Origin of the sequence: Bradyrhizobium embrapense, from assembly GCF_001189235.2 — a bacterium.
In the GTDB taxonomy this organism is placed as follows: domain Bacteria; phylum Pseudomonadota; class Alphaproteobacteria; order Rhizobiales; family Xanthobacteraceae; genus Bradyrhizobium; species Bradyrhizobium embrapense.
In genome coordinates this window covers 57,672-115,342 of record NZ_LFIP02000014.1, presented here as the reverse complement: position 1 = coordinate 115,342, position 57,671 = coordinate 57,672, and the positions used below count along the sequence as shown (strand labels likewise).

Genomic DNA, 57,671 nt, shown 5'->3' with positions numbered 1-57,671 from the left:
GGGACAATCGTCTCTGCACGCGTAGCAGCAAAACGCTCGATGACCTTTTCTGCCGCTGGCGCACGCGTCCCAAAGCGCGTCTTGACAGGCAGGACATAGATACCCTGGCCAAGGCGCATCAGCTCATTGCGCTCATGAAGCCGCTTCAAAGCCTGATCGACTGCGGCCCGGCTACCAAGATGCAGAAATTCCTTGGCGCTAATCAAAGCGCCTTCGGGCATCGATCGGGCGTGGGTCAGAATTTGCTCAGCAACGGGCTGCATGGCTTCGCTCCTACGTCAGAAACACCGTCGAGTTTCTGACAGAAGTCAAATAAACCGCCATTATATAAATATTTTCAATATCTTGAATCTCTTGAATGGCCTTTTCCACGCTACCGCCTGAAAGCTGTGGACAGCCGGTACACACCATTCACGAGAAAGAACAGATCATGCACCCTTCGGAGGGCGACCTCCGCAGAGCATTCCCGACCCATATTGTGGCATCTCGGTGCTTTGCCCCGGCTCACGCCGCCCGACAGCACTCACCAACCATAAGGACGCTTCACCCACTTATTCTATCAATAGCTGTCCACATTCACGCGCAAAGCTAGCCTGACCGAATGGAGCAAGCAGAGTTCATCCGCATCGTAACGGAAGCGCCGGGCATGTTTGCTTGGATGCTAGGTGCTGGCTCGTCACAAAGCGCAGGCATCCCTACAGCCTGGGACATCATTTGGGATCTGAAGCGTCGCTACTATTGCTCCGAGGAGCATCAAGAAGTTTCATCGAACGATCTGCAAAATGCTGCGGTTCGCGAGAAGATCGAATCCTATCTGATGTCGCGCGGCTTTCCTGCGAGCAGCGATCCCACAGCCTACAGCCGAAGTTTCCAGTTGATCTTTGGCACCGACCTCGAACGGCAAAGCCGTTATCTGCAAGCGAAGCTCTCCGAAAAAGCATCGTCCCTCACCATCGGTCACAGGATCTTCGGCGGCTTGTTCAGCACGGGGGCGATCAAGGTCGTGTTTACGACCAATTTCGATACCGTAGTCGAACGCGCGGTGGCTGAGGTTACCGGCAAGAGCCTTGCTCCGTTTCATCTGGAAGGCAGCTACGCTGCAAAGCAGGCGCTGAACATCGATGCCTTCCCGATCTACTGTAAGCTGCACGGCGACTTTCGCTACACGAGCATCAAAAATCTTACCGAGGACCTGAAAACACAGAATGCCGAGATGGGCGATTGCCTTGTACCCGCCTGCAATCGGTTCGGCATGATCGTGGCCGGGTACAGCGGACGCGACGAAAGCGTGATGCAGCTCCTTCACCGTGTCCTCGATGGCCCCAATCCCTTTCCGCATGGTCTTTATTGGACGACGCTTAAGGGACGAAAGCCGCTTCCTGCCGTGACGGCGCTGTCGGAAGCGGCTCAAGCCAAGGGCGTCCGTGCCGAACTTGTTGAAATCGAAACTTTCGATTCCCTGATGTCGCGGATATGGAAGCAACTCCCCGAGAGGCCAAAAGATCTGATCGAGAAGATCGACCGAACAGGGTCTCAAGCCGTTTCCATTCCGCGCAAGGGGGCGGGCAACGGCGATCCCATTCTCCGCTTAAATGCGCTTCCCTTGATCGAACTGCACGACACTTGCCTTGAACTCAATTTTGCGATTCCGAAGGACTGGGACGATATTCACGCCGCGGAAAAGTTGGCACGCAATCAGATCATCGCGACAAAAGGTTCCTCGATTTTGGCGTGGGGCAGCGAACAGGCCCTGCGGCAAGCGTTTGGCAAGGACCTCACCTCATTGTTGCCGTGCTCCATCAAGGACCGTCTCCAGGATTACGCGAACAATCTCCCCCTCAAAGGCTTCATCGAGCGCGCCATAGGCCTGTCCCTTATCCGGGGTAAGCCACTGTTGGTGCGGGATTGGCGCGGTGGATCCGTCCTCATTCTCGATCGGCAACATCCTAATCCGGATCTGACACGGGGTATTTCTCAGTGTGTCGGCGGCAGCCTGCATGGGCGGATCGATGGACTGATGTCCGCGGTAACTCCTGAACATCCCAAGTCTGAAGAGGTGTGGTGGGCAGAAGCGGTCAGGTTTGATGTGGACGAAATTGACGGCCGGTTCTGGCTCGTCCTCAAACCCGATGTCTGGATTTGGTCAAAGTACGCACGGCAACAAGCCACGAGTTTTCTGGATGAACGGCTGGGAAACCGTTTCAACAACCGAGGCGATGCACTGCTCACAGCATGGATCAACCTCCTTCTTCCTGGCAGCGGACGCGCGGCCGATCATGTTTTGAAGCCTTTCGCGGAACAAGACGGCCCAGGCTCGCCGAAGATCGTCGTCAATGCCCGCACGGCCTTTAGCCGAAGGATGATTGCATGACAGCATCGCCTTCGGAAATGGACGGCTATGCAACGATCCCTGAACCGGATCTGGTTTTTGCCGGCAACGGCTTGGACAAGCATCCCCTGCGCGGCCTTCGTCAGCATGGTCCCTATAGTCTGCCGCTGGGCATCCCGACGCGGGTGCGCATGGCTCTGCTGGCTCCGAAAGACTTACTGCCGAAGCTCGATGGCATTCTACGCGAACTGAAGGGTGCGGCCCGGCCGCGCGAAGCGCTCAACTACTATCCGGAATATCCCGGCTTCGAACCGCTGTTCCGTACCAAGTTGATTTCCGAGGCAGCGCGCCGGTTCGAAATGCCGGAAGATCTCAATCAGCTCGCGCTCACAGGCAATCGCAACGAACTCGCTCGTCAGATTTTCGACGCGATCGGCAAGCTCACGCTGCACCGCAGTGAGTTCGACGTTCTTCTCATGTATCTGCCGAATTCCTGGGAAGCATGCTTTGAATCGCCGGGCTTCGACCTGCACGATTTTCTCAAGGCCTTCTGTGCACCAACGCGGATTCCGATCCAGATCGTCCTGGAGAGCGCGCTTCTGCGCAAATGCCGCGCGAACGTGATGTGGGGGCTCAGCGTCGCGCTGTACGCAAAAGCAGGCGGCATTCCTTGGAAGCTTGCCGGCCTTAACCCGGATGAGGCCTATATCGGCATTAGCTACGCGATGAAGAAAGATAGCGACCGGACTGATTACACCACTTGCTGTAGCCAGGTCTTCGACCCTGACGGCACCGGTTTCCAGTTCGTTGCTTATGATACCAAAAGTTTCACGCAGGATCGGCGCGGCAACCCGTACCTCGATTACAATGAAATGCTGGCGGTGATGTCCCGCAGTTTGGAGATCTATCAAAGCGGCCATTCAGGCCGCCCTCCCAAGAAGGTCACCGTCCACAAGAACACTCCCTTTAGGGAGGAGGAAATCTTGGGGACGCTCGATGCGTTCAGTGATCGAACGAACATTGAGCTCGTCCAGATTGTGAAATCATCGAACTGGATGGCCTTCACCTATGGCGATAACAAACGCGCCTCCAGCTACCCGCTACTGCGCGGGACGCACCTGCCGCTAACGTCCGATACGGCATTCTTCTGGTCACAAGGCAGCGTGAACGGCGTCCATATGACGGCGTCCAAGCCGGTCTACAAGGAGGGAACTCTCAAACCAATTCCGTCCCCCCTCCTGCTGAAACGATTTACGGGAGCGGGAGGATGGCACGATACCTGCGCCGGAATCCTTGGACTTACGAAAATGGATTGGAATAACAATACGCTCTATAAAAAATTGCCGGTGACACTGGAATATTCCCAGCGCTTCGCCCGAATTATTCAACAAAATCCCAATATGGTCGATGACGTCTTTGATTTTCGGAATTTTATGTAGGACCGAGGCAATAGCACGGCAAACCGGGGGCATCGTCGGCCGCGGCTCATACTTTGCCGGCGTTGGGAAAGAAGGGCGTCGGCTCCAATTTTGTTGACATCTCCGCAGCAATAAACGGCTCAAGCGTTTCGTCGCTTGCCCAGACGAAACGCCGGGCGCGACGCACGACGAAATCATTTACATGGGCGACGATTGTTCGGGGGGCGGCTGCGCGCAATTTCTCAAAGCTGGCGTCCTCATTCGCGGCGACAAAAAGTCTTTGTGGGACTGATTGGCATCGACAGAACGCCGTTCGGCTGCTTGAGATTGAATATTTCGACTGGGCGGTCAGAAATGAGCAGCCGAGCGGGCGAAGCGGAGACGTCGATAGTTGCCCACTTCATTTGATTGAGATGCGTTCCAACGATCTCGTTATCGAGAGCCTTAATGATCGTTATCGAGAGCCTTAATGATGAGGTTGGCTTGCATTTTGGTCCGCGTGAGGGGATCGCGCTGCGCCAGCATGTCGTCAAAAGTAGCAGGGTCGCCGGGCTGGCGTAATTTCTCGTAGCGCTCATGAAATTCATTGCCGCTGCCCGCCCAAATGCTTTGAGCCGCAGTGCGCAGCTCCGGAATGGCATCTGGATGGCGCAAATGGACGCCGATCACGAAGCGCGACCAGGCGCTAATGAGTTCATTTGTCCACTGGTGTCCCGCCTGGCCGAGATGAATGTCTAACGCATCGGAGGCTTTCTGATCCGCGTACGCGAAGAACACCTCCTCCATAAACTGAGCTTGGTCCGGCGGCAGTTCAGGAAAGGCATAGAGGTCGCGCTCAAAGCCCGTCGAGCGCGGCCCGACGGGCTTCGCTATCAATTTACCGCCCTTTTGGGCATATTCGACAAGCTTACTATCCGGCCCGGCCCATCCCTTGAGATAGAAAGCGGGTATGAATGATGGTCGCGCGGCGCGTTCATGGGCTCTGTATATCACAGGCCCTAACGGCGGGCCGCCCTCAACGACGCCCAAAAACCGAATCAACTACGAGTCGCAGGCATGAACCGGTCGAGAAACGATAGCGATCAAGATCCGGACCCATTCGATGAATAAATAGACCGCGCCTGCGAGGCAGATCCTCTGCCGCCATACGTTGAGGACGCGCCACCGCGCCGTGGCCCCCCACTTTCTGCCGACGAATGTCGTGCGGCATGGGATCGTCTGGCGACATTTCAGACATCGTCCGACTTCATTCATTTGACGAGAACGCTATGCGACCGCTGCGGCTCCGAGGAGTGGTTCAACAGGCCATATCTTAAATTTTTGCACGATGCTTACGTGCTAGCGGAATTCGTGAGGCTTACCCCCGTCGCGGCTGTGCGCCTCGCAGGGCCCACAGAGCAGTGGCCGGACGGCTACGTTAAGGTTGCGGGCAAGACACACAAAGTCGAAATCACAAGCATCCACGGCGGCAGGAAGCTTGGGGAGGAGTACAAGGGAATCGAACCCTCGTATTCAGGCTGGAAGGCTGATGCTGCCCTCGAACCCTATCAGCTCCTGGTCACACATGAATTTCAAGCATGGTCCATATGGCAATCTGGTCGCTTCCGGCAGTTCGATGCGAAGGACATTATCTTAACATACGACAACACGAAGGTTGTTGGTCGCGCCTCTAAGTCCGAACGGCACTCCAGAGACAACCACAGCCAAGTCGCCCGATCGAATGTAGCCTTCCTGGTGGGCGGCCGCCGAGGCGATCCGCGTCATCTCCTCATAACCGGAAGGGTCGCCGGACACGGCACTATGCACGCCCCACAACAAGCTCATGCGCCGTGCTACCCTCTCATCCGGAGTAAGGGCAAGGATCGGCACCGGCGGCCGGCTGCGCGAAATCCGAGCTGCAGTCGTCCCGCCGGCCGTAAAGCCGATGATGACCTTGGCGCCAACGGAGCCGGCAAGATCTGCGCCTCCGGCCGCGACAGCGTGGGCAGGGGTGTTCTCCACGTCAAGTCGAGAAGCGTCAATGAGGGACTGATAGAGGTGATGCCGTTCCGTGCTTTTGATGATGCGGTCCATCATGGCTACTGCTTCGACGGGGTAGGCCCCACTTGCCGATTCAGCAGACAGCATCACCGCATCCGCTCCATCATAAATGGCGGTCGCGACATCTGACGTTTCCGCGCGCCTCGGCGTCGGACCAGCCACCATGGAATCCAACATTTGCGTTGCGACGATGACGGACCTTCCGGCAAGCCGACCGGCGCGCACGAGCTCCTTCTGTCGGCCAGGCACCTCCTCTGGCGGGATTTCGACGCCAAGGTCACCACGCGCCACCATAACGCCGTCGGACAACCCAATGATGTCGTCAATGCGCTCGAGCGCCATCGGCGTCTCGATTTTCGCAATCAGACCTGCGGCCTCTCCGATCAGAGCGCGCGCCTCGATCAGGTCGGACGGTTTCTGAACAAAGGACAAGGCGACCCAATCGACTCCAAGATTGATGCCGAAGGCGAGGTCGGCCCGATCCTTCTTGGTGAGCGGAGAAAGATCGAGCATGGCCCCGGGTACGTTGACCCCCTTGTGGTCCGAGATCGCGCCTCCGACGACGACCTGCGCAACGATTTCTCCGTGTCCTGGTTCGGTGACCTTCAAGCGCACCCGGCCATCGTCAATGTGAAGTTCTTGTCCGGGATGGACAGCTGCAAAGATCTCCGGGTGAGGCAAAGGTATTGATTGCTTCTGCCCTTTCGTACCCTCGGTCACAAAGCGCACCGTTTCACCAGCACGCAAGACCAGGCCGCCTTCTTCAAGGGAGCCGATGCGGAGTTTTGGACCTTGGAGATCCTGCAGGATGCCTATCGGCCGACCGAATTCCCGCTCGAGTCCACGGATACACTCATAGGCTCTGGCATGGTCTTGATGGCTTCCGTGACTGAAGTTTAGCCGAAAGATATCTGCTCCGGAACGGTAGAGAGCACGGATCTTTTCAGATCCGGCGCTCGCCGGACCGATGGTTGCCACGATCTTGGCGTGACGCGAGCGACGCAATCGATTCCTCCAATGAACGAGTGCTATCAATCTAGGGACCACGTCCAACGCAACGATTTAAAGACCGCGTTCGGCGGCAGTTGAGCAGCTGGTGACCTCTTCGTCAGTCGCTCGACACCATGCGATGGACGTGATTGGTAAGGTGAATCCTGCCTTGAACCGATCCATGACAATCATTGTTTCAAGGCGCTTTATGTCTGAGCTTTCGTCTGTCAGATGCCTGGCAAACTGCTCGTAATCTTCCATATCGTTGACTGTGACGAGCAAGACGATGTCAGCCAAACCTGTAACGTAGAATGCGCTCATCACTTCCGGCATCTTGCGAATTTTACGCTTTAGGCGATCAACGGTGTCGGCCCGAGCGCGCTCCAAGCAAATGAGAACCACGGCCGTCACATTTCGTCCAATTGCTTTTGGAGAAATGATGGAAACGTCCGCTTCTATTATTCCCCTGGATCTAAGCCGCTTCAGCCGACGCTGAACTCCGGATGCAGACAGGCCGACTTTCCCTCCGAGTTGTTCACTACAGAGGCGATTATCTCGTTGGAGGAGGTCAAGAAGACGAAAATCGATCTTGTCGAGTTGCATCACTGCCTCGCGGCCAGTGGACTGCGATCGGCCCGGGAAAGCAGACGACTGCGCAGCTCGTCCCGACGTCTTCGGTTCTCCGCCACGCAGCCGACCTGTTGGACGATCAATGTCTGTCATATGCCCTGGAACACTTATCTAAGCTCTGCTCCTTGCAAGACATCGAAAAGCTGCGGCGATCCTCGTCTTCCCCGCGGCTCAGTACGCTCGATCCCGGCCGCTACCTCGTCAATCCGGCGGGCCGGTCCCCACATCTGCCAAGAGCTTGTGATGGAAAGCGGACCGACCTACCATCCCGTCAATCCGCGCGGTCGGCTCCGAACACATGATCCCTGCCAAGCCGGTGCGTTGACAGTCAAGCTCCGGAAGCGACCGCTTTTTGCTCCTGGTCAGTGGACAGCACCATTGCGTTGACAGTCCGATATGCGAACACGATCGCGGGACCGATTGTTATGCCTGCGCCGGGATAGATTCCGCGCATCGGCGAAGTCATGTCGTTGCCGCAGGCGTAAAGACCCCTGATTGCGTCGCCTTGTGCATCAAGAACGTTTCCATAACTGTCGGTCGCCAACCCGCTCGCCGTGCCAAGCGTTGCCGGAACGATCGGCAACGCGATGAACGGTCCGTTTTTGATTGGCCCAAGGTTTGGATTTGTTGCCATGGTCGGATCGCCGAGCGTGCGATTGAAAGCCGATTCCCCGCGCTTAAATAAGGGATCCCGTCCTTGGGCGGCATGCGCGTTGTGTTCTTCGATCGTCTTTTGCAGCACAACGGAATCCAGTTCCAGCTGCTTTGCGAGCTCGGCAATCGTGCGGCCTGCCTTGATGTAGCCGAGGCGGACGTATTTTCCGATGCTCAAGGTCCAGGGCCATGGCAGCAAGTGTCCCATGCCTCTCAATCGTACGAACTTCTGATCGCAGATGAAGTAGAACCGCTTATCTGCTGGATATCCGTTTTCAAACATTGCCAGGCAAATATCGTGGTACGAATTCGATTCGTTGACGAAACGTCTGCCATTCGGGCCAACTGCAATGACCCCAGGACGGCCGCGATCGAGCCAGCCGTACGGGACAATTTGCGAGCCGCTCGCGCGTTTCAAGATCGACACCGGGGTCCAGAAACCGGCGGATGCAACATCTTTGTCGATGGCGGCTCCTAGCGCGGTTGCAAGTCCAATGCCGTCGCCCTGGACGTCGGCATGGGCCAACGTAAGATCATGCTGGTGTGCACCACTGAGGTCGGCCCTCAACTGCGCATTCCCGGCAAAGCCACCAGATGCGAGAATAACGCCACGCGAGGCACGCACGCGAGTGTCCAGATTGAACCGCCTGACAACGGCACCCGTGACGCGCCCGCCTTCCTTGCTGAGTTCGAGGGCTGGAGAAGATGGCCAGATCTCTACATCATACTTGCGCAAGCTCACGAGCAGCCGCGCGATCAAGGCATTTCCTCCGCTGAGCTCAGTGCCACGCCTGAAACTCAGCCGATCCCGTGCATAGCGGCTCAGGCGAGTTAAAACGTGCTTGAACGAGGCAACAGATTGGAAAGGGTTGAGGAAGCTTCTTACCTCACTCGATGAGATCATCATGCCCCCGAGCAGAACCCGAATGGGGTCGCCAATCAGATCAAAGTCCTTGCCTAGAAGCCGCCCATCATAAGGAGCAGGGCTCAGAGCACGGCCCCTGTCAACGCCGCCAATTTGGCTCGAGTGATAATCGGGCGTAGAGGCCAGCGTGAACTTGACATCCGTCCCGTTCTCGAGCGCTGCCAACGCCGGCGGACCGTCCTGAAGAAAGGCGTCGATGAATTCAGCGCGGTAGTATTTGCCAAGTTCATGCTGCAGGTAGGTGCTGGCATTGTTGATGGAATCATTGATGTTTGCAGTACGCGCCTGAGCAGAACGAGGAACCCAGATCATGCCATTCGACAAGGCTGTCGTGCCGCCAAGTCGCGGAGATTTCTCGCATACTATTACGCGAAGGCCGGCTTTTGCCGCAAACAGCGCAGCTGACAAGCCCGCGGCACCGCTGCCGATCACGAGGACATCTGTTTCCCGGTCCTGCCCCGGTCTAGCCACCTCTTTGGAGACGAAAGCGATCGGATCAGATTTAGCACGATTAATTTGCGTGTTCATGCGGCCTCGCTGCACGTGATGCAGTGAACGTCAATGAGTTTGCGGAAGTGGAGCAGCTTTGAATTCCGCCACCGCTGCTTTCACCGCGCGCTCGATTGGAATTCTCTCGATTGACGATGCGCCAACAAAGCCGACACATTCAGTCGCCCGATAGACCTCGATCGTATCTTCAGGTTCGGCAATTGCCCCACCATGGCAGAGCGAGAGCACGTCCGGCCGAACGCTTCGCGCCGCTGCGTTGATCTCGTTGATGCGTCGGATCGCATCCTTTATGGATTGCCCGTCCTCGTGACCGACGAGCCCACCCCGCGTTGCGCCGACATGGGGGACGATGCAGTCGGCGCCTGCACTTGCCATCGCCTTGGCGTCCTGCGGGCTTGCGACATAGGCGAGCGAGAAGATATTCTTCTTGCGCGCGCAAGCGATCAGTTCGACCTCGCGTTCAAAGCCGAGTCCGACGCGGCCGCGGCGCTCACGCCAGTTGTCACCCATGGTGGAGATCGTCGGATAGTTGATGACGCCGGAAAACCCAGCAGCCCAGAATTTGTCCAAGAGGACATCGAGATCGAGCCGAAGAGGATCCCAAGCCTCGATGCCGCCGACCACCGGCACGGACGACACCACGTTACGAATTTCCGCCGCGAGCTCCAATGTGCGTGCGTTGGAATCACCAATCCGGCTGGTCGGAAGCCCCATCAGACGCGACAGGCCGGTCGAGTAGACCACCAGCATGTCGGCACCTCCAAGGACGGCGCATTTGGCGACCAGGCCACAGCTACTTCCTGCCGCGAGAATTGCTTTTCGCTCCGCCACCTGTCCTTCAATCCTGGAAAGAATCTCACTTCGCTCAAACATCCGCATCGGATGAACCTCCTTGCGTGAGTTGTTCCAGAACCCAGGCCGCGGCTGCCTCGGCGAACTCGCCATCGTTGATGTGACAGTTCAGGTCGCGCACCGTCACGTGCGCGGGGAGATCTGCCTTGACCGCGTCGAGCCAAGCCTTGTCGGCCTCGGGATCGTGGAAAATGCCGCCTTGGCGGTCGTAATCGGACACGCCTTTCGCCGGCCAAAGGACAATAGTTGGCCCTTTTGCTCGCGAGAGCCGTTCGGCCGTGAGACGGCCAATGCTCGCATTCTCACACGCAGTTGTGCGCATGAGCGTCGTGTAAGGCGTATGGGCATGAAATCGGCGTCCGCGAAACCGATCAGGAACGCTCGATGGCAGGCCAAAATTGACCATATCGACCGCGCCAGGCGCAATCACTTGCGGTATCCCTTGCTTCGACGCTGCTTTCAGTCGATCCGGGCCGGCGCTCGCGGAGCCTCCGACGATTTCGTCTGCGAGCTCTGTGGTGGTCAAATCAATGACGGCGTCGAATTCACCAGCCGCGATCAGCTGCTCCATTTTGCGGCCGCCCGCCCCGTTCGCTGGAAAGACGATCGCGTCTAGCCCACCGTCAGCAAGCCGCGCCGCGCACTGATTTACCGCGGGCGTTGTCACGCCGAAGGCGGTGATCGCGACGATCTTCTTGTCTCGTCCAGTCTTGATGGGGGCATAGCGCATGGCGGCAACGGCCCGTCCGGCATTCTCGAGCACTCTTCTGGTAAAGACGTTGATGCCGAAGAGATCGACCAGCGTCGGATAAAGGATGATGTCATTGTGAGTGGCCAATTCAGCGAGTAGCGCCGGCCTCGCGCTGCTTACGAGAAGCTTCGGAAAGCCATAGGGCAGGTTAGACACGACCTCGGCGTAAACCGCGCTCCCCTTGCCGCCCGCAACTCCGACAATCGCGCTGATCGTTGCCGATCGGAGAAGATCGCCAACCTTTGCGCGCGTGCTTTCCGCAATCTGCTTCAGCAGTTCGGCGGGCGCCTTTGTATCGGCCTGTTTGTCGCCGTCATCTCTCTTCGTGCCGACGTCAATGAGGATGGTCTTGCGACCACACGCCTCGATCAGGTCCGCAAGATAAGACGCCTCGCGGCCCTTGGTATCCAGCGTGGCAACGATCGCAACAGCGTCCGTGATGAATCCGGTCGGCTGTCCAGCAAGCTTACCATCCCGGCCCGACCTTCGGTCGTCCGTGCAATGGTGTGACACGATCTTCCTCCCAGACCATTCCTTACAACAGACGGTCTAGACCCGGCTTTACCCGCGTATAAGATCGGTGAGGCGACCAAATGGGTAATATTGGGTAGAAGCGATGAGGGCGAGAGCTACCGGCAAACTTGCCATACACATGTCGGCCATAGCTAAAGGACCACAATTGCAGGTCTACGCCCCGTCTTTGCGTAGCCTTCCAAACGGCTCCCTGCTGGTCATGGCGACCTTGCCGATCCTCGACTGGAACGAGTGTCTTTTGCGAGACCTGCGAAGCCTCAACAAAGCAACGTCCGCGCCTCATGTCTATGCGGCGATATTGATGATCGACCCCTTCGCGTGCTGGGAGGACATTGCCGAATCGTTGAAAGATGCCGGCATCGCCGGGGTTGCCAATTTCCCGCCCGCATCTTTGATCGAGCGGTCGGCAGCGGGCGTACCTATTGATGCCGCACAGGAGCTCGAACTTCGGCGGATGGAATGGTTCACGAGCCTTGGATTCAAGGCGCTGTTCGCCATCGCCAGCGATTCTGAAATTACCGCGGCCGAGAAGCGACTTGGTGCCCATCTGGAGGGGCTCATCCATCTACCAGAGGAAGCTCTTACACGGACGATGAGCGAGGAGATGGAGCTAGTAAGCCTTGGCCTGCATGGATCGACATTACCGATGTTCGCGCTTTTGGACGGAAGCGCATCGAAACGGCAAACCTCAGCGACGTGACGAGCCGGACCGCTACTCTATGATCCGCAAGCTTTTTCATTTTTTGCAGAGGATTTTCTTAGAAGCCCGTTAGGACTGGCCACTTGTCCGCAAGATTCATACTTGCTGAGTAGACGCATTGTCCGGCTTAGCCGGTGCGGACGCGATCAATTGGGGGCCCCAAGACGCCTGCTACGAGCCGGAAGCACAGACGGCTCGGGATCGGAAGGCTGGGTCATGATGCGTTTCCACGGAATCGCATCATAATCTCATCTCTTTGTTTGAGCATGATTTTTTCGGAAAACCGGTTTCCACTTTTCCGGATCATGCTCGTGGCTCTGCGACGGGGTTGCAGCACTCGGCATCCAGATAGCGCGCTTCCAAAGGACGATCTCGCGAGCGTGCTTCAAGGCTCGCGAGGGCCGGATGCATTTGTCACATCCCTCCGGCGCCGCTCGCCGTGAACACTTTGGGTCAATGACTGTTCGCCGCCCGCGATTTTCGCTCACTGCGTTCGTGTAAGGGCGTATTTTTCAGGGTGACTACTTGCCGCGGGCGGTCGATCTTGCCGGCGATCACCTCGCCATCACTGCCGCAAAAATGGCGGCATGTCGCCTGTCAAAAAAACACCGCTGCCGGATTTCTCCGGCAGCGGCTCAAGTCTCGGGAGAAAGCAGACGAACCGGTCTGCCAGCGGACCCAAGAGATCACACCCAGGAGATCAGACCCAGGAGATCAGACCTAAGAGGTCAGAGCGGATTTTTGGTTGCCGATTGCTATTATTCAGACGATGGCCCAAGCGGTCACTGCCGCGCGACCAGCATCTGGGTAGCGTTGGGTAACCGACCGTATAAGACGCAACTCTCATCCTGGTCTGACGCGACAGCTAGTTAGCCGCGTCCTGGAAGCACGAGCTTGCGGAGTCGCACGGGGAGAATAACAATGCTCGCCGGCACTCCGGTCCCACGCGGCTGTCAAAGAGCAGCGGGTACTTCGCCGCCACGAGGCCGGGCTAGCCTATTCCCAATTCAAAGGGGACTGGCGGCAAACGCGCGCTCGAGCAGCAACCGGCCATGTATCGAAGAGAGATCTCAAGGGGGCCGATCGCTAACTTCGTTACCGACGTCAATCCCGCACGCGCATGCTCGAGGCGATGCATCGTGTCGGCAAGCTCATCTGATAGCATTTAAGATGACACCGAGCCGGCAGCAAGTTGGACAGGCATTCGACGGCCGCATCTAGATGCGGAGCGCTCGGCGCGCTATTCGATTCCGCCACCGCCAGGGCGTCATTGTCGGCTGTCCGGATCTTCTGACCAACATCGCGAGCAATCCAGGCCGCTACCATTTTCGTCACCACGCGCGTCTATATCAGCTGAGTCAGATGCAGGCGGTTCTCCGTTCAATATCGCCATGACAATGCTGGATTATTTAATAAAGGCTAGCCGAGATCGATCCAGAGTTATTGTAACAGACAGAACGACGATGAGCCCCGTCACCATGATTTGCAGGTAAGTATGCACGCCCGCGATATTGAGACCATTTTGCAGTACGGCGATCACCAGAACGCCAGTCAGGGTGCGATGGACTCCCCCCGCCCCTCCAGATAGCGCAGTTCCGCCCATGACGACCGCGGCGATCGCCTGAAGCAAAAGATCATCACCCATACGCGAGGTTCCGGTTGATGTTCGCGCGACGAGCAGCAAGCCCGCAACGCCGCAAAGCATTCCGCAGACAACAAACGCGATCGCTTTGGTGCGAAGGACGTCAATGCCTGAAAGTCGCGCGGTCAGGCCGCCTCCCCCGATCGCAAACAAGGCTCTTCCGAAGTGGCTTCTCGCACCGACAAAAGAAGCCACAGCAAAAATGAGGAGCGCCCAAACTCCGGAGTTCGGAATACGGCCGATCATGGAGCCGGAAGCAATCCATGTGAGGTTCGGGCTCTGGAAAAACACATTGCCGCCCCCGCTGATCCACGTAGAAATGCCGCCAAGAATAGTCATCGAGCTTAATGTGGCGACGAACGACGGGAGCCGGAGACGAAGAACGAGCGTAGCATTTACAAGACCACAAAGCGCTCCCATGCCTGCCGCAGCGAAGGCTATCCCGGTTGCACCGACATCGAAGTCACGGATCAGAACCGCAGATGAAATGGCCACGAGTGTCACAATGGCTCCTACGGAAAGATCGAGTGATCCCATAAGAATGACAAACGTAATGCCCGTTGAAACGATCAGCAGGATCGAGGATTGCCGCATCAGGTTGAAAAGATTTATCCAACTTAGAAAGCGCGGGTTGATCAGCGCGAACACCACAACCATTGCCATCAGCAGCAACAATGGCCCGAGCGCATTTATGATGACACGGCGACGATCATAAAACTGGGCGATCGGCAATTTTCCTTCTGCAACTGGTCTCGACCCAGCCGTTTGCGGCTCATACCATGTGTTGGACAAGTTCCTGCTCCGTTGGCTTATTGTCGGCAGGCGCGCTGCACTCGAACTGAAGTTCTCCGTCTCGCATCACGAGGATCCGGTTTGACATTCCAATCAGCTCGGGCAGATCGTCCGTAACCAGAAGAATAGCTACCCCCTCCTCAGCCAAGTCCCTCAGAACGCTGTAGATCTCTTGCTTGCCGCCGACGTCGACGCCCCGCGTGGGATTGTCGAGGACGAGCACTTGAACGTTTCGGGCCAGCCATTTGGCTATCACCACCTTCTGTTGATTGCCGCCGGAAAGGAACTGGCAAAGCTGCGTTGGTCCATTGCATCTCACACGCAAGCGATTGATGTACTTTTCGGCCAGACGCCTCTCTCGGGAGCGGGAAAGGAACCCAGAGAGGCTTGAGACGAGCGGAAGCGAGGCCAACGACATATTTGCCTGAACCGACATGTAAGGCACGATGCCTTCGCTCTTGCGTTCCTTGGGTACGAAACCCACCCCACGCTTGATCGCCGCTTTACCACGTCCGCGAAGCGGCAAGACTTCGCCGCCCAATTCCACGGTACCATTTGGGGGAAAGGGTTCAAAACCGACGACGGCCCTGGCAACAGCCTCTTTGCCGCATCCGACGAGACCGCCAATTCCAAGGACCTCACCTTTGCGAATCTCAAAGCTCACATTCTTGACGTTTTGGCCGCTCAGACCATGAGCTGAAATCGCGATTGGCGCCCCGACCAGGCTTAGCTGGCGCGTTTCCATGAAGTATTCGTCGTCTCGTATTCGTCCAACCATCGCCCGATGAAGGCTTTGTTCGGAAATCTCTTCTCCTGCGAACTCGCCGACATTTCGCCCGTCCTTGAACACGCAAATGCGGTCGCACAGCTCCACATATTCCACAAGACGGTGAGTGATAAGAACGAATGACGCGCGACGGCGGTATCGACGAATCGATTCAAAGAGAATCTTGATCTCTCGCTCGCCGATTGCCGCAGTCGGTTCGTCGAGCAGGATGATTGGGTGATCGATGTGGAAATGCTCGGCCAACGCGAACGCCTTGGCAATCTCGATCATCTGCCGATCATGGAAAGCGTAATCGCCCGTGCGGCGGCGCGGATCGATGTAGCCAAGACCGAGATTTTGGAGGTGTCTTTCGCTCACGGCTATCATCGCATCTCGGTCGACGATGCCTATCCGACTGGTAAAGCAGGGTTCTAAAGAGAGGAATATATTTTCGTAGACAGCCAGGCTTGGAATAAGGGCCTGCTCCTGGAAGACCATCGAAATTCCGGCCTCAACGGCATGGGTATAGCTTAGGGGCCTGAAGCTCTTGCCAAATAGTCTCATACTTCCAGCATTCGGTGCATGGATGCCGGCAATCATTTTGAGTGTGGTTGATTTGCCTGCCCCATTTTCGCCGGCAATACCAACAATCTCATTGGGAAACACATCGAGATCGATGCCTTCAACCACGGCAATGCCATTGAAGCGCTTCGAGGCGTTACGCATTGAGTAGATCGGCGCGGCCACGCCATTCATTTCACGTCCTCCGCGCTCGCTCGCCGCGTGTTCAGAAGAACGGCCAGCAGAATGACGGTTCCTTGAATGATTGTTTGCAGATAGGGCGGCAAAGCGAGAATGTTCATGACGTCTGAAAAAGTCGTTATGAAAGGAACCCCGATGATCGTCAGGCGCACGTTGCCAGAGCCACCCGTAATCGCGGTTCCGCCAACGACCACCGCGGTGATCGTATCGAGAGTCATATAACTGCCCATTGTGACAGTGGCGGATCCTAGACGCGCCGCCAACAGGACGCCGGCAAGACCGGCGAGAAGGCCTGACAATGCAAACGCCTGGACTTTTATCGCATTGACCCTCACTCCCATGAGGACAGCAATTTGCTCGTCGCTACCGATCGCAAGCGTCATTCGCCCAAAACGCGTGCGATCACCTATGAGGACTGCAGCACCATAGATCACCGCCGAGATCAGCACCGCATTGGGGACCACAATCGCCAGTGCGCCTTGGGCTATATCGATTACGGCTGGGTTCGATACGGATAATGACCGGCCATCTGAAATGAAGAGCACCGCCCCTGAAATGGTTGTTGCGGTTCCAAGCGTTACCAGAATCGAGGGGATTCTGAGGTGGACATAGACCAGCCCATTGATCGCACCAAACACCAAGCCGACCACGCAGGCGATGGGAACCGACCATAGACCCAGATCTGGTGATAGGCGCGCGACCAACATACCGCAAAAGCTGGCAACAGCTCCGATGGACAGGTCGATCGAGCCCATTAGGATTACAAAGGTTGCGCCGATGGATGCGAGCAAAAGGACAGAACTCGATAGTTCAATAGCCCTGATATTTGCGAGCGTTCCGAACGACGGAGCCACGAGACCAAACGCTGCAATCGCAAGCATGAAGACGAAGATGGTTATGGCCCGCCGCCCTAACTCGCCATCCCTGCACCCGGCCCGCGCCGCTTGTAGCATTTTTGCGATCCATCAAAAGCGAGGTAAACATGATGCCCCTCTCGATGGAGAGGGGCATCCACGGCGTCACTCGGGGATACGCTGATGATAGTGATTATTATACTCCGCCTTGAGCTGATCGACGCAACCTTCGTCGACGGCATCTTGATAAGCCTTCGGGAACTTATATCCGGCCGGCGTACGAGCTCCCCAATACGTCTTCACATCGATCGGCCACACATAGTTTTGAGCATCCCAATCGTCGGGATGAAGAACCCGCGACATCTTTCTCCAATCAAACGGAAGCTTCTCGCCGGCGAGAAACGCTTGATACTTGTCTACATTTTGAGCGGTTATCAGCGTGGCTCCCGTATACATCATGCGCTCGCACGGGCCCGGCTTAAATCCTTTGGCAACATCGTATGCACGCACCAGTGCAAAACCCGCCTACCACTGCGGGGTAAAGCCCATTGTCGCAAGAATGCGACCTTCCTTTACCAGCTTGAGGGTTTCTCGATTGCCATCTAGGCCGACGATCGGAATGCGCATACCAGCATCTTCGACGGCTTGCATCGCGCCCAGTGCGATCGAGTCGTTTTGCCCGAAGACAGCGTCAATCTTGGAGTGCGCCACCAACAGGTCTTCCATGACTTTGCGAGCGTCAACCTGATTCCATTTTCCAGGCTGGCGGGCGATGAGCTTGATATTGGGGTATTCGGCTAGCGCTTTATCGAAGCCCGCAGTTCTGGAGATGTCCGCATCCACCCCTGGAAAACCAGTAATGTGCGCGACGTTGCCTTTTCCGCCGATCTTGTCAAAAAGCAACTTTGCGATTCTATAGCTGTTTTCGACGTCATCGGGCGAGAAACGTCGCGAAAGCGTAGTTATCTAACCCCGCGTCCAAAGGATGGAAGCCAGGCAACGACTCCCAAACAGCAACATGCACCGCACCGACTTTCTTGGCCATCTCGACGATGGGCTTTATGTTCGCCGCAACGAGATTTTCGCCGAACGTGATCCTGACACCTGCGCCGAATTGGGCCTCATAGATTTCGATTTGCTTTGCGGCATCACCTTTGCCGGAAAGGATGCGATAGTTCAGACCGAGGGCTTTTGCGGCTTGTTCGGCACCTTGCGACCAGTTGTTGAAATACTCATTTTCTAGTGTCGACACTTCGGATAGGACGTCCTCGGCAATCGCGTTGCCGGCAGCTCCCAGGAATGCCACGGTCGCAAGAAAGCAAGTCGATATTCTACGCATTGATGCACCCTCCTCGTATTGGTTTGCTGTAGATGATTGGCCTTTCTTTCAATCCGTCTGCTAGCCAAGCCATTACGTATTGGCGACCGACGAATTCGACGCTCATAGCGGGTTTGCCTAACGTCGGAACGGGCCATCCCAGCGACGCGCGGAGCTCCACAACATGCCGCGGACACCACGATGGTCTGTTGTCGTCAACGACATTGCCCTGGTCACATCTTCTTCCAGTCCCCGATCCGTTCGAACGCGTGCGCCACCTTATAGATGGTGGTCTCGTCGAAGTGGCGGCCAACAAGCATAAGGCCGACGGGCAGGCCATCCAGCATTCCGCACGGCAGCGACATCGCTGGATGATGCGTGATGTTGAACGGAGCGGTGTTGGTGAACATCTCCGTCGCGCGAGTGATGTAATCCTTGCGGCTGGCATCATGGGGAGGAAGTTGCGTTGCCTTCATGGGCGTCGTCGGCAGAAGAAGGAGATCGTGGTCCTTAAGGACCCGGTCGTAAGCTGCGCTCAGACGGCGAGAGACGTTGACGGCCTTGCCGTAGAAGCGGGGCCCGTACGTGTTGTTCACATAGGTGCCGAGCAACAGGAACAACTTGGCCTGCTCTGACAGGAGGTCCGCCTTCTGTCGCCAACCTCGATGGAAGTCCATGAGTGACAGTGAGAAGAGGTCTGATCGGCTAGTACCGAAGCCGTCACCAAACATCATCGTCTGTGTGGCGCCCTCGGTGCCGATCGGCGTCCAGATTGCCGCGCCTTGCAGGTGCATTGGCACAGAGATCGTCTCAACCGAGGCCCCGAGATCCTTGAAGCGCTTGGCCGCTTCACGAACCACTGTATTGACATCGGCTTCCGCCCCCGGCTGCTCAAAACCCTCCTTCAGCACGCCGATCTTCAATCCGCTGATGCTTTGACCGAGTACTTTGGTATATTGTTCGACTTTCGGCGCTTTGATGCGTGGATCGTACCCGTCGTCTCCAGCGATTACTTCCAATAGCAAGGCGTTGTCGGCGACCGTTGCGGTCATGGGGCCGGCGTGGTCGAGCGTCAACTCATTGGGCATGATGCCGGTATAGGGGACAAGACCCCAGGTGGGCTTCATGCCGTAGATGCCGCAAAACGACGACGGCATACGTATCGAGCCGCCCTGGTCGCCGCCGATTGCCATATCGGCTTCGCCAAGCGCCACGACAACGGCCGAACCCGAAGACGAACCGCCCGCAGAGTAGCCCATCCTATGAGGATTATGCACCGGTCCGAGCGCACCAGTGTGGCTTCCACCGGATGTACAGAAGCATTCGCAATGAACCTTACCTGCGATCTCGGCGCCCGCATCGAGCATCCGAGTGACAATGGTTGCGTCGATGTCTGGGACGAATCCTTCGAGCGTCGCCGAGCCGTTCATCATTGGCACTCCAGCCAACATGACGTTATCTTTCAGAGCGACGGTCTTGCCCTTGAGTTTTCCACTCGGCGCACCCTCGACTCTCGCCTTGCGGTACCAAGCGTTATGCAGATTTTCTTCCGGCGGTGGTTGATACCCCGGGGTGCGTGGATATTTTACCGGAGGCAACTCATCCGGAACGGCTTCGATGTATCTGTAGGCCTCGAGGGATTCGTTGATAAGTCCGCGGAAGGAGACGACATCCTCGTCAGTTAGCGAAAGACCGCATTGTGAGGCGACATCTCGCAACTGCGCGGGCGTGGGCGGGACAATTGACATTGGGCGCTCCTGCAATCTCAAGGGCAGACCCACTCTGCGATGGGCTCAATTCGGCAAGGCTAGTCGACTGCAGGTTGGCCGGACCTGACTTCGGCTGCCCTCAGTGGGTAAATCTGGGTAATTTTGCCAAGAAAGTGGCAAGGTGGAGCAGAATTTTCGCACGCGTGCCGTCTGAACTTCTTGTTCGGCGCCGGGCCGGGGTGGCGATGGACCAAGGGGAAATGCCATGCCGAATCGTAGATGCGACGCCATAACCGGCGCGGCAAAAGCCCTGCGGGCCGGCCATCGCCGCTGCCGACGTGAACGCATTGTTCAAAAAAGAAGAGAAAAGGAGCGTGCGCCAGGCGGCAGGCAAGCTCGTCCGCTACGCGTCAGAGCACCTAACAAAATGAAGAGCCGAAAAACCCGTATGGCCCGATCGTATGGCCCCCTCTCGTCTTGATGAGGAGCAGCCACACCTTAGGAAGTTCGTGAAAGCCCCTGAGCAAAGGACGCCTTTAGGATCCTGAACCTGCAATTGCACGGGCCGAATGCTGATTTGCGCTTGAGTTCAATTCTCAAACTGCGCGATGCCGCCTGGCTCGGTTGGGTTGGCAGATGAGTGATGATGCACGATCTTCCATGTGTCGTTCTGACGGCGCAGTACAAAGGAGAATCGCGCCGGCGTTGATTGCTGATGGCCTTTCGACGTCTGTGAAAAGACATAGCTGCCCGCGACCAGGACAACGTCGTGCGCCAACGTGACAGAGTGCCAGACACCCATGTTCACGCTAGCGCCACCACGAAAGTAAGCGGCTATCTCTTTGGCCCCGATATAAAGCTTTGCACTCGACGTCCCCTGCAGAATCGCATCATCCGTGTACAAAGCAAGCAAACAATCCGGCGTATGCCTGTTGAAGGTCCGCTGCCAGAGCTCCAGAAACTCTCGGATATCCATCGTCAATGAGTCGTCGTTCACTATTGATCTCGATCTGAGAAGTTGATGGTCGGAACGCAGATTTCGATGTCAGCAAGACCGGCTGCACGCAATCAAGCGCCTGACCTTCCTTCCTCACCGATGCTGAGGAGGATCCAGCGGTGTAGCAGCGGGAGTGGAGGCTGACAATATTGCGTGCGCTGTCAAGAAACAGCGGGGAGGCCCTCGACGCCATCAAGCGACAATGCGTGTTCAAGGCAAAACTGCCTTCGCATCGCAATGTCCGACAAACGCGCAAGGATAGTGTCGACTAGGAATAGTGCACAAGCCGCAGCGCGATACTACTGCGCGCCGCGCGCGTTCTGAACTCGTCGATGAACCAATCTGCCGAGCAAGCCAGATGACTAGCTCGGTCGTCGCCTACGTTGTCAAGATCGGATAGCCGCTGTGGCTTTATTTCGTCCGGCTACAATTGTCTCAAGCCAGATGTCGGGACCGCTGGAAATGCAACAGAATCGCGACGTGTGGAGATTAGGCGCAGAGAGGCTCAGCTCAATCAAATTGACTGAAGGCGGGGCCTCCCGCCCCCCTCTTAAGCGGCTACCGTCAAGCATGGGTCAACCAAGGCGGCTCGGGCGCGGCGGTATTTGCGGGTTCGAACTTGCACGGCGCGCAGCCCGTGCGACGCGCTAATGTAACTCCGAGCAGCTGCCGCTTCTAAACTCGAGTTGCGGACCCCTCGTTCCGCCGTCGCCTGTCGGAGATCGCGCAAACGCATTTTCTCCTGAATCGTCATCGTCCCTTTCCAACCAGCTGCTTGGCGTCAAAATGCGGAGGTGATTGGCCGGAGAGATCCGCCGGACCGCAGATCTGGAGTCCAACGGGGAGTCTCCATCGAGAGAAGCAAAGCTGCCTCGCGCTGTCAACAATTGCGGTGCGCCACCGAAGTAACCTGAGCGTCTGCATCATCACTGTCGGTCTCAAGACATCCCGTTCGCTACGCGACACGCGCTGGATAGCAATAGGCTAAGAAAAGCAGCGCTGGCTGTTGGCACGCTCTTTGAAACGACCAATACGTCGCCTCCTGTGAAGAGCCATGCGAGAGTAGGAAATGCTGCCAGAATGCGCCGATCTGATGAAGCAAGTCAGTTCCTCCGTACTGACAAAGAGCAAGAACGTTGACGCGCATGCTCCACATTGACCCTGCGATCACGAAGCTCAAGGTCGCATTAGGGCGCAGAACGGCGACCTCGGCGGCGGCGCATTGCCGGGTCGTGAACGCGGCATTAGTCCGGGTCCTCTGATTTCGATCGGCGAAGTCGTGCACTGCGCTCGCGCGCCATCAGCAATCGGATCTCTGACGACGGAATTAGCCGTGGACATGCGATCGTGACCGATGGTGATCGCAGTCTAGCCCGAGCGGCCCGAGAATCAGTCGGGACAACGACGATTGCTCAATCGCATGCTCTCGAAATCCAGACCTGATCCTTTAACTCATCGAATTGCCGGCATCAAAGTGGAGGCATTATGCGCATCTGCGGTATCAAGCTGACGCATGACGGAGCGATCGCCCTGATCGAGGACGGTCGGCTCGTCTTTTGTATCGAGCAGGAGAAGCGGAGCAACAATCCGCGCTATCAGACGATAGACAATCTCGATGCAGTCGTCATGGCTTTGGCAGAGCACGGTCTGGATGCGCGGGACGTTGATCAGTTCGTCGTCGACGGCTGGCTGGGGCAAGTGGAAGCTCAATACCGACTCCGCAGCGGAGTAGCTCCTGTCACGCTCAAGGGGGCGTCCTATGTTGAACCTCATCCCGAGGCCCTCCTCACATCTCGCGATGGCTTCGGCCTTAGGCTCGACGGCAGGGATTTCCCCTATAAGAGCTATCCTCACGTGGCCAGCCACGTGGCGGCCGCATACTGCACCAGCCCGTTTGCCAAAGCCGGACAGCCTGCTTTCTGCCTCGTGTGGGATGGGGGCACCTACCCACGACTCTATCATGTAGGACGCGGAGGCGCTCGGTTCATCGACAGCTTATTCCCGCTGTTTGGGCACATCTATGCCGCTGCGGGCCTTCATTTTGGGCCATACAAGCGGGCTAATCGTACCAATTGGGACCTGGGTAAACCCGGCAAGGTGGATCCAGGCGGCGCCGGCAAGCTCGATTCTAGGTGTCGCCGGCAAGCTGATGGCCTATATCGCCCTCGGCACCGTCGACGAAAACATCATCACGGTCTTTCAGGAGCTCTACAAAGAGCACTTTTAAGCTGACACCAAGCGCGAGAGTTACCGTACTGATCTCGGGAGCATGGAGTTTGAGCTTACGACCATTCACGACTTCTTCGACGCAAGTGCGCCGCGGTTGAAGGCCAAGGCGGCCGAGGATGTGCTCGCATCCTTTCATTGTTTCCTCGAGCGCCTGCTCGTGCACAAAATGGCGAATGCTTTGCAACGACAGTCGGACTTTTCCGCTCGCAATTTGTGCATAGCAGGCGGCTGCGGCCTCAATATCAAATGGAACAGTACACTACGTTCGGCAGGGCTGTTCGATGCTGTTTGGGTACCGCCATTTCCAAATGACAGTGGCTCCGCGATCGGTGCAGCATGTTGTGCAATGGTAGCGGACAAAGGCCTCATGCCGTTGCAGTGGTCGGTCTACAGTGGTCCGGCGCTGCAAGGTAGTGATGTGCCGCCTGAATGGGATGCTTCGCCCTGCAATATGCATGAACTGGCGACTATTCTCGCCAGCGACAAGCCGGTGGTTTTTCTTGCCGGCCGCGCCGAGCTTGGGCCGCGGGCATTGGGTAGCAGAAGCATTCTTGCAGCCGCAACATCGCCGGGAATGAAGGACTATCTCAATGACATCAAGCATCGCGAGCACTTCCGGCCAGTGGCGCCGATCTGCCTGGAAGATCGCGCGCCGGAAATTTTCGATCCAGGAACGTCGGATCCTTACATGCTTTTCGATCATCAGACTCGGACCGAATGGCGGGACAAAATCCCCGCGGTTGTCCATCTCGACGGATCTGCGCGACTGCAGACGATCAGCAGGACTTCTCAACACAAAGTTGCCGAGCTTCTGGTAGAATATGAAGCGCTGACGGGCATTCCGCTGCTTTGCAATACGAGCGCCAATAACCATGGGCGTGGGTTTTTCCCTCATCTTGCAGCGGCTTGCAAGTGGGGCCGCGTGGAGCATGTATGGTGCGATGGGATGCTATGGACGAAAACTCCTCAAGCCAGCGAGTCCTCCGTGAAGAACGCGGCTCAAGCGATGTTTTGAGCCGAGACAGTTTCAGCGAGCGCCCGGATAACGGCACGCAAGAGTTCTGCGAGCCATCGCAGGAGCAGGCCGAAGTTGTGGCCGGCCGCGGCGAGGACGGCATTGATGCAGTCGCCAACGCGGCCTTTGAGATAGTTGCGGTCCATGCGGTGCTCGGCCTTGACGTGGCCGATGACGGGCTCGACAGCCGCACGACGCTTCATCTCGCGCCGGATGGAAGCGGTGACGCGGCGGACCTGCCCCGAGATCCAGACCCTGAACCGATGCGGGTGGTTGTGGCCGCGGCGAGTCTCCACGCCGGTGAGCTTCTCCATGTCGGCGACCACCGGGCCGAGCGTGTGCCCGTCGAAGGGATTGCCGTGCAGGGCCTTGGCATGGAGCACGAATTGTCCGCCCTTCGGAGACGTCACGGGGGTGGCGATACTGACCTTGCAGCCGAACTCGTAAGGCGCAGGGGCTTTCCCGTTGCCGATGCACTCGACCTCCGGCGCATGTAACGCATAGACCTTGGGGCCGCGCTGATGCTGATCCTGGGTGCGCACCCTCTGCGCCAGATCGAGCAGCGAGCCGAAGCGAGCTTGCAACACCACATCGCCATCAATCTTGCGGCGGATGTCGCGGATGATCCGGCCAAGCCGCGTTCGCAGGAACTTGAGTTGGCGCCGGGCGCGCTTGAACTGGTGAGCGCGGGTACAGCGGCCGACCATGATGGCGGCGCGCTTCGCCAGGCGCAGATGGCTCTCGCGCAGCGGCACACGGTTGCGCTTGGCGAGCTCGACGAGCTTGGTGATGGTCGAATGCGCAACGGCCTTTGGCTGCACCGTGGAATCGACCGCCACTCGCTCCACGTCCTTGGGACCGATGGCGCCAGTCTTGTGCGCCACTGACAGACTTCCCTGGATCAGCGCGACGAGCTGCTCCTCACCGAGCCGCTGGCGCCAGCGCGTCATCGACGATCGATCGAACGGCAGCCGGTGGCAGAAGCTCAACTCGCCGCAGAAGTATTGGTAATAGGGGTTTTCAATCCAACGGGCGCACAGCACCTCATCCGAGAGATTGTGCATGTGCTTCAGAATGAACAGGCCGGCGACAAGCCGCGTCGGCAGGCCAGGCTGCCCCGGACCGGTTTGGCACACCGAACCAAAGCGGTCACCCAGAAACTTCCAGTCGATCAGCGTTGCCAGCCGCACCAGCGGGTGTCCCATGTCGATGATTTGATCGAGCGCAGGAAGCAACAGGTCCTTCTGGCGATCATCCCGCGGTTTGCTCATCTCTTTCCCCCATGCCGACGATCCGCCGTCAGGGAATCACGAATCGCTCGAAAGCAAAATCCCAAAACGCAAGAAAGCGCGGCCCGACACCTGGCTTTCCTGCAAAATCGAATACTTTATCGAGACAACTTCTGCCTATCTCTCAGGCCGATCTGCATTCTTCGCTGACGACTAACGACGTCGTCATCAGCAATGACGTACTTGTGCTTGGATACCCGTATCGATCGGGCTCGCGAACATTCCTCAAATAGAGTACAAGCGTCCCCTGTTGAGGAAGGGACTTGTCGCAGGAAAGAACTCGAAGCTCCGAACCATCATTGCCGACTGCGAATCATTCCYCGGGGATAGTGGCGGTCCGGTTGTCGAGGTTGAGCGTTACGTTGCCCAAAACAACCTCCGGGTGATCGGCTTGATCAGCCAATTTGTTCCGTTTGATATAATTCTCGCATTCCTGGCTTGAGGAGCACTGCTGTGATGAACTCTGGATATTCCGTCGTGCCCCCGATGGACTCGGTCCTGGAATTGATCAGCGCCCGATAAAGTTGTCGCGTCTTAGACCAATTTTGCCATTGCTGCGTCGGCTGTCTTTCTGCGACTGGCTGCCTTTGTGTACCGTTCAACTTCCTCCAACGTCTGGTGTCCGGTAACAGCCATGATCTCGTGCGGCGGAGCACCGGACTCGGCGAGCGCGGTTGACGTGGCCTTGCGGACGCAGTGCGGAAGATCAGCTTGGCGGCACCAGGCTTTGAACTTGTTTCCAACCCGTTCGCCGTGAACGGCTTGCCGATTCGGCGATCAGGAACGTCATGTTGCCGCTCACCTCCGCCGCTGCAACGCTCACAGTAAGCGCCGGGTGCAACGGAATGTCGATGTCGATCGGATTCCGGTGCTCGCAATTGCGTCACGCCATGGATGGCTTCGCCTGGGCGGACAAGGGCATCGGCCGCAGCCTGGTCGGTCCGGCCGGGACCGACGTTTTGCATCCGCTGGCCGACGAAGTGCGCAGCTAGGTTGCGCGGAGCCTGTGACTCCGCATCAATGAGGGCGAATGTTCCGCGGAATCACGCAGTGATCTCGGATGCCGAAAATTGCTTTTCAGGTTTTGCACTGAAGAGATTGCAGATCATAAAGGCGGGCATACCCTCCCAGATTCGCCAATAACTGCTGGTGCGTACCCATTTCGACGATGCGCCCGCGATCCAACACGATGATGCGATCGGCGAAACGCACCGTTGCCAATCGGTGCGCAATAATCAGAGTGGTCCTGGCTTTTGCTGCCGCCGCGAGTGCCTGGATCACAGCCCGCTCTGAGACCACGTCCAATCCGCTCGTCGGCTCGTCAAGTACGAGGATTGGGCTGTTCCGCAGGCAGGCTCGTGCAATGGAAATACGCTGCCGCTGGCCGCCCGAGAGCGTGGTGCCCCCTTCGGAGATCTCCGTATCATAGCCGTCGGGCAGCGTGTGAATGAAATCGTGAGCTTTCGCCACGCGGGCTGCCGCGATAATCTCTTCGTCCGTCGACTCTGGTCGCCCGAATGCAATATTTTCGCGAATAGTACCGCTGAAAAGCAGTGAATCTTGCAGCACCATGCTGATCTGGCTGCGCACTGATTTAACAGAATGAGTACGAACATCCTGCCCGTCGATCAACACCGCACCCTGCACGGGATCGTAAAGCCGCGGGACCAGACTGACGAGGGTGCTCTTTCCGGTCCCTGTCGCTCCCACGATAGCCACGGTTTCCCCCGGATTGATAACCAGGTTGATCGATTCCAATGTCCGCGGCCTTCCGGGATATGCAAAGGAAACGTCCCGAAACTCGATTTCTCCCGCCCCAACCCGCAGGGGTTTGGCGCCGGGAAGGTCAGCGACGTCGCTGCGCGTCTTGAGCACCTCGGCAATGCGCTCAATTCCGACAAGCGCTCGCGCCGTCGAGTTCGACGATTTGGAGAGAGCTCGCATGGGACTGTAGAGATTTGTGACATATGCAAAGAATATTACGACGTCACCCGTCGTAAGCTCGCCGGCCATGACCCACGTAGCGCCAAACCACATAACGAGGCACAAACCGATCGCCGCGAGAATATCCACGATCGGCGCTACTGCGGCTTGGTATTTCACGCCATAGAGGTAGGCCTGCAAGCTTTTGGTGCTCTGGGCTGCAAAGCGTCTGTCCAGTTGGTCTTCCTGCGCCAATCCCTGCACGATGCGAATCGACGACAATGTTTCCTGGGCAAGTGAGGCGAGGTGTCCTGCGCTGCTCCTTGCCTGCCGCGAAGCGTTCTTGATGTGGCGTGTGTTATTATAGATGCTAAGGAACAGAATCGGTGCGACTGAAAGCGCAATCAATGCGAACTTCCAATTCAGCCATAACATCATGACGATCATACCAAGCAACAGAAACATGTTGCCCAGCAGTATGACGCTATTGTTTGCAACGACATCCTGGATGGATTGAACGTCGGACGTCAGCCGCGCGGTCAGGTCACCGGTGCGCTGGCGGTCGTGAAACAACAGTGACAGCCGCTGCATATGGGCGAATAGTATCTGGCGCAACGAGAACACATAACGTTGGGAAATCTCACCCATGGTCCGTGTATACCAGTAGGTGAGAAGCCCGGTGCCAATGGCAATCAGGATTGTCGTTGCGCAGGCACCATAAAGGATCGGCAGCCGTTCGATCGCTGGATCGCTCAACCATTCCCCGATGAAGGGTACGTGGATCGTCCTTGGTGACGGGGGAATGACGCGATCGATGACGACCTTCAATGGCCACGGTCTCATGACCGTTAACAAAGCGTCCAGCAGCATCGCGAAGACTGCAAGAGCGAGCAGCGGGACGTTAGCCGAGCCTACCGCCAGGAAATGCCGCGAGTCGGGAAGGCCAAGTTTCACCGCGCTGCCTCATCGTGCTTCGGCCGCGCGAGCTCGAGCCGGCCGACGCCATTCTCGACGCTCAACAGGGATCCGCTCGTGCCGGACACGTCGGCGAGACGGGCAAGACATCTCTCACTGGCTGCGCCCGTCATGAGCTTGGGCTGATAATTCACCCGAGGATCGCGATTCTTGATGTAGATCGGATAGAGCTCGATCATCGTCTTGAGCGACACAAACCGCACCGCAACCAAGAGACCTTCCGCCTTGCTGTTTCCTGACCCGAATGTGAAGTTGCCAACACTGTAGAATATGGCCCGGCTCTTGTAGACCTCGAACGGCTGAATGACATGAGGGTGATGGCCGATGACGAGATCGGCTCCCGAATCAATGGCCAGCCTGGCCTTCATACAGGCATCCGAGGTTGGAACCCGCTCGTAGGGGACACCCCAGTGGCAGGTGACGACCACCCGATCAACGATCTGCCGCAGTGCCTCAATATCCGATTTCAACCAAGCCGGAGAGTCAATTGCGCTGCCCGGTTGACGATGTGTCGCCGCCGTGCGCCTGTTCCAGTAGTAGCCGAGAATGCCGATCCGCACCCCCTCGGCATCGAGAATGGCTGGTGCGTGCGCCGATTTTTCATCCGTGCCCGCACCTATGGCATGGACCCCCGCTTCGGCAAGTGCATCGAATGTCTCCAGCACCCCCTGTCGTCCGCAATCCAGCAAATGATTGTTGGCAAGCGTGACGACATTGATGTTCGCGCGTTTGAGGGAAGATGCGAGCCTCGGATCGACCTTGTATGAAAAATTGCGGTCCTGGCGTTGCGCCTCGGCCGCGAACGGTCCCTCCAGATTCCCCAGAACAATACTGGACCGCCTGAGCAAGGGAAGCACGCCTGCGAAGGGGTAATCCTCTCCCCACCGATTGATCAGCGGCGTCGTCCGGTCACCGAGCATGATGTCGCCCGCTGCGATGAGCGAGAAGTCTCCATCGCCCCGGCGCGCGAGCTGGCTATCGAGCGCGGCTGACGGCAGGATGTCACCTGTTTCCGGTATCTCCTCCGCGGCGATTCGGCTCAGTCCTCCGCGCGATTGCGCAAGTTCACACCGCGGGGACACGTTCAGCGCGTCCGGTACCTGAAGGTGGATCTTGCGCTTTGCGAAGACGTCACGGATCAGTGCCGAATATTTCCCATCATGGAGTAACGCATCGGCCTTGAGGAGCTGCGAGAGCCCTGTTCGATAGTCGCTGCGCAGCCTGCGCGTGCGTTTAACATCCGGAACATCATCGTGGCAGGATCCGAGCAACGTCAGCATCTTCAGAACCAGGAGATCTGCGCTCCTCGCGCTGCCACCGTTGCGCGCGATCTCCGCCCGCATGTCCCACAGTGCGCTCCCCCAAATCGTTCCGTTCACATGAGGATCTGCCTTTGCCGAGGCGTTGAAGTCATCCATGGTCTTTTGCGAAACCAGGCTGCGTGGGTGCCAGCACTGGGTATCATGCCGCTTATGGAAGGCCCAAATATGAGGGGTGTCGAGCATCGTGGCTGCCCAATAATCGCAAGTTCCCTCATCGATGGCCGCTTTCCTGTTGTCCTGGCGCGCCGGGGGACGTAGGCGGTTTGTCCTGAAGTCGGCAGTGTGACGCGTGATGTGATGACCATACTCGTGATAAATAATGCCCGCGTTGTGCGAGGCATTGGCGCGGTAGGCGCTACCGATGTGTTCAACGAGGGCACCACCATCGAGTAGGGTTCTCCCAGGTCCCAGGTGGATTTCACCCTCCACTGCGATGGGATGATGCTCGGCGACGCTGTTCCGCTTGCAGGGCAAACGGTAATGTCCGCCTTGAAATGCGCAACAGAGATCATCCGCCTTGCGGAGGCCGTCCTTGAGGCCGTTGGTTTCCGTCACCCCGTGATGAGCATTTACGACGGTAATGACAGCTGGAAGCGGCGTTGCGCCCAATTCGCACAATAGCTCGCCGACATATTGTGAGAATTTGTGCAAGTGGTAGAACGTATTCACTTCGCCGAAATGTGCCGCCTGCACGTAGCGCCATTGAAAATCTTCGGGGGCAAACGGGTATTTGTCGAGCCGTCCACCGCCTTTGCCCGCTTCGAAGACAAAGTCGCCATTGCAGTCTGGCTCGGCGTTGCCGATCGCCACATCCTCGTAAGTACCGGCCTGCGAATCGCAGCGATAGCGGCGCCCTCCGTTGCGAACCTCGATCAGGTCGTTTCGTAACTGCGGCCGTCCCAACCCATTCAGCTTTAATGCGCCCAAGTCCACCATGCTTTTGGCGATGCTGCCGCCTAGCGGCAGGTTGGCATTGGGCGTCCATTCATAGACGAGTCCCCGGTTCATGCTGGCATCCGTAGCGGCGATGCTGCGTTGCGCGTTGACTTCCTGTCGAGCAGTGCATTGAGCGCCCCGTCCTTTATCTCCTTGGCGCGCAGGCAACTCACACCAGTGGCCGCATCAACTTCGCGGATGTTCAAGGAACTCATGGTCAGAGCGCCAGAAACGGCGATGGGCTCGACGCCCCATCCCCGCATCATGCGGACGCCGGATTCGGCAGCCATGGGATCGCCGCCGGCGAATATCCAGCTGTCGACGGTGCTGGTGAAGCTTGGGCTCTGCAGCAGCATGGCCGTTTCCCGCTGCAGCAGCCCATCGGCGATTTCAACGACCACGTACTCGGCAGATTGAGCGGCAGCGTAGCCGACCAGCAGGTGATGAAGCTGAAGGAGTTCGTCGTGTCCACACATGTAGGTTGACGGATAACCGCCGTCGACGAAGTCCAGCGCGACGGAGGCTCCGGCATCGAGCATGCTCCAGGTGTCTTTACCAGTTGCGGTGCCGGTCAATTTTATTCCGGCCACGTTTCGCCCCGCTTTGCTCAGGCCCTTGATAATGCTCATGGCGGTGTAGGTCTTGCCCGCGTTCATGGACGAGCCGCAGACGACGGCAATGTGAGGCCAGCGCTGCGCAGTCGCCGCTTTCAGATGATGGTCGCGCATTTTCAGCGGGCGACCGTGCTTGTCCGCAACGGCACCAAGAAGCCTCAGTCTCGTTGGCTCGGCCACCTTGCTGTGCTTGCTCTGGACGATCCCGCAAAGCCCGCCCATCGAAAGTAAATCGCAAGCATCTTCGTTCCTGCCCACCAAGCCTTCGAACTGCAATGTGGCGTAGCGGTTGCCAAACACTGCTGCGATAACGTCGCCCTCATGCAGCGAGGCGCGCCGTCCGTTATTCAATTCCAGTGTAGAGTTCTTGGCAACGTTTTCGACAGACGCCACGACGACATCGCCCGGCTCGGGCGACCGCGGAACATCCACGAGGCCATAGAGGCTGTCACATGGGACGTGACGGAGCGAATAGGGAATTCGCACCATTCTCATCAGTTGAGTTGCTGTCATTGGTTCCTCCAAAGCGCTATGTCTTGTCGGAGATTGGCTAAACATTGAATCAAGCGACATCATTTTCACGTCGATACGTTGCGGATCACGGTCACACGTGAACCGGCATCACCGGGAGGCGGCGTCCGCTAAGGGATCTGCCAGATGCGAAGCAACGACCGTAAGTTCCAGTTAACAGCGCATTTGCAAATGCGTGTAGCGTTTCAGCATTCTGTGCCCAGCCCTGCCCGAGCAGGTCCCCTGGCAGGTCACGCCCGATGAAAACAAGCCGTGTCTGGCGTCGCTCCCGCTCTTTCCAGAGACGCTGACTTCCGCCTTCAACGAGCATATGCACGCTCTGAACGACGAATTGCCGATCGTCATTTCTATTGATGCAATGCTCTTCATGCGCAGGATGTCCGTCCCGTAGCGTTGGGTGACATCCTGAATCCAAGACACGAATCTGTCGGGTTTCAGCGGTCGATCCGCGACAAGGGACAGGCTGCCGATCCGGTCGTCGTGTTCGTGCTCGTGTTCTTCCATCAGGAAGCCCGGCTCGATTTCGAGGATGCGCTCGAGATTGAAGGCGTCTAGTCCCAAGACCGGGGCTAGATCGATGTCGCAGCGGCTCGGTTCTATGAACCCTTGCATATGGATTAATGGCTCGGATCCGCCGTTCGGCTATCGCGAGGCTTCCCGCATCGACAAGATCGACATTGTTGACGAGCACGATGTCGGCGAACGCAAGTTGCTCCTGCACTTCCGGAGCCCGATCGATCTGCTCCAGGAGATGCTTGGCATCCGTGACGGTGACGATGGCGCCGAGCTTCGTCTTGCGGCGAACGTCATCATCGACAAAGAACGTCTGCGCCACCGGGGCGGGATCGGCGAGCCCCGTCGTCTCGACCACGATGCCGTCGAAGGCTCGGCTGCGCCGTATCAGCCCTGCGATGATACGAATAAGATCGCCCCGGGCGGTGCAGCAGATGCAACCGTTGTTCATTTCGAAAATCTCTTCGTCCGTGTCGACGATAAGATCGTTGTCAATACCGACCTCTCCGAATTCGTTGACGATCACCGCGAACCGCTTGCCATGCGTCTCGGAGAGTATGCGGTTTAGCAGCGTCGTCTTCCCGGAGCTGAGATAGCCGGTCAGAACCGTGACGGGGATCTGGGGTGCAGCGTCGGGCATCGTTCTATTTCCCCTTCGCGGAGCGACAACGCTTTCTCGTAACCTAACAAAGTGATGCGCAAATGCGCGATTGCCTCGTTGCCATCCACATTGACTTGCGTAAACGCGAGAGTGGAGAGCGTCGTTTCCATCCTGTGAATGTTCAGAGCCGCTCCTTTCACTCCCCTCTCGCTAAAACCAATTGTCGCGACACGAACATCGGCGAGATTGACGGATGGCTCGATCACGGATCAGTTGCCCATCTGGACCTTGTAGCCCAGCTCACCAAAAATCTGGAAAGTGCCTGCGTCGTAATCTGAGATCGTTACCACTTATCCCGCGATTTCACATCATCACATCTCACATCAGGAAAATGCGGCAGGGCCTTGCTGAGACGACCCTCATCTTCGAGATGATTGGGTCCAGTCGCTATCAGGACCTCTCATGAACTGCCTGTTAGTCATTTGCGCCAACATGCCATTGCTAAGCTGCCGCATTTTCATGCTCTACAACCTGACGCAACGTGCGGTTCAAGCCATTTCAACACTAATGCACATTCGAACGATGGTTCACGAGCTGGAGCGGTACGTGCGTCCGGCATTCTCTGCGCTACAAGGCCATCCGTTCAAGCGCAACCATCTGGTCGCAGTGTGCCCACACAGATTACCATCGCCCAGGCCCGATCCCGCGACGCCGAGCGCGATCGCTGGCGTTGTCCGCAGGCCTTCGTGGACGCGGCAAAGATTGTAATGGGCCACGTACAGGCTCACGGCTGCACCGTAGTGATTGAGCTTTTCGAGATTGCGAGTCGCGCGACTCCCGCTCTTGGCTCATGCAGAGCGCAAGGTGCTGCGCGTAGTCTGTCGAAATATTTTAGGATCGCATTCGAGACGCATCCAAGCGCGTGGCTAAACAATTCACTCGGCAAAGCTCGAATCCGGCCCTTATTCAGGCAGATGAAGGCTTGACTAGCCATGCCGTGTTGGGCGCGACGATCGGCAATATGCTCGAAGTTTACGATTTCGGGACGTATAGCTTTTTCGCCATCCAGATCGGTCACACGTTCTTCCCCGCGAAGGATCAGTTCGCCAGCCTTATGCTGTCGCTCGCGACCTTCGGAGCGGGTTTCGTGACCAGCCCCATCGGGGCCATTGTGATCGGCTCGTACTCGGATCGAGTCGGACGCCGGCCCGCAATGACCGCCAGTTTTGTCATGATGAGCGTCGCGATAGTTGTGTTGGCTGTGATGCCCTCGTATGACACGATAGGGATCTCCGCTCCGATATTGGTTATTTTCGCGCGTTTGGTGCAGGGCTTCGCCCTGGGGGGGCTAAGTCGGTCCGACGACCGCCTATCTGATGGAAGCGGCCCCGGGCGGACGCCGGGGCCTTGCCGTCTCGTTTCAGCCTGCCAGCCAACAAATAGCTGCAACGGCCGGCGCGCTGGTCGGAGAAGTACTCTCCCTCACCATGACAAGCGAGTCGCTGGATGCGTACGGATGGCGGATCACGTTTCTGCTCGGTGCCTGTACGCTGCCGTTCTGACTTTGGTTGCGCAGGGCCCTGCCCGAAACGCTGCATCGACCTGAAGCGCCGGCTCTCGCCGTCGAGCCCGCAAGGAAATTGCGTGCCAGCCGCCGCATGATGAGCTTCGGATTGGTCATTTTAGCCAGCTGCACGATTTTTACCTGTATCACGGAATATATGACGACTTATGCGCTGAACACCCTGCAAGTTGCTGCGCCTCTCGCCTTTGCGACCACTGTCGTCAGCAATGCGGTAGGCATTGCTGGGGCACTCTTGGGCGGTTGGCTCGCAGATCGGGCTGGACGCCGGCCCATCATGATATGGCCGCAAATCGCCGCGCTGCTGATGACCTATCCGGTATTCTTGTGGATCGTAGAGAGTCGCGGTCCCATGGCGCTCCTCTCAAGTCTCGGCGCGCTCACCCTCGTCGGAACGATTCCGTATAGCGCCTTCTATGTCGGTATGGCCGAGGGGCCCTGTGATGGGCTGGTTGCCTTGAACCTTTCCTGCGCGCTGACGTGCCCTCGGCCGCGAAACCTGCCTCAGTATCGGCCGGCTTCGCAGTCGCCGCCTCGACTGTCGGCGAACCGATGACCGAACTACGTTATGTTCAACCGGCCAGACAGATATCGAGCTCTCATCGTGCTATTTGATTGATGGACTTCGGCCCGATCTCGGCAAACCATCACTGACGCCGGAGCTGATCAAGATTTCAGCGTCGCGCTGCGGAACTCCAGTGTCAGCGGGCCGCCACGGCATTGTAGAAAATCGTATCTCGATCGACGTTTGTCGTTGGCGCGCTTGTTCGACACGAGTGATGCCCGTAATTCAAGACCTTGATGCTACGAGGGTGACCATCTCCTGGCTGTGCCAACTCCCCCACCGCCGGGACTTCAGACGAGTGACTGCCCGTGCTCGCGCCGCAGGAAACGCTGGTAGGCAACCCGGCTCTGGCCGAGCGGGAATCGCCTTTCCGTTGGATCACGCCCTCCGCTTCGAGCTTGCCGATGTAGGTGCGGCTGCAATCGACGTGCAGCGCCAACGCTGACGCTCTGACGGTCGCACAGTTCTTAGATAGCGATCGAGAGGCGGGATGAACCGTCTCAGCCATGTGTTCTCCTGTTACCATCCCCGCTTCATGTACATCCGGGATCGCCGAACGTTGCTGTCGTGTTGGCGACGTCGGTCTAATGAACGCTTCCCGCCAACGGCGACACCGTGCGGTGATCAAACACGCGCACAGAATGGCCTGTTGATCACCCCGTCGGGGTCTGCACGCGTCGCCACACGGAAGCATGGCACGTTGCGCAGAGGCCGCCCCGCAAATTCCGCGCCAGCAGGCCACTATTGCGCGCTGGCTGCGCCGAATGTCGGGATTGACACACGACTGTCGGGATTGAGGCAAATGTCAGTAAGTTGAAGCTACACCGCAACGAAGTGCCTGCGAGCCTGTCGAGTTCACTTTGGCGCGCGGTTTGCTCTGTTCACGACATCATCACCAACCGCAGCGCGATGATCTTCGGGACGGACTCGGCGCGCGCCGCCGTTAGCGTCTGGTCCGCCACGACGCTTTGCTGCGGCGATAACTTAAGGCACTCGGTTGTAAACCGAGCAAATGCGAGGAAGCATCGGATGCGATTTAGAGCTCTTTTGGTAGCCGGTACAATTGCGCTCGTTGCAAGGGGTGCAGCGAATGCAGCCGACCTTGTGCCAGAAGTGAGGCTGCCGATTGCCGTGTGGAGCTGGTCCGGAGGCTATATTGCGGGGCACCTCGGCGGCGGCTGCGGCCTAACCTCTTCAGCAATCCCTACGGTCCGTCGATTTATGGGGGCGCCGTCGATACCCCAGCGTTCTTGGCAAGCGGCCAGATCGGTTACAACTGGCAGAAAAATCGCTGGGTGTCTGGCATCGAACTCGATGCCAACGGGGCCGTCTCCGACGGTACAAATACCTGCCTTGCGGCCTCCGGCTTTATCTTGAGCTCAAACTGCAAGGCAGGCCCCAACGTCTTTACCACCGGGACGGGTCGCGTCGGTTACGCTTTTGGCGCGCTGGGCCAGACGCTGGCCTATCTCCAGGGAGGCGTTGCCTGGTAAAACAATCGCGGCGACGTCGTCAACAATTTTGAAGGCGGCGAGCCACAGGAGAAAACCCATTTCGACTATGGTCGCCTCGGCGGCACCATCGGGCTTGGCGTCGAGCAAGCGCTTAGCCCTGTATGGTCGGTCAAAGCCGAGTATGATTACCTTATTTCGGTGGGCCAAGTGTCGCCACTCCGCCGACGGTGCAAAATCCTCCGTTCGCAATTCTTCCCGCGAACACAACGTCCCTGTCCAGCAACTATCACATCGGAAAAGTCGGATTGAATTACCATTTTGGCGCCGACCCGTGGACGCAATCGTCGGATGCACCGCTGTACGCGAAAGCACCCGCCGGCGCGCCGCCGATTGCTTACGCCGCTGGTTGGTCGTTCGAAGGCGGATCGCGGCTCTGGCTCAGCGGGGACGATTCCAATGGAACACCGTCGGCTCGGCCGTAGATCGCAACATTCTTATATCGAGGCTCACCTATCATGGTCTCGACGGGCTTTCCGGAGAAGCATTTGGCCGTCTTGACAGGCCGTGGGGAATACTCCTGAAGGGCAATATTGGCCTCGGTCTTCAACAAAGGAAACATAAACAATGAAGATGGGGGCGTTTCGCACGGTGAGCAACCGTTTTCCTACGTTAACAATATGTCCGGCCAGGCAACTCCGGTTTGACGATATCGCAACAAAAGTCTAGCGCCTTGATTTCATTGGGTCGCTGGAAGACCGTAGCATGAACGAGGGGCGGATTTATCTGGGCCCTGTATGCGCTGCGCCTTTCCGCCTGAGATAAACGCCACGCGTACACACGCCGTGACTAGGAGATCGTCTCCCCGCCTGCATTCCTGCAGCAAGGCGATCGACGCGCCGCTCACCTCTTGCGGGACTGTGATGACGTCGAGCAGGTCGTCCAAGGCCGCTCGTCTTAGATAATCGATTGTCATCGAACGGACAACGAAGGCAAAGCCGGGCGCGCCGTTCTGCGTTTCCTCGAGCAGCGCTTGCTGACTGGTTCCGAGTAGGCACAAGTAGTTCGTTCTGCCGCGTTCCATGAAGCGCAAAAAATTCGCGTGATAAACAATCTGGCCGGCGTCGGTTCCTCGAAATAAACGCGGACCTGCATATGATGGCGGCCGTCGCGAATTTGGCCATCAAGAGAGGCTGTCACAGAATGGTCCCCGTTAATGCGCATCTGAGACCAATTGTCTTGCACAGAGGCACCTTCCTCAGCAAGCGCCAATCGTCTTGGGCTTGGGCGGCGCTATCCGCGCGCGAACCGAAAACTTCAGTTCTTTATCATTCGCACGAATAAGCAATGCGGAGAAAATCGTCGCCGAGTGCAGCCGAGCAACTGACAATGTCGATCAGAAGCGCGCTTGGCTCAGCGATGTTCCCCTCGGTGTTTCAGCCGAGATCAGCGCAGCTCCACGGCAGCAATCGGCCTAGCCAAAGAGAGAGCATCTGGTTGGTTGGGCCGCCTGTCGCCACGACAAGTATTTAAGTCTCTGGAGGGGATCGCTTCGATCGCTTGGCTGAGCAGGCTGAACGGTCGGACTGCTACTCTAGGATCCGCAGCTTCTTGATTTTGTTGTAGAGGGTTTTTCGAGAAAGCCCGAGAGAACGCGCCGTCTTTCCGCGATGAAGCCTGTTTCGCTTCAAGCCTTCGATGACCCACTCCCGCTCCGAGAATGCATTTTTCGGCTTAGTCGGTGCGGGCGTATTCAACAGTGGCCTCAGGATGCCTGCGCTGATATGCGCATCCGGAAGCGTCACCAGCTGGTTCACGATCTGGCGCAATTCCCTGAGGTTGCCGGGCCAATCATGGCCAGCGAGCGCCAAAAATGCCGAATTTTCGAGCGCGAGGGTCTGGGCGTTCGAGTCCCCCTTTGCCTCGACCGTGAAATGCTGAACCAGCTGTGGAAGGTCCTCCAATCGGTCTGGCAAGGCGGGGAGCTTGATGTCGAACCCCGAGAACAAGCCGAGCAGGCGGGGACACAACACCGTTTGAAGGGCCGCTGCGCGTGCGATCGTGGCAGTTGCGATGATTCGAGCGCCAGAGCGTACAATGGATGCTCCGTTCAAGGGCGCGAAACTGCCGGTCTCGAGGTAATCGGCGAGCCGTTCTTGCCCATCACGCGAAAGCTGATCGAGATGCAGCAGCAATACAGTCGTATCGCTTGCACTTTCCAGCAGCGACAGTTGGCGTCTTCTGTGCTGGTCGCGCTCGGCCCCGAAAAGCGCACCGACCGTATCGATGGGCGGACCGGGTCGGCATTGAAATAGCGCTGCGTTCGCGTGCTTGCGATCGCTGAAGGCGTGGACCAGGCTGGCTATCCTTCGTTTGCCCGACCCGGGCTCGCCCCAAACGAGCACCGGACTTGAATGAGAGGCTAGACGCTTTGCGGTCTCAAGAACGCGTTTCATGACTGAGGACTGCGCGATGATGCCGTGCCTGAAGCCGCTCAACTGGAGCTGGCGCTCAAGGAGGTCAACCTTCTCCCGCAACAAGTGAAGAGTTTTAAATCCCGAGGTGATCTCAAGGACCGACATCTCCAGCGGGACGCGATCGAGCGAGGAGCCCCCGATGAAACCCTTGACGCCCGTCTCGCTGCAGATATCCAAAAGTTCGTCCGGCTTCGTTATCGGCCCGCCGCCAAGGAGGCAGATCACGTTTCGGTCGACGGATTGAGCCACACGCGCGACTGCGCTCGCGCGCGCGGCAAGCTCCGACAGGCTGATCGATGGGTCAGATGCGCTTTCAACGCCACGGTTGAGATTGAAATTGATGCAGATGGCCTGAGTACCGGCTTCAACCATGCGCCTTGCTTCGGACTGGGTCCGAGTATAGGCGATGGTCATCAGGCCACGTTTTGCCGCCTTCACCAGCAGCTCTATTTCGCGGGCGTAACCCAGCCCGGCCTTCTCAAGCAATGATCTCCTGTAGTCATCAATGTGGATGACGGAAGGAAAATTAGTGACGCCCGCAAAACCCCATCTGCTGATCCGGTCGAGCCAACGATCAATGTCGAGCTGCGGATCAAAAGTACACGCACCGAAGAATACCGGCAATTTCGTGCTGGGCAGGATCTCGGTCCGACCGAAGCCGGCCACGAAATCGTTGGTATTGCGGATTGGCAGGATTGAAGCGGGCGAAGAGCCGCCCATCGCGCGAAATCGACCGGCATTGAGCGCCAGGACGAAATCCGCTCCTGCTCGCTCGGCCGCTCGTGCGGCCATGCCGGATCCGATGCCCGCCCCCAACACAAAGGAACGGGAGTTCCGGAAGAACTGCTTGATACCGTCTCCCTTCACCTCACCCGCCCGCGTCTAACGACCGAGTTTGCTGCCGGCCAGCACCAGATAAAATTAGCTCCATTTTCCAAGCGCTTGCAACCGTCGCAGGGCTTTTTCCTTCATCATGAACAGATGGCAGTCCGCCGGGGGGCCGCAAGACGAACCTTGCCGGATCTATTGAGCAGCTCGGGGGCTGGCGCTTTTGTCACGACAGACTCTTTTCGGGCGCTGCCGCAAATGTGGGTGACGCTGCTGAGTCGAAGGACCTTCCCGAGGTTACGATCAGCCGCATCAACATCGTTGACGACTTCATTATCGATTAGCAACCGCCACCGCCAATCCGCTCCAGCCCAGCCAATCATGCGCAGCAGCGTCGACTTGCCGGACCGGGATGGCCCGACGAACACGACGAATTCGCCATGGTCGATTGTCAGGTCGATATTCCGCAGGATCCGGATAGTCCCGTAGGCCTTGCTGACGCCATCGAAACGACATCGGCCATCACGCTCTCCTCTGTCGCGGGGTTCCAACCGGCGCCGTCGGGACCTCAATCTCTGCCAAGCTCGATACGATGAAATCTGGTCGCGCGAGTGCGGGATCCTCTCGGGGCGGAACGCCGGTCGTGACCAGCACAGTCGGAAGACCAGCTCCCTTACCTGCCTGAATATCCGTCGCAATCTGGTCGCCGATCATCAGTGTGGCGCTGCGCACCGACCCGAGGCGGGAAAGCGCAGTTTCGATCATGTGCGGTTCGGGCTTCCCAACGATCAGGGGCTTGGTCCGGGTCGCTGCGGCCACCGCGGTAATCATTGCTCCTGCCCCCGGCTCAAATCCATTGGCGGTCGGCAAGAGGAGATCAGGGTTGGTTCCGATAAAGGCGGCCCCTTTTAAGATCGCCTCAACGGCGATCCGCATCTTCTCATGTGTGATGTGGCGATCGAGACCCATTACGACGATCTCGGGCTCTCGGTCAGTAACGTCCAGCCCGACCGCGGCGACCGCGTTCAAGAGCGAGGCCGCGCCGATAACATATACCCGTTTCGCGCCCGGGTAATTCGTTCGCGCGAGCTCTGCGGCCGCAATCGCGCTGGTAACCACTTCGTTCGGTCCTATCGCAATTCCAAACGCTTCTAGCTTGTGGACGACGTCCTCCGGCGTGTGCGTCGAATTGTTTGTCACGAAGCAGAACGGCAGTCCGGCCGCTTGCCATCGACCAAACGCTTCTATGGCATCGGCTATTGCGGCATCTCCACGATAGAGGACGCCATCGAGATCCGAAATGACCCCCGCGATAGGCGGCCAATTGAGATGAGAGCTTGGGCTAACCATTCATCAGCATCCCGCCGTTCACATGAACGATCTGCCCTGTAATGTAGGAAGCTGCAGGACTGGCAAGGAACACGGCAAGCCCTGCGATATCGTCGGGCACTCCAACGCGTCCCAACGGAATGCGGCCGCTGTGGCGCGCTTCGGTCTCCTCCCGCGGGCGACCGTGCATGGGAGTATCAATAATGCCGGGCGCGATCGCGTTCACATTGATGCTAAGGGGCGCACATTCGTAGGCAAGCAGTTTGGTCACGTCGTGAACGATTGCCTTCGAAAGACAATAGTCGCTTCCGCCAGCCTGATAGTTGAACACTGCGCCTTGCGAGGACAACGAGGAGCCGACATTGACAATACGGCCGCCCCTGTTTCTCATGAAGCGCTCAATAACGAGCTTTGAACAGCGCAGGACAGCGACCGAGTTGATCTGGATCGTACGTTCAATTTTCTCGGAGTTTCCACCGAGCAGCGCCTGGGCGGATTTAATGCCTGCATTATTGACCAGCACGTCCAGCCGACCAAAGTGTTTGGCAATGTCTTCCAGGACCCGCCCGATGTCTTCCTCGCGCGCGACGTCCATCGCCATGGGAAGTATGCCGTTACCATAGGGCAGCCTTGGCAGAGTATCTCTGAGGTTCTCTAAGTTAGCATCGGTGGCGACGACGTTCGCGCCCCCCTGGCGAAACGCATTGGCAATGGCAGAGCCAATACCGCCGCCGGCGCCGGTGACGAGCACCGTTCGGTCGGAAACTGAGAAGTGTTCGGTCATTCCAACTCCAAGATCGTTTGAGACTGAAGAAACTCGTCAACTGCCTGAGCCGTCGGCATTGAGCTTTGAGCGCCGCGCCGTGTTACGCACAAGGCTGCAACGGCTAGCGCCTTTCTAACCGCTTCCTTAAGAGGTAGCCGTTGAGCGAGCGATGCTGCGAATGCTCCGTTGAAGGCATCTCCCGCGGCCGTGGTATCGACCACCTTGACCGGAAAAGCTCGCAGAGAAAAGGAACCTGTACAGTCGGCATAGTAAGCTCCTTGCGCTCCGAGGGTGATCAGCGCGGCGCCCGGCCCGAGATCAAGCAGCTTTTCCGCCGCGCGTGCAGCGCTCTCGAAGTCGCAAACCTCAATTCCGGTTAACTCGAAGGCTTCCGTCTGGTTCGGCGTGACGAAATCAACGTTTCTCCATGCAGCCGATGGAAGACCTGGCCTCACCGGGGCCGGGTTGAAAATAAGATCGAAGCCTTTCTCACGCTTCATCTCGAACAGTCGATTGAGTGCGGGGATCGGCATACCCATTTCGGCGACGAAGATTGCATCGCGCTCTATGAATTTGGTTGCGCTCTCGATCATGTCAGGCCCCACCTTCGAATTGGCGCCTGGGTCTATAACGATCATGTTGGAGCCGTCGTCAGCGACCATTACCACGGCCAAGCCTGAGACTTCGCCTGCACAGACCGTAATTGCCTCAGTGCGAACGCCCGCTTCCATAAGCGATTTTAAAAGCGACTGACCGGCATCATCATCACCGAGATACGTGTAGAAGTGTGGTTTTAGGCCGAGCCGGGCGGCCGCAACGGCTTGGTTGGCGCCCTTTCCTCCGGGGTGACGGGTCAACGCACCCATCAGGCTTTCACCCGGTGTTGGGAGCCGCTCGACATTGAAGCACAGATCGAGATTCGTCGTTCCAAAGAACATCAATGGTCTGGCGTTCATTTTACCGCACCGAAGGTTAGGCCGCGTTCGAGGTGATGCCCGTCGGCTTCTCGAATTCCGACAACTGGGCTGCCACCGCGTCGGTATACGGATGAATGTTATAGGCCCAAACAATCGACGCGCCTTCAAACTGACGCCGGTTGATCTCGTCCGCCTTGACTTGGGTGAATCCTGTGACCGTTCCAGCCAAAGGCGCAACGCAGCTGAGAACGTTAAGGGCAAGCCCCATGTGATAACCGCGAAAGGCAGCGAGCTTCCTGTCATCATTCCCTCCTCTGGGCTCGTTGGCCCAAAAACCCGCGCGCCCTCCTCGCCCAAGGCCGAGGCGCAGGGATGCTAATCCGTCATTTTTTCGCCCTAAGCGGCTTTTCAAACGAATGTTGGGTAACATTGGGTAAGATTCAAGTTCGCGCTCAGTGCGGACGATCGACCCAATAACCGTTGTCTTCACCGCCTGCGCAGTGTGCAAGGGCCGGAATCGTCGAGATCGAGCTTGGCGGCGGCTGTCGCGTTTGCGTTGACCGTGACGCGGACGTTGAGGCACTGCAGCGAGTTCTTTAGCTGCTGCGGCGGCGATGATCCGCAGAGCGACAGCATTTCCATAAGTACGCAGAGTCGCACGGCTACCGCTGCTCAGGTAAATCAATCCAGATGTCCGGAGGACCATTCACGAGCGCATTGTGGTCTGGAAGTAAATACTATCAAAGATCCTGGTGCCATAAGCCATTGCTGCACCGACAATTATGAAGGGGACCTTGACCTGCTCCAGATTTTCGAAGCTATCAGCGTAAACGATCCGGACAAAATCGAGTTTGAATTTTCGGAAGGCTATCAGATCCCGCTCGGTCGCGGCGCGCGCTTTCGCCAGTGACAGACCTACCGCCGGCTAATTTGGAAACACGCGACCCACCGGCCGGCTCGTTGAACTCCTCGGCGTCGTGGACCACCTTGAGCATGGGCGTATCTTCCCGAGCCGTCGCTCCAACGCCGACCTGATCGGAGTGACGGATTGCAGATCTTGTTCGGAAGATGCGGCCGCTTCACGTCACCCCGCCGATGGCCGCCACAGGTTCTGATCATTGCTCCATCCTGCCGCGGCCCTACGTGGCCTCGTCAGCTTCTCGAAAGCTCACGCGACTAGGGGTCTGCTCAGGTGAGCTTGGAGGTGAGGCTAGCGTGAACCAGCAGAACTTTGTCCCATTCAACGTAACAGCTTGGTCGCAGGTGCAGCACGAAGTCTCGAATGAGCCACGGGCGGGCGAGGGCGGACAAGAAGGCTTTGAGCAACAATTGGCGGAGGCAAGTCAGGCCGCTCCCGCCGCCCCTAAGCGGGCTAATCGCGATGACCATCCGCATTTGTCTCAAGATGACCGGGACCTTATCGATAACGCGATTGCTCAACGGGCGGCTCAGAGGAATTTAAGTCCGTCCTCGGCTTCTATTTATACTCAAGCACTTCGCAAGCTCGTGAATGATCTCCGCGCTCGTGGCCAAACGACTAGTTTAAAGGACCATCAATCCCTGATCGATCACGTCAACACTTACTTTTCTAATCCCAGCACCCGAAGCACTATGTTGGTTGGGTTGAACGCCCTTGGTGCGTATCTCGATCCGGCCCGTAGTCGCTATCCACATTTGTCTGAAGAAGAACAGGACCTTATCGATAAAGCGATTGCTCAATGGGCGGCTCAGACGAATCTCCGCCCAAAAACAGCTGGCAATTATACTTCTGCACTTCGCCAACTCGTGAATGACTTCCGCGCTCGTGGCCAAACGACTGATTTAGGGGACCATCAGTCCCTGGTGCATCACGTCAACACTTACTTTTCCAACTTTCCCGTCGGAAAGACTATGTTGGCTGGGTTGAACGCTCTTGGTGCGTATCTTGATCCGGCCTATGTCGCTTGTCGCGCCGGACGGCCGACCATTGTCCCCTCAGCGGCCGACGCGCAGCTCTTGGATCGGCTTGATCTCAGCGGACTCACCACGAACAGCGTTGCTCTGTATGATTCAAGTTTTCGCAGATTCTCTAAAGCGCTTAACGTTGCGGGCCATACGATATCCGGGCTAGACGATGCTGCGCGCATAGAATTCGCTCGGAAGTTGTTCCCGCGAGACAGAAATCTAGTGCCGGCGCTAAAAAGGGTTCGGGATGCCGAGCACGATTCCGGTGCGGGCGCCTCTCAGGAGCCGGCCGGCCATGCTGTCCCGTCGCCCGAATTAGATGGGGTTCCCGAGAAGCTCTGGCTGCTGTTCTATGATGAAGCCGAGGAGTCGGCGACCGATCCATCGGAACTTGAGCGGCTGGAAAACGAGCTTCGCGGGGAAATTCAGAAAGAGCGAGATGACCGTCCCGTTCAGCCGCCCTTCCTCACGTTTAATCCGGAGGAGTTTCCTCCTGTGAAAGTTCGCCGATTGCTGGATGATCAACCCGCCCAGCCAGCAGTCCCCGTCAGCCCAAAGGACCTCAATACAGGCGCTGGCGTGCTGACGCATGCTCCCCTCCACGAATTGGAGAGGCAGTCTACAATGCAGCAAAGCGGGCACGAACAAACTGCTGCACTGATCAGGAGCAGCGTCCTGCCGAGCGAGGACAGCCGACCGACCAGCTTGGTGATCGACACTGACCATTACACGGCGCTATTTGTGCCCGCGGGGATGACCCGGCTGAGCACCCCACTCTATCCGCCTAACGCCGCCAGTGAGTTCGGATCTCGATCGGAAAACGCCCCGCAGCCCAGCGCGCTGTCGGGGAAACAGGCCTCCCCAGCACTGCCTTCACGCAGGATGGAGCAAGCCGCCCCTGCGTCCGACAGGGCTGAGGCAGTATCCCGAGCGCTCGGCGAGATTTTTGATGCGTCTTTGTCCGTTGATCTTCCTCCGGCTTGTCAGCGGCGAATTTGAGGCTTCACGACGCTCGCGCTCGCGAACCTCTCGGCACTGCCCGCAGGCATCGGGGTGGCTTTGCGATCGCCCACCAGTCTTCCATCAACTTGAACCAAATATATCGCATGCTGTTCTCGGCAATGTTCGACGACATTTCTGCCGGGTCGGCGCCGGGACGGCGCCAGACCTTGCTGGCGAGTTTCACTCTCTTTCATTTCGTTGATTTTCCCAGTCTCGAGAATTCATCACATGTATCTCAAGCTCATGATCGATGGCATGCCGCGTCGGCCATTCAGTGCAGTGACAATAGGGGTGTAACAGTGAAGCGTTTCGGATGTCGTTGCGTAAAGCGAATCACCTGATGTGCTTTAGGCATCACCAAAACTATTCCACAATCGGAGGATACTGCGACTGCGCACCAAGCTTGCGACGATCCCCTTTGTTGCCCCTAAAGCTGCCCGGGAGACCCATCAGTGCAGGAACCGCTGCTCGATTTGACCGTCGATGACGTTGCACCATCGGGCGCGAGTCTGACCGTCTATGACGAGGAGCACTTGGCTACATACTGGCGGCTGCTTGACGCTGATGCTGAGGGTACAGATTGGCGCGAGGTAGCGCGCGTTGTTCTTCACGTTGACCCTGCTCGCGACTGGGATCGGGCGCGTCGCGCTTTTGACAGTCATCTCGCTCGGGCAAAGTGGATAGCAGATGACGGCTATCGGCAGCTTCTCCGCAGTGGCGCTCGGAGCCAGACGAGTGTATCAACTCGCAACTCATGACGCGTCAAGCCGGCTGAACCGCAACATCGGCCTTTAAAGAGCATAACCCAATCAATTGAGCTCCAATAAGAACAACGATCGCTGTCCCCTAGGTTCGCCCTAGCACGGATCGGAATGCCCTTACTGTGAGCCCTTGCGGCCTGCACTAGGCACCTGTTCCGGCGGCATTGCGGATGACTGGATCCTGACAGGCTCACGGCTCGTGGCGGGCATCGCCAAAATACTTCACGACGACCCGAGCCGATTTGGTCCGACTGTCAGCTACGCGAAATCCCGTCGATGTATCCGACGTCTGCTAGGCATATCGACGATGGCAACACGCTTGCCGCGACAAACTCATATGAGTCCGCACAGAAGAAGACGGGCCATCATTCGCTGAGGCGGACACGTTATTTTCCAGTCACCTACTAACCTTATCAATTGATCAAGAAGACAGACGCATGGCATGCATCCGCGTCTGTGAACCCCTCAAGAACGTTGAGCTCGGATTGGGTCGAGAAGAATGAAACTGCTGCTCTTGGGCACGATAGGCGTCATCTTGCTGGTCGCGGCTGTCGGCGGTCTGGCCGTGCGGCTCCGCGAGCGAAGCGGTTCTGATATCGGCCTCAATCGCGGCGATGGCCGTCGATGCTGGGAATTCGTCGACGCCGGAAATGTGGTCCGTGCGCCACCGCCTGCCCTGACGTGTCCTGGTGCAACAGGAAGTCCGCTCGGCGGTGAAATCGGCTTCCGCTGGCAGATCGCCAAGTCGGTGCCTGGAATCGCGATGAACGGCAACTGCGCCAGTCCCGAGGGCTCTAACGCTAGATTCATTGTGCCGGGCCTTCTGGCTGCACGCAAAATTGTTACCCGCGGCCCCGTTGAGGACCCGCTCGGTTACGCCTGGAAGGACGTTCTGCTCTACGCAAAAGCCGCCACTGCGGCCGCCCGCAATAAATATCAGACCTGCGACCACGCGACTCCGCTGCTGCTCGTCAACGCCAGCGACGGCCAACAGCGCTGTCCTGCAGGCGTGGACATAAAGGCTTCTTTCTGCCCAGCTTGCCGTCAGCGCTGAGTACGATTGCGTGCTCATCGGCCCTCCGATCGATGGCCTTTGCTCAATCGGAAGCGCAGGCTTTTCAACGAGCGGCCTCGTAGGAACTGCCCGCGTTGGGCAGAATATCAACGTCGGCTTGGTCCACGCGAAATAACGGCTGGATGTCGCGGGCGTCCTTGTTCGGTGTAAATCCATGTCGAGCGACAAGAGTCACTGATGTCCAGAATTTTGGCTGTTGGGACGGCTTTGCCACCGTTTCGGTTCTCTCAGGCCGACCTCAAGGCTCTAGCGGGTCACCACTTCGTCTCCAGAACGGAGAAGCTGAGGAGATATCTTACCGTATTCGATCATGCGCTGGTCGATCAGCGCTTCTTTTGCGTACCGCCCGAATGGCTTCTCGGTGAGCATCGCATAAGTGAGGCCAACCAGATATATTTGGATTGTGCGAAGGAGCTCGCATGCAAAGCGACGGTGAACTGTCTCGACCGGGCTGGCGTTAAGCCCGAGCAAGTCGATCGGGTTTTGTTCGTCTCGACGACAGGGATAGCGACGCCAAGTCTCGACGTGGACCTGATCTTCAAGGTCGGGTTACGACCAGATGTGGGACGGACGCCGATTTTTGGCCTCGGATGCGCTGGCGGAGCATCAGGAGTTAGTTTAGCAGGAGCCCTTTGCCGAGCAACGAACGAACGCATTCTCCTCGTTGCTGTGGAGCTGACTTCCCTTACGTTCCAACCGAATGATCTCACGCCAAAGAACGTTGTCGCCTCAAGCCTCTTTGGAGATGGTGCTGCCGCGTTATTAATCGCTCCAGCTGAAAGCGGTGCTGGCAAGCTGGATATCGTGAGAAGTACGAGTTTGCTTCACCCGGACTCGACTTCTCTAATGGGCTGGCATTTTGGCGACGCGGGATTTGAAGTCGTGGTCTCCGAGCGCATTCCGTCAATGATTAGGGAATTGATGCCACGTGCAATGAACTCGTTGCTCGCGGAGGCTGGCATCCTTCCTGGCCAAGTGAGGAGCTTTATCTTTCATCCTGGCGGCAGGAAAGTATTGGAAGTCTGTGAGCGGGGCCTTGGCAGGTCCTCTGAGACTTTTTTTTCCAGCTATGAGACACTTCGACTTTATGGAAATATGTCCAGCGCAACTGTGCTATTCGTGCTGGAACGCGTGCTGGCGCATGAGGAGCAAGCGCCTGGATCTTACGGCATCTTAGGCGCCTTCGGACCAGGCTTCTCAGCCGAACTGACGCTACTGAAATGGGCTGACACGGAAGCACCACAGCCAAAGCCCGCCCACCTCGAGCAGCTGGGCAACGAATTGAAGCGGGTTGCCTAGTCGTGATCGGCATCACCAAACTGACCGCTTGGTGCTGTCGAGCGCTCGCGTGGCCGAGATGCTGCCGCTGATCAGCTCTGTGCCACGGCACCCAGCAGCGTCCGCGAGACCGCTTGCAGTTACAGCATCGCTCCTGAACCGATCTGGCTGTCCCCTGTTAGGCAACCTCAGACGCCGATTCGATCAATTCGAAACTTCGCCACGATTTAATCGCTCATGCACTGCCCTGCTGGCCTTGAAGACCGCAAAGCGCTTTTGCTCGATTTTCAGGTACTCGCCCGTTCTTGGATTGCGGCCTATGCGAGCCTGCCGAGGGCTCACCGAAAATACTCCGAATCCCCTCAACTCGACCCGGCCACCGCGCGCCACCCCCTCGACGATCTCATCGAGGATTGCGCTCACAATATTGTTGACGGCGCTTTGATAAAGATGCGGGCAGTTCTCGACAATACGTTGGACGAGCGTGGACTTGATCATTGACGACGAGCACGACATGTCCGACCTACGTCTGATCGGCACACGGACATTCAATGGAACCCCGAAAAATCCATAACGTTGCGCGGCGGAGGGGAGCCTGTTGCGACGAACCCACTATCGACTGCTCAAGCTTAAGCCATTTGCCAGCAACGTTGCATGTCTTTGTGTTGGTCAGACTCCGGCGCGGGTTAACCAAACGATCCGAGCACCGAACCCAACGCGATAACGATGGCCAGGGCGATGATCGGCCCAACGATATTGGCCATCACCATATCGAAGTAGCTCTAGCGATGGGTCGAGCCGCAGACTGCGAGCAGCGTCACGACGGCGGCGTTGTGCGGCGGGCTGTCGAGGGTGCCGGAGCCGATCACGGCAACCCGGTGCATGAGCTCTGGGTCGACATGGGCAGTCTGCGCAATTCGCAGGTACGTGTCGCCAAGGGCATCGAGCGCAATGGTCAATCCGCCGGAAGCCGAGCCGGTCAAAGCGGCAAGGACGTTCGTCGCGAGTTGCGGGCAAGCCGCGCGCGATCGACCATAGGCCGCCGGTGTCGAGCGTTTCCCGCTGCATAGCATAGGACATGAGCCGCGAAAGCGAGTGCAATGATTCAAGCTTCCTCCTGGCGACACGCAACATGTCGCACGTCGGTCCTCCTTTACATCGGTCGTGGGTGAAAGAATTCCTGCACCGTCCGCACCGCGACATGTGCCGAGATTGCTGGATCCGATTGATCCTCTGCGGCCAGAGTCAAGACCTTTTCGGCAAGGCATGCCTTCAACAAAGAGGTCCGCCTCAGTTCGGGTACCATCCCGACGGCATAGTCAGAACACGTCCCGGCTCAGTACACACTTTATTTTAGGACGATTTTGTAGGTCCCATCACGCTGCTCAAAATAAATCTGTTCGTGCCGGCTACGACTCACCCAGCCAGCGGTTCCGAAAAATGCAATCCGGCATTCCTTGGCGCGTCCCTCGGGTGAGTGTCGCAGTCAGTCAGGCTGGCCAATTTGGCTCACTTAGGTCTCTAATATAGCGCGACAATCAGGTCAGGATGAGAGCCTCACCCTGATCGCCGCCGCGCACTCTAAGCGCGTCAGCTTGTCGACAGCTGATCCTAGTAGAGTGAGAACCGGTGAGCGACACTATCTGCTCGGGATTGCGAACCGACTCAAGCGGAGGGGACATGGACCCATTTAACAGCATCAACTCATTCAACCAAAATCGCGCTGCTCACAACGCCGCGGAGCTGCAAGAGCAGCAAGCGGAGTTTGAGCCGTACTTGGATGAGGTGGCGCAGCTTGATACCAGTGCGGTCGCGGGAGTTTCTGTTTCTTCAGATCACTACTATCCTCATCTGTCTGACGAGGACCGTAGACTCACCGAAGTGTTGGAACTTGGGCACCATAGGGCCCGCCCTGAAGACGCAGTTGCCAGACGCCTCGGGGGCACCGCTGCGCGGCACAACGCGTCGCAGGAAGCTTTAAGTTGGCCGAACGAGCTGACTGCGAAACATCACGGTCAGGATCCGCTGCGAGGGATGATGGGCGAAGCCATCCTAGCATCGTCTCTCATGCCAATCGCGCGCGATCACCAGGCACCGGATCCCGGAGCCGTGCATCACTTCAGCTGGAGCGATAGCCACCAGCCGGCTCCGACCGAATTGACGGGGAGCTCCCCCCTTTCAAGGCACGAGGTCCTCATGGGTGAGGATTCCACGGGGCAGTTGAGGCCTGCGAAGAGGCAGAGGACGCTAAATCAGCTGGAAGGGGATGCCATTGGGCGCCAGCTGGGCGAGTCCGGCAATTCAGTCGCTCGTGTGCTGCACCGTCGCGTTTCGGGCCAGCGGGTCGGTTCGCCGTTCGCCCTTCCCGCGGAAGATTACGATCAGGGTCTGCTGTGGGCGATAATGGAAGACGCCGGCCCATCGTCTTCTCGCGAGCCGACCGCGCGCCATCACCAATCCCTGGATTTAGGAGAGGCCGTTCGTTCCTTTAACTCGCGGCACGGTGACCAGCACGCGCCTGCTGCACTTGACAGTAGCAGCGTCCCGCCGAGCCAGGACAGCTGCCCCACCCGTTTCGTGGTTCACAATGACCGCTACACCGCGCTGTTCGTGCCCGCGGCGGAGATGAGGCGAACCACCCCGCTCAATCCGCCAGGCGCTGGCATTCGTCTCGGATCTCGGCCGGAAAACGTTCCGCGGCCCAGCGCGCGGCCTGCGAATCGGGCCTCGCCAGCGCTGCTTGGACGGTCGATGGAGCAAGCCGCTCCGTCGTCCGCCAGGGCTGCGACGACATCTCCGACGGCCCACGAGATTTATGCTGCATCATTCGCCGTTCCCGAGGATTTTTCGCACGGCACCCAACCCGCCTCCGCCACGATGCTCTCGAAGCTGGGCCGCTGGGGCCTCTTGCCGGACGCGGCGCAACCGGTAGAACAATACGACATTCGCGGCGAGCGCTACTTCGCCATCATGGGGCCGGGAGGACCCAATGACGTTCGGCTCATCCATGAACCACGAATGGCGCCGACGGACGCTCCCGACGCTAGGAGCCCGTCCAGATAGCTTTGGTATCGGGCTTGTTAATGGACGATGGCTTGCTCCAGCGACTCTTACGAGCTTGGCGACCTTATGGGCGGTGCAGATGAGCGCTACCCGTCCCGATGAACTTGCGCACATCATCGCTCAGCGACTCCGCGTTCAACCGAATGGCGATTGCCTCTTGTTATCTAAGAGCCGGCCACCAAAGCTGCAAAGAAACGCCTAACGGCACGTTTGGCGGCATTACCCTTCGTAAGGCTCTCTCAAGCCCGGAAATATGGGAAGCATCCTCGGAGTAAAGAGGCTGCTTCCTACGTCCCATTGAAGCTCGGTCGACTGGTTGACTGAACTGGTGCTAACGGATGACGACGGGTCTGGTGGTCTATCAACCCCAGATGCCCATCCTGGTCGTGACCTTCCGCAGCTCCTCTGGCCAACGCCGTGTTGCGACGTCGTCGATCCGCCTCGAGTCTATCTGTGCCGTATCTTCGGGATCAGCAATGGCCGGGATACCGGGCGCGATCGCCATCGCTTTAGCGCCGACCGATGACTTCCGCAGCTGAGCCAGTGCTGCGCCGACGTTGCCGCCAACACCATTGTCCTGATTATAGCTCTTGACATCAGCATCCAGCGCTTCCGCGGAAAGTCGGCCAGCAATGCCCTTCCCATTTTTTTGAGGCAGATAGTCGCTGAAACCTCAGAGAGCCGTTCATAGATCCTCCGAACTGCACCACCGACGCTCGCTCAGTTCGCTGAGATCCTGATCCGACAGCAGCAACACCGAAAACAATCCAGAGATCGAAGAAAAATCGAACTTGTGGCGGAGGCGCGATTAAACGACCCTGCCAATTCTTGCAGGAGATTTGCGGTACTTAGGTCGGTTAGCTTGCTGGGTGTTAGTCACTTTTGGAGAAATTTCAGTGTTGATTGTTGAAACCATTTTGAAGCCAGACCGCTTTGGCGGCATCGGACTTTTCTCTGCTACTCTTTTACCTAAAGGCACATTAGTTTGGATTCATAATCCAATCGTTGACATTGCCGTGACGCCTGAACAGTACGAAGCCCTACCTCCAACATTTCAAGCTCTACTTGACAAGCATGCCTATCCGAGAGACCGCGATGTTGATGATGGTGTCGTAGAGTACAATGCTGACAATGCCCGCTTCATGAATCACAGCAGTCAGCCAAACACATATCAAGACGATCATTGCCGAATTTTCACGGCCCGTGACGTACAACCTGGTGAAGAACTGACTTGCGATTACTTGTCTTTCGACGCAAGGTGCGACTTATCGTGGGTTAAAGAGCTCGCGCCGAATCCTGGAGCCGGAAGGCGCCAGCCGGCGTCGGGTTGACTTTGCGGTCTGGCGACGTTGATTCCGTCGGCGAATTTGCACCGGGGAGAGGTTCGGAAGCGGTTGTCCCCATCGAGACGACGCGAGTTAAAGATCATCGTGAGCGCGGTCTTGTTCGACGTCCCTTGACGCGCACGAAAGCGCTTTCGATGACGTTGGTAGCGCTCTACGTGGAGTTCACTACATCTGTTGCGCGAACCTAAGGCTTCGCCACTGACTCGATAATGTCCGCAACGCGTCCTGGCAGCGAAAACACTGGGCTGCTGTTACGATTCCTTCCCGAGTCTTTAAAGGAATTGGTGAGGCACTCATGAAGAAGCAGATCGTGGGAGCGGACGCTGCTGCCACAATGCCTCGACGACTTGAGTGACGAGAGCAGCCCGGTTCACGTGATCGACGTATTTGTCGATGCGCTCGGCTGAGATTCCTGTTCGGGTTGTTCGCGGTCTTGAATTTGCTACCATCGCCAAGAAGGGCCTCAAGCCGCGATTCAAGTTGACCCCGCGGCTTCACCGATGCCAGAAACCAAACAGCCAGAACGCCTCGCGCCCCGGGCGACATCAAATCGAATTGGTGGGCGAGATCATCTCGGAATCCTGGGCGAGATCAAATCGGTACACTCGGGCGAGATCCTCGGCATCCGCAGTCAGCGTTGATAAACATGCTGCTTGCCCTCAAGAGATTCGCTCCGACATCCCGTGCGGACGTCAGCACCGGCGTTCAGGCAGGCCAGCTTCGATCGTAAGCGTCCCCCTCTTGTCGAGGAAACCTGGATTGAAATAACGTGATCTCATTGCTGTGCAGCACGCGGGCCGAAATGCATTTTGTGCGTATCAGAACTTCACATTGAAGGTGGCATTCAGTCCGTTCTGGGTAATGCCTGAACCGAACTGACCCTGGTAGGCGATGCCAAGTGTGCTGTTGCTCGAAAGCTGGAAGTCCAAACCGGATTCGACGAGTGCCACGTCCTTTCCAATGGATAGGCCTGAAGCTGCAAAAGGGCTGGATCCAGCAGCAAAGCTAGCTGTCGACAGCGGAAAAAGGTCGCCAATGGCATGACGCCAGCCAATATCGGCTCGCGCAGTCGTGGCGATCTCGCCAACTCGAAAGCGCGTGGTCGCGTAGGCGCCGAGAGTGGAGAGCGTCGTATCCATCGTGTTAGCGTGAACACTAAGCGCCGCCCCGTTGAATCCCCTTTCGAAAATTCCATCGGTCGCGACTCGAAGATGGGCGAGATTGGCATAGGGCTCGATGACGGAAGACTTGCCAAGATGGATTTTGTAACCCAGTTCTCCAAAGATCTGGAAAGTGCCGGCATCGTAATCCGAGATCAAGTTGTCGTTGAAGCCTGGGAACCGAACGTTGCGGCTCATCTCGAGATCGTGCCACGTATAGGCAAGGCCTGAGCGGAAAGCGATGGCTCCTTCCGGCACGGTCCACTCGGTGCCGGCATAGGTCCCGAACGTGTAATTGTTGCTGCGGCCTGACGAGGAAGCAGCGCCAACCTTGAAAGTGGAACGGCTATAGCCCGCAAGGACACCGACGCGCCAATCATCAAATATCGGCGTGTCGATCCCGGTCATGAGGCCGCTAATGGTGGATCTGGTGCTCGCCCCATTGCTGTCGCCCGATTGGGTGGTCCATCCGCCAAAGGCAGAAGCCCACGCTGCATACCCCTGCAGGTCATAGGAGGGCGGGCCAGAAGAAGCCGGGCCGACCAGGCCGGTTGCAGAGGCAGAATCGCGCGACCTCCTCTGCTCAGGACCATAACCCATCACCGCCATCGCCGAGGTTGGCGCGCCGCCAAACGCCTGTTCGAGACGGTTGTAGACTGCCGAACGCGCGTAGAAACTGTCGTTGACACGTCTGCCCTGCTCCGACGCATAGATGGACGGCGAAAGCTGACGCAGCCCAGATGTCACTGCCGCGCCGTCCGGCGCGGAAAAGTCGAGCGCCGCGACGAGTGGGTGCAGCCCTGTAGTCGCGTTGCCAGCTACTCGATCGAGCGCCGCGCCAACCTGGCGGCTGTTGGCGTCGGCCCCATAACGCGAATAGGCATCGGATGGGCGGGAGAGTGTCAAGGCGTAGGTGTTATCACCTTGAGCCGTGGCACTCGCCAGCAAGGTGGGTGATTGCAGGGCTGTCGTCACGTTCGCGAACGAGCCTGTGAGATTTGTTGCATTCAGCCACTGATCGGAGGAGACGTTAAAGCCGTTACCATACCAGCCACGCTGCGGGGTGATCGTCAGCGTACCATCGAGCGTCGCATTGCCATTCACCACAAGATGGCTGAACGCGCCAGCATCGTTTACGGCGACCTGCAAGCGACCGGTCGAGGTTTGCAGATAGTCGCCATACACCTTGATGCTGTTGTCAAGGCCGCCGATGAAGGGCGCGACACCACCGCTGTTGGTGAAGCGACCACCAGCATTGAGCCGATAACTGCCGTTACCGGACAGGGTTGCAGCTTGCGCGACACTTGCGTCATACACCTCGTGATTGCCAGTTAACGTCGTGGCACCACCTCCGAACTGCAGCGAAAGATTGTTACGTCCGACGATATTACCGTCGTAGCGGGTTGCAAAATTTGCGTCGGGCTCCTGCGTTGAGTGACCGTTCGCATCAGGCTTCAACCCGAACGTCAATTTGGTCAAACGCGGAGCACCATTCTCGTCAACCTGGTTGTAGTCAGACAGGATGTGCCCCGACAGCATTGCGCCACGCATCACATTGATCTCGCCGACGTAACCACTGTTCGACATGTACATCGCTGCATGATTGCCAGCCAGGCGCCCGGTCAGATCGAACTTGCTGACGAGCGGACCGTCGATTTCGCTCAGCATCGGGGCCGGTTTGGTGCCAATCGTGCGAACATACGAACCACGATATTCATCGTCATTGCCCATCGTATTGTTACCAAAATCGAACCTTGTCGCGATGCCATGCTCTCCGAGAGCTTGTACGTCCCCGCGCTGAGTCAGCGTGTGATCCTTGCCATAGGCGAACATGACGCCGTGCCCATAGGCGCCGTCGGCGTAAACGCGGGTCCCAGGCGGAATTATGATCTGATTGTTTTCGCCGTCGACGCGGATGCCGGCGCCACCTGCTCCTTTCGAAAGCAGGTCGGCGCGCTGGACCACAGCGTTGCCGCTGCCATAGACGTGCAATCCCAGTCCGCGCGAAGCCATATTGTACGTATTTGGCAGATAGGCGGTACCGTCAGCATTCCGAGCGAAGAAGGGATTGTCGTTGACCAGATACTGGCCGTTTCCGTAGATGGAGTACCCGAACAGATTGCGCCGATCGATACTGTAACCTATATCTTGAAATGCGGCGATCTCCGCTTCCATTAGGGCGGTGTAGTTCCGGTATTGCTGATGGCTCATCAAACTGTTCTTCAGTTCGCTATGCGAGACAAAGGGGACATCCAGCCGGCCGTCCTCAGTCATCACTCGAACCGGAATACCTGGCATGGCACCGGCCAGCACTTCACCCACATGCTTCCCGGCAAAATAGCCCCGATCGTGGCGCAGGTCGAAAACGTCCTCAGCTGGCGGGTTCACGCACAGCGAGCAATAGATCGTCTGTCCAGGCTTGGCTTGTTTGCCGTTGTCGTCGTGCAAATGCTCCGTCCAGGCGTTTAACTTTTCAGGGAAATGCGCTGATAGCGGCCCGTCGGGATATCCGTCATGGCTGATAGTGCTCAGCATACCGAGCCCATGGCCGAACTCGTGGATCACAACGGGTGTACGACCAATCTCTGGAGTCCTTGGCAATTGCGAAGGAATGTATGCTTCGGACGAAAACCCCATCTGGCCGATTGTAACCACGCCGTGTGCGCCGTATTGCAGCTCGCCCGGCTCCTGCCCCGTGAGTGCCGCCTGAACCTTGGTGACGCCACTAGGAGACGTATCACTATAGGCAGATGCGTTGCGCTTGCTATTCCCACCGATGTTGACAATGGCCGGCAATTGCCCCGGAATAACCTTGATGATTTCCGCCCAATACCGAATCGCCGCCAGTGAATGATCTATTTCTGATTGTGGCAAGCTCCGCGTTGAACGCGTATCACCTTGCGCGTAAGCGCCATCGCCGGGACCAAATATCCGCGCCCGCATGAAGGGCATTCCATTCGGGTCCATGACGTCGTAGGTTTCAACCGCTCTACTGGGCGAATCCAG

Annotated in this window: 41 protein-coding genes and 6 pseudogenes (2 of these 47 cut by a window edge); 14 read left to right on the top strand and 33 right to left on the bottom strand. The window is 57.6% G+C overall.

The annotated features are described in order from the left end of the window. On the bottom strand, positions 1 to 263 hold the start of the coding sequence (locus tag AKN83_RS35320; RefSeq protein WP_050399991.1) for a DUF6088 family protein. It extends 337 nt beyond the left edge of the window; 263 of the gene's 600 nt are visible here — the first part of the coding sequence; its start codon is at positions 261 to 263; its stop codon lies off the left edge, out of view. A 338-nt stretch (positions 264 to 601) separates the two neighbouring features. On the opposite strand from AKN83_RS35320, the gene AKN83_RS35315 reads away from it, so the two are divergent. Together AKN83_RS35315 and AKN83_RS35310 are read left to right on the top strand one after the other, a co-directional pair. After that, a complete protein-coding gene (locus AKN83_RS35315; RefSeq protein ID WP_050399989.1) occupies positions 602 to 2,371 on the top strand; it encodes an SIR2 family protein in 1,770 nt (589 codons plus the stop codon). Continuing rightward, complete coding sequence (locus AKN83_RS35310; RefSeq protein ID WP_050399988.1) at positions 2,368 to 3,768, top strand: argonaute/piwi family protein; 1,401 nt, start codon at positions 2,368 to 2,370, stop codon at positions 3,766 to 3,768. The genes AKN83_RS35315 and AKN83_RS35310 overlap by 4 nt, the downstream gene beginning before the upstream one ends. 423 nt (positions 3,769 to 4,191) lie before the next feature. On the opposite strand, the gene AKN83_RS35305 is transcribed toward AKN83_RS35310, so the two are convergent. The 6 genes from AKN83_RS35305 to AKN83_RS35280 all read right to left on the bottom strand — a co-directional run bounded on the left by AKN83_RS35305 (position 4,192) and on the right by AKN83_RS35280 (position 11,612). Continuing rightward, entirely contained in the window at positions 4,192 to 4,788 is a 597-nt protein-coding gene (locus tag AKN83_RS35305; protein ID WP_063695687.1) for a DUF4238 domain-containing protein, read from the bottom strand. Between the two features lie 591 nt (positions 4,789 to 5,379). Then, on the bottom strand, positions 5,380 to 6,792 hold the full coding sequence (gene pyk / locus AKN83_RS35300; protein ID WP_050399985.1) for a pyruvate kinase: 1,413 nt from the start codon (positions 6,790 to 6,792) through the stop codon (positions 5,380 to 5,382). Positions 6,793 to 6,849: 57 nt separating this feature from the next. Beyond that, a complete protein-coding gene (locus AKN83_RS35295) occupies positions 6,850 to 7,380 on the bottom strand; it encodes an Lrp/AsnC family transcriptional regulator (protein ID WP_063695686.1) in 531 nt (176 codons plus the stop codon). Positions 7,381 to 7,735: 355 nt separating this feature from the next. Next, positions 7,736 to 9,514: an FAD-dependent oxidoreductase gene (locus AKN83_RS35290; RefSeq protein ID WP_050399984.1), complete on the bottom strand. Its 1,779-nt coding sequence runs from the start codon at positions 9,512 to 9,514 to the stop codon at positions 7,736 to 7,738. Between the two features lie 30 nt (positions 9,515 to 9,544). Beyond that, the gene (locus tag AKN83_RS35285) at positions 9,545 to 10,375 is read right to left on the bottom strand and encodes a phosphoenolpyruvate hydrolase family protein (RefSeq protein ID WP_050399983.1); all 831 of its coding nucleotides are present in this window, start codon (positions 10,373 to 10,375) and stop codon (positions 9,545 to 9,547) included. Next, positions 10,362 to 11,612 (bottom strand): Tm-1-like ATP-binding domain-containing protein, encoded by a 1,251-nt coding sequence (locus AKN83_RS35280; protein ID WP_050399982.1) that lies wholly within the window; start codon positions 11,610 to 11,612, stop codon positions 10,362 to 10,364. The genes AKN83_RS35285 and AKN83_RS35280 overlap by 14 nt, the downstream gene beginning before the upstream one ends. Positions 11,613 to 11,778: 166 nt before the next feature. On the opposite strand from AKN83_RS35280, the gene AKN83_RS35275 reads away from it, so the two are divergent. Further along, positions 11,779 to 12,333 (top strand): hypothetical protein, encoded by a 555-nt coding sequence (locus tag AKN83_RS35275; RefSeq protein WP_244522221.1) that lies wholly within the window; start codon positions 11,779 to 11,781, stop codon positions 12,331 to 12,333. Positions 12,334 to 13,738: 1,405 nt separating this feature from the next. Here the strand turns inward: AKN83_RS35275 and AKN83_RS35270 are convergent. The 8 genes from AKN83_RS35270 to AKN83_RS35235 all read right to left on the bottom strand — a co-directional run bounded on the left by AKN83_RS35270 (position 13,739) and on the right by AKN83_RS35235 (position 21,173). Further along, a complete protein-coding gene (locus tag AKN83_RS35270; RefSeq protein ID WP_157113723.1) occupies positions 13,739 to 14,767 on the bottom strand; it encodes an ABC transporter permease in 1,029 nt (342 codons plus the stop codon). Continuing rightward, the gene (locus AKN83_RS35265; RefSeq protein WP_050399980.1) at positions 14,748 to 16,289 is read right to left on the bottom strand and encodes a sugar ABC transporter ATP-binding protein; all 1,542 of its coding nucleotides are present in this window, start codon (positions 16,287 to 16,289) and stop codon (positions 14,748 to 14,750) included. The genes AKN83_RS35270 and AKN83_RS35265 overlap by 20 nt, the downstream gene beginning before the upstream one ends. Beyond that, positions 16,286 to 17,248, bottom strand: a complete 963-nt coding sequence (locus tag AKN83_RS35260; RefSeq protein WP_050399979.1) for an ABC transporter permease — start codon at positions 17,246 to 17,248, stop codon at positions 16,286 to 16,288. The genes AKN83_RS35265 and AKN83_RS35260 overlap by 4 nt, the downstream gene beginning before the upstream one ends. A 66-nt stretch (positions 17,249 to 17,314) precedes the next feature. After that, positions 17,315 to 17,605 (bottom strand): hypothetical protein, encoded by a 291-nt coding sequence (locus tag AKN83_RS35255; RefSeq protein WP_157113722.1) that lies wholly within the window; start codon positions 17,603 to 17,605, stop codon positions 17,315 to 17,317. Positions 17,606 to 17,674: 69 nt separating this feature from the next. After that, positions 17,675 to 18,052: a substrate-binding domain-containing protein gene (locus AKN83_RS35250; RefSeq protein ID WP_050399977.1), complete on the bottom strand. Its 378-nt coding sequence runs from the start codon at positions 18,050 to 18,052 to the stop codon at positions 17,675 to 17,677. Positions 18,053 to 18,080: 28 nt separating this feature from the next. Then, entirely contained in the window at positions 18,081 to 18,488 is a 408-nt protein-coding gene (locus tag AKN83_RS35245; protein ID WP_050399976.1) for a type 1 periplasmic-binding domain-containing protein, read from the bottom strand. A gap of 212 nt (positions 18,489 to 18,700) precedes the next feature. Next, positions 18,701 to 20,215 carry an amidase gene (locus AKN83_RS35240; protein WP_063695684.1) on the bottom strand — a complete coding sequence of 505 codons (1,515 nt, stop codon included), beginning with the start codon at positions 20,213 to 20,215 and terminating at the stop codon, positions 18,701 to 18,703. Between the two features lie 550 nt (positions 20,216 to 20,765). Further along, positions 20,766 to 21,173, bottom strand: a complete 408-nt coding sequence (locus tag AKN83_RS35235) for a nuclear transport factor 2 family protein (RefSeq protein WP_050399975.1) — start codon at positions 21,171 to 21,173, stop codon at positions 20,766 to 20,768. A 1,485-nt stretch (positions 21,174 to 22,658) separates the two neighbouring features. On the opposite strand from AKN83_RS35235, the pseudogene nodU reads away from it, so the two are divergent. Beyond that, a pseudogene (nodU, locus tag AKN83_RS35225) lies at positions 22,659 to 24,417 on the top strand (nodulation protein NodU). On the opposite strand, the gene AKN83_RS35220 reads toward nodU, so the two are convergent. Next, positions 24,402 to 25,688 (bottom strand): IS5 family transposase, encoded by a 1,287-nt coding sequence (locus tag AKN83_RS35220; RefSeq protein WP_050399974.1) that lies wholly within the window; start codon positions 25,686 to 25,688, stop codon positions 24,402 to 24,404. The pseudogene nodU and the gene AKN83_RS35220 overlap by 16 nt on opposite strands. A 552-nt stretch (positions 25,689 to 26,240) precedes the next feature. Continuing rightward, positions 26,241 to 26,384 (bottom strand): annotated as a pseudogene (locus AKN83_RS42175) (tyrosine-type recombinase/integrase); the annotation flags it as partial. 167 nt (positions 26,385 to 26,551) lie between these two features. Between AKN83_RS42175 and AKN83_RS40285 the strand changes: the two are divergent. Next, positions 26,552 to 26,698, top strand: a complete 147-nt coding sequence (locus AKN83_RS40285; protein WP_175596496.1) for a hypothetical protein — start codon at positions 26,552 to 26,554, stop codon at positions 26,696 to 26,698. A gap of 85 nt (positions 26,699 to 26,783) precedes the next feature. Here the strand turns inward: AKN83_RS40285 and AKN83_RS35210 are convergent, their stop codons facing one another. The 5 genes and pseudogenes from AKN83_RS35210 to AKN83_RS40790 form a co-directional block, all read right to left on the bottom strand. Next, positions 26,784 to 28,583: an ABC transporter ATP-binding protein gene (locus AKN83_RS35210; protein WP_050399973.1), complete on the bottom strand. Its 1,800-nt coding sequence runs from the start codon at positions 28,581 to 28,583 to the stop codon at positions 26,784 to 26,786. Continuing rightward, entirely contained in the window at positions 28,580 to 30,934 is a 2,355-nt protein-coding gene (locus tag AKN83_RS35205; protein WP_050399972.1) for a CapA family protein, read from the bottom strand. Before AKN83_RS35205 ends, AKN83_RS35210 begins: the two co-directional genes overlap by 4 nt. Beyond that, entirely contained in the window at positions 30,931 to 31,989 is a 1,059-nt protein-coding gene (locus AKN83_RS35200; RefSeq protein ID WP_063695681.1) for a P-loop NTPase family protein, read from the bottom strand. Before AKN83_RS35200 ends, AKN83_RS35205 begins: the two co-directional genes overlap by 4 nt. Positions 31,990 to 32,206: 217 nt before the next feature. Next, positions 32,207 to 33,160: pseudogene (locus AKN83_RS39105) on the bottom strand (CobW family GTP-binding protein); the annotation flags it as partial. Next, on the bottom strand, positions 33,121 to 33,387 hold the full coding sequence (locus tag AKN83_RS40790; protein WP_172803663.1) for a hypothetical protein: 267 nt from the start codon (positions 33,385 to 33,387) through the stop codon (positions 33,121 to 33,123). The pseudogene AKN83_RS39105 and the gene AKN83_RS40790, both read right to left, overlap by 40 nt. A gap of 755 nt (positions 33,388 to 34,142) precedes the next feature. Here AKN83_RS40790 and AKN83_RS35190 point away from each other — a divergent pair. Continuing rightward, positions 34,143 to 35,136 (top strand): annotated as a pseudogene (locus tag AKN83_RS35190) (MFS transporter); the annotation flags it as partial. A gap of 1,511 nt (positions 35,137 to 36,647) precedes the next feature. Here the strand turns inward: AKN83_RS35190 and AKN83_RS40785 are convergent. The 8 genes and pseudogenes from AKN83_RS40785 to AKN83_RS41580 all read right to left on the bottom strand — a co-directional run bounded on the left by AKN83_RS40785 (position 36,648) and on the right by AKN83_RS41580 (position 43,544). Continuing rightward, complete coding sequence (locus AKN83_RS40785) at positions 36,648 to 36,869, bottom strand: hypothetical protein (protein WP_172803665.1); 222 nt, start codon at positions 36,867 to 36,869, stop codon at positions 36,648 to 36,650. Between the two features lie 589 nt (positions 36,870 to 37,458). Beyond that, a pseudogene (locus tag AKN83_RS35180) lies at positions 37,459 to 37,919 on the bottom strand (YbgC/FadM family acyl-CoA thioesterase). A 389-nt stretch (positions 37,920 to 38,308) separates the two neighbouring features. Beyond that, positions 38,309 to 40,063: a phosphoenolpyruvate hydrolase family protein gene (locus tag AKN83_RS35175; protein ID WP_157113721.1), complete on the bottom strand. Its 1,755-nt coding sequence runs from the start codon at positions 40,061 to 40,063 to the stop codon at positions 38,309 to 38,311. A 104-nt stretch (positions 40,064 to 40,167) separates the two neighbouring features. Then, positions 40,168 to 40,575 carry an ATP-binding cassette domain-containing protein gene (locus AKN83_RS41840; RefSeq protein WP_083992387.1) on the bottom strand — a complete coding sequence of 136 codons (408 nt, stop codon included), beginning with the start codon at positions 40,573 to 40,575 and terminating at the stop codon, positions 40,168 to 40,170. Then, entirely contained in the window at positions 40,547 to 41,374 is an 828-nt protein-coding gene (locus tag AKN83_RS35170) for an HAD-IIA family hydrolase (protein ID WP_050399968.1), read from the bottom strand. The genes AKN83_RS41840 and AKN83_RS35170 overlap by 29 nt, the downstream gene beginning before the upstream one ends. Continuing rightward, positions 41,367 to 42,137 (bottom strand): SDR family NAD(P)-dependent oxidoreductase, encoded by a 771-nt coding sequence (locus tag AKN83_RS35165; RefSeq protein ID WP_050399967.1) that lies wholly within the window; start codon positions 42,135 to 42,137, stop codon positions 41,367 to 41,369. The genes AKN83_RS35170 and AKN83_RS35165 overlap by 8 nt, the downstream gene beginning before the upstream one ends. Further along, on the bottom strand, positions 42,134 to 43,075 hold the full coding sequence (locus tag AKN83_RS35160) for a ribokinase (protein WP_050399966.1): 942 nt from the start codon (positions 43,073 to 43,075) through the stop codon (positions 42,134 to 42,136). The genes AKN83_RS35165 and AKN83_RS35160 overlap by 4 nt, the downstream gene beginning before the upstream one ends. Before the next feature lie 16 nt (positions 43,076 to 43,091). Further along, positions 43,092 to 43,544, bottom strand: a complete 453-nt coding sequence (locus tag AKN83_RS41580) for a hypothetical protein (protein ID WP_244522220.1) — start codon at positions 43,542 to 43,544, stop codon at positions 43,092 to 43,094. Positions 43,545 to 43,568: 24 nt separating this feature from the next. Between AKN83_RS41580 and AKN83_RS40275 the strand changes: the two genes are divergently transcribed. From AKN83_RS40275 to AKN83_RS35125, 5 genes are all read left to right on the top strand, one after another. Beyond that, positions 43,569 to 43,946: a hypothetical protein gene (locus tag AKN83_RS40275; protein ID WP_157113720.1), complete on the top strand. Its 378-nt coding sequence runs from the start codon at positions 43,569 to 43,571 to the stop codon at positions 43,944 to 43,946. Between the two features lie 305 nt (positions 43,947 to 44,251). Continuing rightward, positions 44,252 to 45,979: a hypothetical protein gene (locus tag AKN83_RS40270; RefSeq protein WP_157113719.1), complete on the top strand. Its 1,728-nt coding sequence runs from the start codon at positions 44,252 to 44,254 to the stop codon at positions 45,977 to 45,979. A gap of 455 nt (positions 45,980 to 46,434) precedes the next feature. Continuing rightward, positions 46,435 to 46,740: a DNA -binding domain-containing protein gene (locus AKN83_RS39080; RefSeq protein WP_083992386.1), complete on the top strand. Its 306-nt coding sequence runs from the start codon at positions 46,435 to 46,437 to the stop codon at positions 46,738 to 46,740. A 502-nt stretch (positions 46,741 to 47,242) separates the two neighbouring features. Further along, positions 47,243 to 47,797: a hypothetical protein gene (locus AKN83_RS40265; protein ID WP_157113718.1), complete on the top strand. Its 555-nt coding sequence runs from the start codon at positions 47,243 to 47,245 to the stop codon at positions 47,795 to 47,797. Between the two features lie 198 nt (positions 47,798 to 47,995). Further along, complete coding sequence (locus tag AKN83_RS35125) at positions 47,996 to 49,117, top strand: type III polyketide synthase (RefSeq protein ID WP_050399959.1); 1,122 nt, start codon at positions 47,996 to 47,998, stop codon at positions 49,115 to 49,117. Positions 49,118 to 49,300: 183 nt separating this feature from the next. Here the strand turns inward: AKN83_RS35125 and AKN83_RS35120 are convergent, their stop codons facing one another. Both AKN83_RS35120 and AKN83_RS39075 read right to left on the bottom strand, forming a co-directional pair. Further along, positions 49,301 to 49,594 (bottom strand): HU family DNA-binding protein, encoded by a 294-nt coding sequence (locus AKN83_RS35120; protein WP_063695690.1) that lies wholly within the window; start codon positions 49,592 to 49,594, stop codon positions 49,301 to 49,303. A gap of 188 nt (positions 49,595 to 49,782) precedes the next feature. Further along, positions 49,783 to 50,103 (bottom strand): annotated as a pseudogene (locus AKN83_RS39075) (GntP family permease); the annotation flags it as partial. Positions 50,104 to 50,776: 673 nt separating this feature from the next. Here AKN83_RS39075 and AKN83_RS35110 point away from each other — a divergent pair. The 3 genes from AKN83_RS35110 to AKN83_RS39070 all read left to right on the top strand — a co-directional run bounded on the left by AKN83_RS35110 (position 50,777) and on the right by AKN83_RS39070 (position 53,490). Then, entirely contained in the window at positions 50,777 to 52,159 is a 1,383-nt protein-coding gene (locus tag AKN83_RS35110; RefSeq protein ID WP_050399956.1) for a hypothetical protein, read from the top strand. Positions 52,160 to 52,497: 338 nt separating this feature from the next. Next, on the top strand, positions 52,498 to 52,698 hold the full coding sequence (locus AKN83_RS40260; RefSeq protein WP_157113717.1) for a hypothetical protein: 201 nt from the start codon (positions 52,498 to 52,500) through the stop codon (positions 52,696 to 52,698). A 357-nt stretch (positions 52,699 to 53,055) separates the two neighbouring features. Next, entirely contained in the window at positions 53,056 to 53,490 is a 435-nt protein-coding gene (locus AKN83_RS39070) for an SET domain-containing protein (RefSeq protein ID WP_083992385.1), read from the top strand. Between the two features lie 833 nt (positions 53,491 to 54,323). Here the strand turns inward: AKN83_RS39070 and AKN83_RS35105 are convergent. Then, positions 54,324 to 57,671: the 3' portion of an autotransporter outer membrane beta-barrel domain-containing protein gene (locus AKN83_RS35105; RefSeq protein WP_244522219.1), read on the bottom strand. Its footprint extends 45 nt past the window's final position; 3,348 of the gene's 3,393 nt are visible here — the last part of the coding sequence; its start codon lies off the right edge, out of view; it ends in the stop codon at positions 54,324 to 54,326.

Bases quoted from the DNA above. Each gene is read 5' to 3' on its own strand.
- AKN83_RS35170 (WP_050399968.1), bottom strand. From the start codon at position 41,374: ATGGTTAGCCCAAGCTCTCATCTCAATTGGCCGCCTATCGCGGGGGTC.
- AKN83_RS35265 (WP_050399980.1), bottom strand. From the start codon at position 16,289: ATGAATGGCGTGGCCGCGCCGATCTACTCAATGCGTAACGCCTCGAAG.
- AKN83_RS35290 (WP_050399984.1), bottom strand. From the start codon at position 9,514: ATGAACACGCAAATTAATCGTGCTAAATCTGATCCGATCGCTTTCGTC.
- AKN83_RS40260 (WP_157113717.1), top strand. From the start codon at position 52,498: ATGACGACGGGTCTGGTGGTCTATCAACCCCAGATGCCCATCCTGGTC.
- AKN83_RS35295 (WP_063695686.1), bottom strand. From the start codon at position 7,380: ATGCAACTCGACAAGATCGATTTTCGTCTTCTTGACCTCCTCCAACGA.
- AKN83_RS35200 (WP_063695681.1), bottom strand. From the start codon at position 31,989: ATGACAGCAACTCAACTGATGAGAATGGTGCGAATTCCCTATTCGCTC.
- AKN83_RS40285 (WP_175596496.1), top strand. From the start codon at position 26,552: ATGTCGATGTCGATCGGATTCCGGTGCTCGCAATTGCGTCACGCCATG.
- AKN83_RS35255 (WP_157113722.1), bottom strand. From the start codon at position 17,605: ATGTATACGGGAGCCACGCTGATAACCGCTCAAAATGTAGACAAGTAT.
- AKN83_RS35110 (WP_050399956.1), top strand. From the start codon at position 50,777: ATGGACCCATTTAACAGCATCAACTCATTCAACCAAAATCGCGCTGCT.
- AKN83_RS35160 (WP_050399966.1), bottom strand. From the start codon at position 43,075: ATGAACGCCAGACCATTGATGTTCTTTGGAACGACGAATCTCGATCTG.
- AKN83_RS40265 (WP_157113718.1), top strand. From the start codon at position 47,243: ATGAAACTGCTGCTCTTGGGCACGATAGGCGTCATCTTGCTGGTCGCG.
- AKN83_RS35245 (WP_050399976.1), bottom strand. From the start codon at position 18,488: ATGCGTAGAATATCGACTTGCTTTCTTGCGACCGTGGCATTCCTGGGA.
- AKN83_RS35260 (WP_050399979.1), bottom strand. From the start codon at position 17,248: ATGCTACAAGCGGCGCGGGCCGGGTGCAGGGATGGCGAGTTAGGGCGG.
- AKN83_RS35165 (WP_050399967.1), bottom strand. From the start codon at position 42,137: ATGACCGAACACTTCTCAGTTTCCGACCGAACGGTGCTCGTCACCGGC.
- AKN83_RS35125 (WP_050399959.1), top strand. From the start codon at position 47,996: ATGTCCAGAATTTTGGCTGTTGGGACGGCTTTGCCACCGTTTCGGTTC.
- AKN83_RS35240 (WP_063695684.1), bottom strand. From the start codon at position 20,215: ATGTCAATTGTCCCGCCCACGCCCGCGCAGTTGCGAGATGTCGCCTCA.
- AKN83_RS35220 (WP_050399974.1), bottom strand. From the start codon at position 25,688: ATGAGCAAACCGCGGGATGATCGCCAGAAGGACCTGTTGCTTCCTGCG.
- AKN83_RS35285 (WP_050399983.1), bottom strand. From the start codon at position 10,375: ATGCGGATGTTTGAGCGAAGTGAGATTCTTTCCAGGATTGAAGGACAG.
- AKN83_RS35205 (WP_050399972.1), bottom strand. From the start codon at position 30,934: ATGAACCGGGGACTCGTCTATGAATGGACGCCCAATGCCAACCTGCCG.
- AKN83_RS35315 (WP_050399989.1), top strand. From the start codon at position 602: ATGGAGCAAGCAGAGTTCATCCGCATCGTAACGGAAGCGCCGGGCATG.
- AKN83_RS35120 (WP_063695690.1), bottom strand. From the start codon at position 49,594: ATGATCAAGTCCACGCTCGTCCAACGTATTGTCGAGAACTGCCCGCAT.
- AKN83_RS35310 (WP_050399988.1), top strand. From the start codon at position 2,368: ATGACAGCATCGCCTTCGGAAATGGACGGCTATGCAACGATCCCTGAA.